Raw genomic sequence first — 57,671 nt, 5'->3', positions numbered from 1 at the left:
TCGCGGCCAATGAAGAAGCTGTTGTCGCAAAAGTCAACGGTAAAGAAATTAAACTTAAAGAAGTGACCCGTTTAGAAAAGGCTCTTCCTCCACAAGTTTTAAGTGGAGCAAAAGATAAGGATAAATTATTTACAACCTTACGCGATCAAATGATTGATATCACGCTTTTGATTGAGGCTGCTAAAAAAGCTGGACTTGAGAAAGATGCGGATGTTCAAAAAGCTATTCAGCAAGCCACAGAGCAAGTTCTTGTTCAAGCTTATCTTTCTAAGGAATTAAAGAGCTTTGTAACGGATTCAGCGGTTAAAGAGCGTTATGACAGATTAGTTGCAAGTTTGCCGAAGGATGAAATGGAAGTTAAAGCCCGTCACGTTCTTGTAAAAGATGAAGCTGCGGCTAAGAAAATCATTGAAGATCTTAAGAAAGGTGCTGATTTCTTAAAAATTGCGCGTGAGCAATCCATTGATAAAGCTAGTGCTCAAGAAGGCGGAGATGTTGGTTATTTCCGTAAAGGAGACATGGTTAAGGAATTTGCAGATGCAGCTTTTGCGTTAGTTCCAGGTAAAATTTCAGAGACACCTGTTAAAACACAATTTGGTTGGCATGTGATCAAAGTGGACGATAAGCGTAAAGTTAAGGCCCCTAAGTTTGAAGAAGTTCAAGAGCAATTGAAAGCCGCTGTTTTAGAAGAAAGCATGCTTAAGCTTGTGACAAGTTTAAGAGATAAAGCAGCAATTGAACGCTTTAACCAAGAAGGTAAGCCTGAAATTGGTGGCGACAAAAAAGTAGAAGAGCCTGCCAAGAAATAAAGTATTTATAGATTTCTTAAAAAGCCTTGAGGTTTACTCAAGGCTTTTTTATGCCCGAAGATTTTTTATGGGTAATTATTTGAATTTAAAAGGATTTTTGGAGAGAAAAAATGTTTCACGTGAAACATTTTTAACGCCAAGCTCCTATAATAAAAAAGCCTAAAATAAGCACAAAAAAAAGAAGTTATTTTTTATTAATCCTTTGTTTATGAATGATATTTTTTTATAATTCTTCTCTCTTGACTCTCTTTCATTTTAAATTATGATCTTGAGTATTAGAGGTGCTCATAAGAGTTAAAAGAAGCTCAGCCGTGATGACCTTTAAATGTCATCTTTTTGTTTGGCGGTGAAGACAAATAAAAGCGGAAACCTTCGTCGGTGACAGCCTTATTTTTTATTAATATTCGGGAAGGGGAGGCTTCACAATGCGTTCAGTTTTTAATCATACTTTATTTTTTATATTTAAAAGACCTCCTTTTAATTTTGTTCTTTTGAATACATTGTTTTTTCTAACATCTCTTCAGGTTGCTTATCTGAGTCAGGATTATGCGAATATTTTACCGAGAATTAAGGAGATTTTTAAGGAGAAAGAGCAAAGTCTATCTATAAATTTGGCTCCAAAAAATTTTAAAGCAACAACATTTTCTCAGCTTGGGCAAATCACAGCGAAAAGCGCTTCTTCCAAAAGCTCTTGGGTGAGTTTAACGCGATTAAAAATGCCTGAACTTAAAGCAATAAATATTTCTTCTTTTAAAGGCTTAAATTTTACACAAAGTCACTTTTTTGATGCGCCGAATAATCCCAAAGATCTTTTAGGCGGAATTCATTTTAATCATTTGATTATAAAAGATAATATGTCTTCACAATCTATCATTTCACCTGAAAACCCGTTCATTTTAGAGAGGTCTAATTTTTTTCAACGTTTAAAGATGATAAATTTAAAAGAAGCATTATCTGAAGAATCACCTGTATCTTTAATGGCAAGTTGGCTTGAGAAAGTGCAAGACTATGACCATAAGGCCCAAAAAGACGTTCTTTTTTCGAAGGCTTTTGAAAGCACGCTTAAAGATTTAAAATTTCTAAAACTATTAAGTTCTGACTATGATCCTGCAACAAAAGATCAAGTGCTTCGGGATTTGTCCGCAGAATTTTTTTGGACGTTAGAGGGGTATGTCGGTTTAGAAAATGAGAGAAAATCTGCGTTTAATGTCGGAAATGGGAAATTCAATCAAGACAGTAATTATGAACTTTATATGCCTGTTGCAGACTTTTTTAAGACGCACAAGGTTCTTTCTTGTTCATGTGATGATATTTGTGATTTTATAGGAAAACATTCATAAGTAATAACAACTTTGGAAAAAGTGAATTTTTACTTGACGATTCCCAGAAACAGAGGTACCTAAAGAGGCACCATATAAATGGGGGTGTAGCTCAGTTGGTTAGAGCGCCTGCCTGTCACGCAGGAGGTCGCGGGTTCGAGTCCCGTCACTCCCGCCATTTTCTCTTCTTGTCTTTTACTAACTAAAAGCATTACAACAAAGGCAAAAGTTATTTTTAGAGGAAACAAACAATGAAAATCAATGGCAACGATATTCGTCCGGGTAACATTATTGAGCATAAGTCTCGTCTTTGGGTTGCAACCAAAATTCAGCATACGCAACCTGGTAAGGGTGGCGCCTATATGCAAGTTGAACTTAAAGACATTCGTAGTGGCACAAAATTGAATGAACGTTTTCGTTCCAGCGAAACAGTTGAACGGGTGCGTCTTGACGAGAAAGAATATCAATATCTCTATGGGGCAGATGAAGAATTAACTTTTATGGATCAAGAAACATTTGATCAGATCACCGTCAACCAATCCCTTGTGGGGGAGCCTGCCGTCTATTTGCAAGAAGGTATGATTGTCACAGTATCGTCCTATGAAGGAGAGATTGTGGGGATTAGCCTTCCAGATACGGCCATCGCCAAAATTGTTGAGGCTGAGCCCGTTGTCAAAGGACAGACAGCTGCATCGTCGTATAAGCCAGCGATTCTCGAAAACGGCGTGCGTGTAATGGTTCCACCTCATGTTGAGTCAGGAACAAGAATTGTTGTCAATACAGCTGATAATACCTATGTTGAGAGAGCAAAAGATTAATTATGCTAACAGCGACTCGTACTAAAATTAGATCTTCTTTAATGACTGTTATGTCTTCGGCTGCGTTGAAAGCGGCACGAGGTCTTATCCACGACTTTAATGAAGTTGAACATCTTCAAGTCTCAAGAAAAGGCCCGGGAAACTTTGTTTCAACAGCGGACCATCGCGCAGAAAAAGCGATTCGTTTTGAACTTCAAAAAGCCCGGCCAGACTTCGGTTTTCTTCTCGAAGAATCAGGGGAGATCCCGGGTTCCGACTCACAGCATCGTTGGATTGTGGATCCGCTTGATGGAACGACCAATTTTCTTCATGGGATTCCGCATTTTGCCACGTCAATAGCTCTTCAGTTTGAAAATGAGATTATCGCGGGCGTTATTTATGATCCTATTAAAGACGAACTATTTTATGCCGAAAAAGGTAAGGGTGCTTATTTAAATGATCGTCGCCTTCGCGTTTCAGGCCGGAAAGAATTAAGCGAAGCTCTTATTACGACAGAAAGACCTTATAAACGTTCAGAGGAAACGGAAAAATTTTCATTAATATGTGAAAATATTCGTCCTCATGTGGCGGCTTTGCGTCAGTTTGGGGCGTCTGTATTGGATTTAGCTTACGTTGCTGCAGGGCGGAGTGAAGGTTTTGTCTCACCTCAGCTTGCGCCTTGGGATTTAGCCGCAGGATTGATCCTTGTGCAGGAAGCCGGAGGATATGCCTCTGACATCAATGGAGGGAAAGATCCCTTAAAAACAGGCTCTATCGTTGCAGCAAATGCGTATCTTTATGAGCCGTTGCTCAAGATGCTTCAAAAATAGATTACCATTGAAATTGGGGGAGAAGATACGTAGGCTTCACCCCTTTTTGCAGGCATGATGTTGTGAGTTTGGGCATTCCCAACTCTGGATCAAACTCATGACCAAATTCTTGTTCGAAAAGTCCTGTCATGACCAAGGCTGTATCGATTCCAAAAGTATTCCCACCTTTAATATCCGTGATAAGAGAGTCTCCAATCGCCAATGTTCGTTTTAAATCTTTCTTTGTAAACATGTCAGTCACAGAGTGATAAACACTCGGGTAAGGTTTTCCATGATAACGAACCTCTCCCCCCATTTTTTCATAGGCCTCCGCAAGAGCGCCTGCACACAAGGTCAATTTTCCTCCATGAACCACGGAAATATCGGGATTCACACACACCATCGGGAGTTTGAGGGGCAGCGCTTGTTGGAGAACGTCTTGATATTCTTGGACTTTAAAGTTTTGAGGGCCGGTATTTAAAATAAAATCTGCGTCTTCAATCGATTCAACAGTTTCAAGATCGAGATCATAGTAAAGACTTTGATGAATAGGCTGACTTAACGCATAAGCCTTGAATCCTAAATGATCATAAGGGGCTTTACGAGGTTGACTTAACGCCCTGTAAGCATCTTCTCCGGAGCTATAAAGAGCTTTATAAAGGGTTTCTGGAATCTGTAATTCATCAAGATTTTTGGCTAAAATTGAAGAACGACGCGGCGAGTTTGACAGAAATATAATTTCTTTTTGAGCCTCAGAAATTTTCTTCAGAGCATTGAGTACATTGGGAAAAAGCTGATATCCGTCATGAATGACACCCCATAAATCAACAATAAAAGAATCATAATGATCTTTAAGATCAGCAAGACCAGAACAAAATGTAATTTGTTGCATCATTTTTTCATCCAACATAAGAGTTTAATCGACAGGTTGCCTTTGCTTCAGTATAACGAAATCAGTTCTTACTGAAAGTGATTTATAAAAGATGCTTGTCGCATAAGGAACACCATATAATGTTACAAAAAGCTGCAATTATTGGAATTATTGGCGGAATGGGGCCTGAGGCAGGCCGAATTTTGCATGGACTCATTATCGAAGAAACGAAAAAGCTGCGTCATGTAAGTCAAGATCAGGATCATTGCGATGTTTTGCATTTCGGGTTTCCTTCCATGATCCCAGATCGAGCGACCTATATCTTTGATCAAACTCAGCCGAATCCTGTGGACGTCTTGATTGAGATTGTTAGAAGTGCTGTTTTCGTCGGGAAGAAATTTAATCGTCCTATTCTAAGTGTGGTTCCTTGCAATACTTTTCATGCGCCGGTTTTATTAAATGACCTTATGGAGCGTATCAAGCAGGAAAAATTGGATGAATGGTTTGTGCTTTGTGATTTTGTAAAAGAAACAGTCGAGGGGATTGCCGAAAATTTCCCCACCCTTAAAAAAATAGGATTATTGTCGACAACAGGAACGCGCAACTCTTTGATTTATAAGAATGTCTTGGACGAAAAAGGGGTGGAATTAATTCAGGTCACAGCGGAAGAACAACTGAAAGTAGATGAAGCTATTTACAATCCTGTTGATGGCTTGAAAGCTCTTTCCAAAGCCTCAGGTCGCATAAAAGATCTTCTTCGACGTTATGTCCAAACCCTGAAAGCCCAAGGTGCTGAAAAAGTTATTCTCGGGTGCACAGAATTTCCCTTAGCCTTTGAAGAACTTGAAAAAGAAGAAAGAGAAGATCTTATTGATCCTATGCGTTTAGTCGCGCAGCGGCTTATTCATAGAGCCTATAAGTCGAATTAAGAGGGCAAGATGACTTACGTTGTGAATGATGCTTGTGTAAAATGTAAGTATATGGATTGTGTTGAGGTGTGTCCGGTCAACTGTTTCTATGAAGGCGAAAACATGTTGGTGATCAATCCCGAAGAGTGTATTGATTGCGGCGTATGTGTGCCTGAATGTCCTATTGACGCGATTCAAGCAGATACGGTGGAGGGCTCGGAATTTTGGGTGGAGGTTAATCAAAAATATGCGCTTGAGTGGCCTCGTATCACGCTTAAAGGAGAGCCGCCCGTTGATGCTGATGAATGGAAAGACGTTCCAGATAAATTTCCCACCCATTTTAATCCAAAGCCTGGAGGGGTCTAAATTCAGTCTTCTTGATCGCAAACCTTGAAGTCGCCTTAAAAGTCCTTTAAACTTCGTTTACTTAAGGGGCTTCATCTGTTAGGGCGGGAAAAATGGTTTCAACAACTCTTTTACATCAAAAACCTATTTCATTAAAAATTGATATTGATTATCAAGAGACAGAAGAAACAGGCTTTTCAGAAAATCCCCCCCGTCATCGTCGAACAGATGCATCTTCAAAAGACAGGTCTCGTCATCTAATTTTGCAACAATTTCAAGGTGTTGAAATACTTTCAGAACCTTTTGAATATACGACTCTTATGATTTCGGATGACCCCGCGATTAATTTTGCGGATATGGTGGGGAAGACCGTAACAATTTCGATTGTTTGCCATGAAGAACGTACTCGTTCTCCTCAAGAAAAGCTTGAACAACCAAGGGCACAATATCGTCAAGATGATACCTCTCAAGACGGAAATCGCTATCTTAAAGAGCCTGGCCGTAACGCGGAAGAAGAGTCTTTAGAAAATGAGGATTCTTCTTTCCACGAAGAAAAAAACCCTAAAATTCGGTATTTTAATGGTGTTATTGGCGAATTTACGCAGCTTCACACGGCCCATAAAGGGGACGATAATGTCACTTATTATGAGGCCAAAATCTATCCCCAATTCTGGATGTTAAAATTCACGCAAGATTGTCGTATTTTTCAACACCAATCAGCCATTGATATTATCAAACAAGTGCTGCGAGAAAATGGGGTGCTTAAAATTGAAGATAAAACAAAAAATTGTGGGCGTGTTCCGCGGGAATATTGCGTTCAATATAATGAAAGTTCTTTTGATTTTATAAGTCGTCTTTTGGAAGAAGAAGGAATTTTCTATTATTTTAAGCACACTCATGGCGATCATACGTTAGTGTTGGGAGAAGCGCCAATAAATCATGAAGACTGTCCTGGGGCTAAAATAGCGGAATTTGAGAAAGCGGTGGCTGGCGTTGATTATTTTAATAAACTTGTCACCTGCAAAGTCCTTGAACGTGTGGTTCCCAAGTCCCATTCTCTTGTAGATTACAATTTTACGACGGCGTCGACAAAGATTTCAAGTTTATCCAATGGAACGGGATTGGGCGGTAAAGTTTACGCTTATCCGGGACTTTTCGATCATGAAGATCTTCCGAAGCAAGCAAAATTAGAAACAGTGTCGACTTTGCGGATTCAGGCGGATGAATTACCGAGTAAATCAGTTGATGCGACGTCAACAATTCCTTTTTTTGCCCCAGGTTATAAGTTTCAAATGCGTGGTCATACGCGAAAAGATGTTAATAAACTTTATGTTCTTCATACCGTGATTCATGAAGCGAATATAACAGGTGGTCTTGGGCTTCATGATAATCATTATCGCAATCAATTTACGGCGTTCCCTTTTAGTATTCCTTATAAAACGTCGTTAAAAACGCCAAAACCCAGAATTTATTCAACTCAAACAGCGCGTGTGACCGGGCCTAAAAATGAAGAAATTTGGACGGATCAATATGGGCGTATTAAAGTGCGATTTCATTGGGATATTCAGTCAAAAGGAACCGAAGTCGGTAAGGGAAATCAGCTCGACAATGAGTCTCAAGAAGATCAAGATCAAGTAACTTCTTCCTCGAGTCAAGAAGAGAGCAGTGCGAAAGATGAGCAAGATAGTTCTTGTTGGGTTCGAGTGGCTGAAGGATGGGCTGGAAATAATTGGGGAATCCTTTTCACGCCTCGAGTGGGAATGGAAGTTGTTGTGACATTCCTTGAGGGGAATCCCGATCGCCCTTTAGTCATTGGAACGGTCTATAATTCAGATAATATGCCTCCTTATCTTCCGGAACAACCAACGAAAAGTACTATTAAAAGTCGATCCACGAAAAAAGGCCCAGAGGGCTTTAACGAGCTCAGGTTCGAAGATTTAAAAGAATCTGAAGAGGTCTTTTTTCATTCTCAAAAAGATTTAACGATACGAGTAAATGAAACGGTCAATGATTGGATTAAAAGAGGCAGTTATTGGTGGTGGATTGATCGCGGGAATCGAGAAGTTGTTTTGGCAGGTGAGGATGACTCCGTTGCGAAAACAACACCGAAAGGACAAGGACTTCCGGCTGGAAAAGGAGATGATAATCTGACACTTCTGAAAGGAAGCCGTACGATGCAGCTCAAAAGCGAAAAAGACGCGAACTATAATGTGCTTATCAATCATGGGGATCGCTTCCTTGAAATTGAGGAAGGCAGTAATCTCGAACTCTTGAATAAAGGGGATTATTTTATTCAACAAAAAGAGGGAAATGCGGATCATTTTATTGAAAAAGGAGATGCAACCCTAACTCTTGAAAAAGGAAATCTTCATACTCACTTAAGTGAAGGCAACATCACTACACATCTTACAAAAGGCGATCACTCTCTCGTCTTAAAAGAAGGAAATGATTACAAAGAATTAACAAAGGGAGATGCGACTTTCCTGGTCAAAGAAGGACTTTTCTTTGAAAAAATAAAGAACAATTACACGACAATTGTTGAAGAAGGGAATCAGGAAATTGTGGTGCAGCAAGGAACGCAAACAGTTAAAGTTCAAGGAGATCAAACTGTAAATTTACAAGCAAACCAAGCCATTACAGTTGCGGGAAATGTGGAAGAGTCCATTACAGGCAACTATACTCTGAAAATTGATGGTAATTTTGAAATTATTGTGGGAGGGACGATCACCCTGCAAAGTTCTGGGGCTCTTATGATTCAGAGTGAGGCCGCGGCAACTCTTGAGTCTGGCGCTCAAATGACAGTAAATTCTGGGGCTGCTCTGACGATTGCCGCAGAAGGAGAAACGACAATGTCTGCCGCGAGTCTTTCTCTGACAAGTGAAGGGGCAACCACGTTAGAATCGACAGGTGAAACAACGGTGAATGCTTCTGAAGTGAATGTGGCAGCAGAAACAGAACTTGTTCTAGAAGGGACGGCAGGAGTTACTATGTCAGGAGCAACTGTCACCATTGCGGGTGAAGCCACAGCCACCTTAGGAGGCGAAGCGAGCACTCAAATAACTGGGGCAGTCATTACATTGGCTTAAAAATAGAGAAAGAAAATGAGCAATATCCACCCTCAACAAGAGATGCGTCTAGGAAAACCAAAAACCGCTATGATTCTTGAAGGAATTCAAGAGATTAAAACAGCAAAAGGAAAGCTTTTAAGGCGGATTCCTTTCAAAGGTGGGCAACGGAACGGCGTTGCTGAATACTATGATCATAAGGGCAATGTATCAAAACGGGCGACTTTTGTGAATGGGCTTCGAGAAGGACCGACTCTTGTTTATGATAAAGAGGGAAAACCCCATCGCAAATATCATTTTAAAGAAGGCGTGTTGGATGGATTGGCAGAAAATTATGAAAAGGGCGTGATTTCAGCAGAGCTTCCCTATCACAAAGGAAAAATCCAGGGACTCGCAAAATTTTACACAAAAGGCGGTGCTCTTCAGCATGAAGTTCCTTATGTGGACGGAAAAATGCATGGCGATATGATCACCTATAACCCTTTAGGATACATTATAGCAACAATTCCTTATGAAAAAGGGATTAAGCATGGAATTATGAAAGCGTATTATCCGTCAGGAAAAATTTTACAAACCGAAGCGTATGAGCAAGGTTTTCTTCAAGGAAATTCAACCAAGTATTTTGAAAATGGAAATGTAGCCTCTTATATGGTGTATGAGAAAGGCAAACGTGTTGAAGGGCCTTATATTTATTCTCCTAAAGATGGATCTTTGGTTAAATCAAGTTAGAGAATTTATGGGATGAATGTCTTTTGTGATCAAGGAGAGTTGGATGTTCATGACGATATTATATATCGCAAGTTCTTAGGTTTTTGCGTTAAAGAATTTTATCATCAATTTTTCACTATAAAAAAGAAGATAACCAACTGATTCAAAGATAATTTTTAAGAAATAGAAGTATGAAGTTAGAGGGGGTGATTCGATGACCTTTTAGCTCTCCCTGCATTCTTTTTATTATTATCGTTGCCTGAAGTCCCCCCCTAATTCGTCTTCGGATCTTCAGTGAGGCTAAGGCATCCCCCAAATGCCTATCTAAATCCTATCATAGCAGATAATTTTACGACTTCAAGATAAAAGTATTTGATTTTATTTGTTTTTATCTATTTTATTGCGATAAAAGTTTTATATCTCAATTTTTAAATTGATTAATAAAACGTTAATCAAAGGTTAAAATTCTATTAAAATTTTACCTAGTTTTTGTTTTTAACAATCTTTTAATCAACACTTTTTCCTATTTGCATTTTTGAGCTCTTTCATAAAGGTAGAGAGGATTTTTCTAACATACGCGGCCAGCCAATTATCTCTAAAACTTTCAGATCTAAACAATCTAAAAAAGGCCTTTTCATCTCTTCATCTTTTTCTCGCCATGTTTATCCCACACGCTGAAGGTTTTTCCTCGCCAGGTAGTCTGAGATCCTCTCTTTGTTGTTGACTTCTCCAACCATGGTTGGTCCCATCGATTGATTTTACGTTAGTTATTTGGTCATATGTCTTCATCATTACTCCCTGTTTATGTTGTTTATGGTTTGTTCCTCTCTCCGAAGAGAGTTGTGCGTCTCTCTTCGAAAAGAAGATGGGTTTCGGAGAGGTAAAACTGGATGAATGTTCCTTTCTGCATCACATCCTGTTTTTTCTCTTGGGTCCTAGACCCTTTTATCCTTCCTCAGAGAGAGTGCATGCATTCACTCCCTCTTTCGCAAAGACTTCTTTGGTGTTTCTTGTGGGCCTTTTCATCTCCAATCAGGCTTATTCTCAATTATATCCTGAGAATTTACAGATCTCACCTCTCACCATGAGATCTATTCCATTCCTCATTTTCACCCTGCCTATCACGCACGCTGATGGGTTTCCCTTCTCTTTCATCAGGCAAAGAGAGGGTATTCGCTAAAAAGAGCGTTGAGGCTTTATTTCTTCTCCTAAGTAAGGATTTTAATCCCTATTTTAGTCTTTTTCTTGAGGATTCATGTCAGAGAGAGTGAAAGGATTATAAGGTTTTGCAAGGCCTGTATAAGATGCGATTTTCTCTTTATTCATCCTACTATCAGACTACCACAAAACGCTACAAATTTCAAGAAAATTCGTTTCATTTATCAAATGAATAAATTATACAAATCAAATAGTTATAAAATAATTTTCCCTTTAAAAAGTCATCATTATTAACAATTTGACATTTTTATGATTAAAGGTAATTTTTGAATGTTGGCTTGTAATTTCCAAACGTATTCTTACCTATATTTTAAATAAACTACTTATTAAAGATTGAGACATGATGAAAAAATTAGAATCACTAAGCAGTTTTTAAGTCTTGAAAAGTTTTGGCGAGCCTTAAAAAGTCTTGAAGGCTTAATTCTTCGGCTCGTTGTGTACTTTCGATGCCGGCTTTTTCCAAAAGCTCACTCACATTCACATTTAAGCCTTTCAGGCTTGAGCGCAGCATTTTTCGGCGTTGCCCAAAGGCAAATTTGGTGACGGTCTCTAAATGCTGATAAAGCTTGGGCTCAACAACGGGAGTGTGAGGGATCAAGTGGACCACACTCGAGGTCACTTTAGGAGACGGAATAAAAGCAGACGGGGGAAGATCAAACACACGCCTGCAGACAGCTTGGGCCTGGCACATGACAGAAAGGCGACCATAACTTTTGGAGCCGGGGTGGGCCGTAATCCTCTCAGCCACTTCTTTTTGGAACATTAAGGTCATGCTTTTAAAGGCACCCGCTTGCTTGAGCCACCTGATAAGGAGCGGCGTTGCAACATTATAAGGTAAATTTGCAATAATTTTTCGGGGCGCTGTCGTCATTTCTACTAAGTTTATAGCTAAGGCATCTCCTTGAATAATCGTCAATCGCTGATCTTCGAGGTGTTTCAGTTCTTCAAGGATGCTAATAGCGCGCGGATCAATTTCGATGGCCAAGACTTTGTGAGCGGGTGTTTTCAGAAGAGCTCGGGTTAATCCGCCAGGCCCAGGTCCAATCTCGATGGCGGTATCTTCTGCAGTAAGTGCCGCGATGTGGGAAATTTTATGGGTTAAATTGAGGTCAAACAAAAAATTTTGCCCAAAGGTTTTTTTTGCCTGAAGCCCATGTTTTTCAAGGGTTTCTCGGAGAGGCGGAAGGCAATCTATAGGATGCATCGAGAAGCTTTAATCACGAATTTCGACGTGAGCTCTCCTTTTTAATTCTCGAAGCTCCCCTTTTGAAAGGTTATTTAATTTTTCTTCGATTAGGATGTTACGCACTTGTTCTTTTGCAAGGTTCTCGGGATTAATGTCTTGTTTTTCACACACTGTGAACATAATCACTCCTGCATCAGAGAGTAAAGGAGTCGAAGATTGCCCCGGATTTAAGGAGCCTATCAATTGACGAATTTGAGGAATCAAGGTAGCAAAAGATAAATTTTTGGCTTCTCGTATTTCGATATTCTTATCTGATTTCACAAGGGTTGATAAGACAGCGCAATTTTTGGCGCTATTTGCAAGCGTTCGTGCTTTAAGCATCACGGGGTTCACAGTCTCTTCCGTAAAGGGCTGACTTAAAGGGAATAGCGTTTGAATAAAAGTAATGAGCGTATCCTTACCAAGGCTTTCACCGGCGGCTCTTTTATCGCGAAGCAATAAGATATGGTAGCCATGCTGTGTCTTGATAGGGTCTGTGGTACTACCGACATTCAATCCTTCGATCACTTGTTTTAAGACAGGATCGAGTTGATCTGCCGCAACCCAGTCAATATCTCCTGATTGAGCGGCGCTGGCTGCTTGAGAAAATTGTTGAGAAATCGCAGAGAAATTGGCCCCTGATCGAATTTTGTTTACAAATTCCCACGCTCGTCTTTCAACGTCGGCTTCTTGAGAAGACGCGTCAACTTCCAAAAAGATTTCAGCTAGTAAAAATTGAGGCTGATCCTTTTTCTGCGCAAATTTTTCGCTCGCTCTTTCCAATTCTCTTTCACTGATTTGAACAGAATTATAATAGCGCGCTTGGATATATTCCCGCCATACAATGTCTGCTTCCATTTGTGTTTTTAAAATTTTTAGAGGAATATGATTGGATTGAAGAAGCTTTTTTAAGGTGCCTTCTTCCATTTGATTTCGATGCTCAATATCTTTGATAGCGTGCTCAATATCATTTTCGGAAGCATGGATATCAAATTGCTTTGCTCGATTGATTTTTAAAAGCTCATCCACCATCACGCGAATGACTTGGGATTCAAGCTGCTTTCTATGGGCGGGAGTGTTTTCAAGGCCTGAAGATAAAATGGCAAGCTTTAAACGATTTTCAAGATCAGCTTGAGAGATAATTTTATCTTCCACTACCGCGACAATCCGGCCAATTTCTCCACTCGCAAAAATTGGGATATTAATTAAGCAACTAATGATGAAGGAAAATTTCAATAATTTTTGCATCTTTTGACCTTTTAATTTTAGTTTAACAGAAGTCATCAAGAAAGTTTCACTTGAGTCCTTTTAGTAATCCATTTAAATAGCAGCTAAGAGTCTCATTCAGCTCTATGCCATACCTCTGTATGAGATTCAAGTTTAACCTTAGTTTTAGAGTCATTGTGTGAACAAAATTATAGATCTTTATCTGTTTAGACAATTAAGTTTTTCTTCTATCGGAATAACGCTTGCTCTAACTGCGGCTATTTGGTTGACACAAAGCCTACGTTTTTTGGATTTCATCGTTAATCGTGGCATCAGTACAGGGACGTTCATTAAATTTGTTTTATTGTTACTTCCTGATCTTATCAGTATCATTCTGCCTATCGGGACTTTAATTGGGGTATTATTTGTTTTTAATCGCCTTTACATCGATAGCGAATGGGTTGTTTTAAAAGCTTTGGGTTTCAGCCATTTAAAAATTGCAATCCCTGCCATATCTTTTGCAATGGTGGTGATTTCTTTTTTATACAGTGTAAATTTATATTTCCTGCCTCTTTCATTTCAAAAATTTAAAGATCTTGAGCATAGTATTCGCAATAATACGGCGGCGACCATCATTCAACCTGGGGAATTTAATACCTTTAAAGGGATCACATTTTATGCAAAGCATCGTCAATCAAATGGTGTTTTAAAAGGGATTTTGATCTATGATGCTCGCAACACACAAAAAGAAATCACGATCGTTGCTGAACAAGGAATGCTTGTTGAAAATCCTGAAGGAATGCATTTTATTTTATTAAATGGAAATCGTCAAGAATATGATGCTGCGACAGGTCAACCTAATCTACTTTCGTTCAATCAATATGCACTTGATATCGCAAACCCGACGTCAGAATCTAAAGATCGTGAACGTAAGCCCCATGAAAAATTTCTAAATGAACTTTTAAATCCCCCTGGAACTGAAACAGGCTCTTTAGGGGCGGATAAGTTAAAAGCAGAAGCTCATAAACGTTTATTAATGCCTTTTACAGTGTTAGGATTTGTCCTTATTTCTTTAGGACTTTTTCAAAAAGGGGAATATAATAGACGAGGCCGTGTAAAGAGAATTACAATGGCCGTTATATTGTGTACAATTTTTGAAGCCGCCATGTTGGGACTTGTCCATCTTTCAGAAAAATTACCTTCTCTTAATATTGTCGCTTATATTTTTTGTGCGATTGTCTGTGTGTCTGCCTTTTTGTTTTTAATTGAAAAACCACTAGGACGTCGTCTTATAGTTGAGGAAAGAGAAAATTAAGATGTCATTATTCTCTCTTATTTTGTGTAAATATTTGGCGCGTAATTTCCTGAAGTGGTTTTTTATTGTTGTTTTCGCGGTTATAGCAATTATTATTTTAGTAGATCTTTCAGAGCTCTTAAGAAAATCGGCCTCTAAACCAGATGTAAATTTTAAAATTTTATTCCAAATCCTTATTTTTAAATTTCCCTCCCTTATTCAACGCGTTTTACCTTTTATAACTTTCTTTTCTGCGATTTTGACATTTTGGATGTTTAACCGGACTCATGAATTAACAGTGATTCGGGCTGTAGGTGTTTCTATATGGCAAATATTGAGTCCTCTTATTATCGTGACGTTCCTTATCGGGGGAATAGACTTGCTACTAATTAATCCGATTTCTTCCAAAATGATGGTCCGTTATGAGCAGCTTGATGACTATTATTTGCATGATAAGAAAGAAAGCTTAACGGTTTCTGAAACAGGATTATGGATCTCAGAAGCAAGAAAAGATCAGCAACTTATTTTTCACATGAAAAATGTTAATTTAGAAAAACAATTATTTAAGGGAATTGTGATTACTGTTTATGATCAAAAAAATCATTTTATAGAAAGTATTAGTGCAACTTCAGCTTTATTAAAGAAGGGGCAATTGTACCTTACAAATGTTTGGAAAGTCGCTCCAGAACGGTTACCTGAAAAATATGCAACTTTAAAATTCCCCACAACTATTTCTCTAGATATTATTAAAAATACAGGCATTTCTCCTGTCAGTGTTTCTTTTTGGGAATTACCCATGACGGCCCGTCTTTTGGAGGCCTCAGGTATCTCAGGACTTAAATATATTCTTCATTGGCATGCCTTATTGTCAAGGTGGGGATGGTTGAGTGCTATGGTTATCTTAGCCGCCTCTTGCTCTTTAAGACCTCTACGACAGCAAGGAATGGTTTATTTAATGACGATTGGAGCCTTTGTTGCATTTTTGCTGTATTTCCTTCGAGATATTACATATGCTCTGGGAGCTTCTGGAAAATTACCAATCGTTCTATCAGCTTGGCTTCCTTTTGGTATCAGTATAGTGACCGGTATTACGCTTTTACTTTATTCTGAGGATGGATAAATTGCGACATATTCTTGTATTTTTGATCTTGTTATTGACCGTTTTTTGCAGGGCAGAAAATGTGAAAAGTAATGCTTTTGATCGCCACGTAACCTCAAATAAAGAAACAAATAGTTTGATTTATGCGGATGAAGTCGTTCATGAAAAAGAGCTTGATCTTATTGTTGCAAAAGGCAATGTCGAAATTGTTCGAGACGGGCGCATTTTGCTCGCAGATACCGTAACTTATAATCAAAAAACAGATCTCCTGACGGCTTCTGGAAATGTGAAACTCCAAGAGCCTAGCGGAGAAATTATATTTTTGGATTATGCGGAATTAAGCAGTGATTTTAAGGAAGGATTTGTTAACCATATTCGGATGCTTTTTCCAGATGAAGCTCGGTTAATAGCTTCTCGTGCCACAAGAGAACACGGTGAATTAACCCATTTTGAGAGGCCCATTTATTCTCCGTGTAAACTTTGTAAAGAAGACCCATCTAAACCCCCGTTATGGCAAGTTAAAGCCCGCCATGCAGAATGGGATGAAACTAAAGAAGATATTTATTATACAGATGCTTTTTTAGAGATGTTTGGATGGCCTGCGTTTTATCTTCCTTACTTTAGTCATCCAGCTCCAAATGTTAAACGACGGACTGGGTTATTGGCTCCCACATTTGCGTATATTCCAGAAATAGGCCCCTCAATAACAACGCCTGTTTTTTTCGTTTTATCTGAAGATAAAGATCTTACTTTAAGTCCAACATTCTTTGCGAAGCAATTTCTTATGCTGCAAGCCGAATATCGACAACGGTTTGAGCGTGGAAAGTTTTCTATCTCTGGAAGTGTGACCTCAGGGGAAGAGCTTACAAATCAACTTCTCAAAAATAGACCAAAAACAAAAGAATCAGGGAAAATGAGATGGCACATTTTTTCTCATACACAGTATGATTTTACAAAGCATATTCGGGGCGGACTTGATATTGAGAGAGCGAGTGATTCGACTTATTTTCAACGCTATAAAAATTTAGAGATTATGCGAAAAAACGTTTTAACTTCAAAAGCTTATGTGGAGGGTTTTTGGGGAAGAAGCTATGGACAAATTCAAAGTACTATTTTCCAGGGCCTCCGACAAGGAGACAGAGATGCGACGACACCTAAACTATTGCCAATGGTGGATTATAATTTTCTTTCACAACCTGATAATTTAGGCGGGCGTTTTAGTTTTGACGGTAATTTTCTTGCCTTAACAAGAGCAAAAGGAACGGATGTACAACGTTTATCTGGAACAGGTGGATGGCAAGTTCCTTACGTGTCTTCATGGGGAGAAATTTACACAGTTGGCGTAAAATTAAGAGGAGATACTTATCATATTAAGGATTTTGATTATACAGCAGCCTCTTCTCTTCAACAAGTAAACAGACCTTTATTTAAAGGGACCATTTCTCGTGCCTTGCCTCAAGCTTATGCGAATTGGCGTATGCCTTTTATAAAGCATCTTGCAGACTATCGTCTTATTGTAGAACCAATACTTGGCTTCGTGACGTCGCCGAACAGTAAGCATCCAAATAAATTACCGAATGAAGATAGTCGTTTTTTTGAGCTTGATGATATTAATCTCTTTAATGAAAATCGTATGGCGGGTCTTGACCGAATTGATGGAGGAACAAGGCTTAACTATGGATTTAATACGGATGCTTTTTCTAAGATGACGGGAAATGCCAATTTATTTATTGGGCAGAGTTTTTCCTTCAATAAACCTCATGAAAATTTAAGAGGCACAGGTATACATGACGGTTTTTCTGATTATGTTGCGCGTTTCAAACATGATTATAAAAATTGGGTTAATCTTAAAGCACGCTTTTTATTAAATCGAAATAATTTAGCTCCAAGACGGAGTGAGATATCTGCAAGTGTTGGGCAACCAATTTTACGATTTCAAACAGAGTTTGTTCAACTTCCTCGACTTGCCGAAGATCCAAATGATAGAGCAGGTAAGCAAATAAGATTCACCCTAAGTTCTAATTTCACGGAAAATTGGTCAGCGAGTCTCAGCACGACACGTCAATTAGGAAAATTTGGTGGGGTTTTAGCAAATGTAGGTACTTTGACCTATACAGATGAATGTTTCATCTTTAGTCATTCACTCAGTAAAACTTTTTACGTTGATAAAGATGTAAAACCTGGAATTACTTATATATTTAGAATTGTTTTCAAAAATTTGGGTGAAATTTCACAAAGTTATGGAAATAAGTCTGATTTCTTCACTGGACAAGAAAAACACTGATTCAAAAAAGATAAAGTTGTAAGGTTTGTTGGATAATTGTTTCCTCAAGAAAATGGCATTCAATCATTTGACGACCTTGTTTTCCCATCTTTTTTCTCAAAGAAGGGTTGGTTATTAATTCTTGAAGAGCTTCAGCTAAAGCCTCATAATTTCTAGCGGGAACGAGGAGGCCATTCTTTTTATTCTGGATGATTTCTCGACACCCTGGAACATCTGTTGTAATGATGGCTCTTCCACAGGAAGCCGCTTCTAAGAGAGTTTTAGGCAAGCCTTCTCGATAAGAAGGAAGCACGATGAGGTGACTTTTGTGATAAACCGAGGCAACTTCTTTTGTCGGGCCATGCCATGTAATTAACCCTTCTTTTTGCCAATTATTTAAATCGTGACAGGTTATAGATGAAGGATTCAAAGGGTCAATATCTCCCCAAAAATGAAATTGAGCCTTAAGTTGCTGTGATCTTAAAATCCTAATGGCTTCAATAAGTTCTAAAATCCCTTTATCTTTGAGCATTCTCGAGACAAAAGAGATGATAGGACCTTTTTTCTCATCTATTTTGGATTCTTCTTGAAATGAGAAGATCTGGGTATTCACGCCGACACCTTTAATTATCACAAGATGGTCTTTTTTTATAACCTGACGATCAAGCAAAAGTTTTGCATCATCTTCATTTTGTAAAATTAAAGTAGAAGTTGGGCGATTAAGAAGGATTTTTAATATTATTTGAATTCCTTCTCGAAGAACCTGTGTTTTTAAATTTGGGTGTGTGAAAAGGTGGCCTAATCCTCCAAATGCATTGATAATTCTAGGAATTTTATTTAGCCAAGCGATTAAACTTCCATAGATGACAGGTTTCATAGCGACATGGTGAACAAGATCAGGAGATATATTTTTATAGATCTGGTTTAATTCTTTAAAAATAAGAAACTCTGTTTTCAGATTTCCACTTGAACGATTAAAATGATGTAAGGGAATTAGTTTAATTCCAGCTTCTTCAATTTGCTCTTGGCAATAACTCACACAAGTTATTAAAAATACCTCATAGCCTGCCGCGAGAGCTGCTTTTGCAAGAGGAAGACGATGGGTGCAAAAATACCAATCTTCAGAAACAAAATAAAGAAGTCGTTTTGATTTTTTGCTCATAGATTACCTTTATGTTAATTTTACCTATCATAACTTGGAGGCCGCATGAAACAACATCCTAAAATTTCGAGTTCGATACTTTCTGCAAATTTTGCGATCCTGGGACAGGAAGTTGCAGATGTTACTCAAGCCGGTGCTGATTCAATTCATATAGATGTCATGGATGGGCATTTTGTTCCTAATCTCACTTTTGGACCCCAAATTATCAAAGCAATCCGCCCTTATTCTTCTCTTCCTTTTGATGTGCATTTAATGATTAATAATGTTGATTCTTATCTTGAAGATTTTGTGGCTGCAGGGGCCGATCGACTTATTGTTCATCCCGAAGCAGAACCTCATATTCATCGGGTGCTTCAGAAGATTAAAAAGTTGGGTAAAAAAGCGGGACTTGCTCTGAATCCTGCAACCTCTCCTCAGGTTATAGAATATTTGTTAGATGAAATTGATTATCTCCTTATTATGTCAGTGAACCCAGGTTTCGGGGGGCAAAGCTTTATTTATCAGCAACTCGAAAAAATTAAGGTAATTTGTTCTATGGTCGGAGAGCGGCCTATTGAAATTGCTGTTGATGGAGGGGTGACACTTGAAAATGCTCAAAAGATCAGTGAGGCCGGGGCTTCTACCCTGATTGCAGGCACGGCTATTTTCAATAATTTAGGGTATGAAACTAATATAAAACGGCTAAGAGGTGAAATAGCTTAAATTATAATAAATTCTTTCTTGCAAATTCTTTTCACTTGGTTATGATCCATTCATATTTCTTGGAGTGCGGGCGTAGCTCAGGGGTAGAGCACAACCTTGCCAAGGTTGGGGTCGAGGGTTCAAATCCCTTCGCCCGCTCCATTTAATAAGTTAATTTCTACGACTCTCTCTTTTTATCGCTAAGTTTTATTTAAAATCTCCCTTCCTCTGAAGCATTAGAAAAAATCAGCATCACAATTTTCCGTCTTATTTAAAATTTTTAAGTCATTTTTTATGAGGTTATTGTCATGCAAAAATTTATGCTACCTGTTTTGTTCATTCTCTCGTTAATCCCCTGTAGTATTGAAATCGATATTTCAGCACCAAGTTTTCCAGAAATTGCGTCGTATTTTGGGGTCTCAGAAGGAAAAGTAGAAAGGATAATAGCGTATAATTTTTTAGGTTTTTGGATCTCTGCTGTCCTCTATGGGCCTTTATCAGAATGTTATGGCAGAAGGAAAATAATGATTGGGGGGAATGCTATTCTTTTGATGGGGGCTCTGGGGTGTGGAAATGTCTCTACAATAGATCAGCTCTTCATTTGGAGGTTCATTCAAGGACTAGGCGCCAGTGCTTCTGCCGTCGTTGTATTTGCCATGATAGCTGATGTTTATAAAGGAGATAAAGCAATTCGGTTAGTAAGTGCTATGAATGCCATATTAACCTTGAGTATGGCAATTGCTCCTATTATGGGGAGTTTTATTAATCAAGCTTGGGGATGGCGGGGGAATTATTTTATTGTTGCTGGTATATGTCTTATTTCTTGGATTTTGTTGCTTACAATGTTGCCCGAAACAAAGAAAAATTTACAAAAATTTAAGTGGGCGAAAATACAACAAGATTATAGAAAATTATTAAAAAATCCTCAATTTATGTGTGCTTCTTTTGTCCCAAGCATGCTTTACGCTTCTTATATGGCTTTTGTTACATGTGGGGCTTTTTTATATATGGATGTTTTTAATTTTTCCACATTTACATACGCTTGTCATCAAGGAGGGATCATTACGGTCTTCTCTCTCGTAAGTGTGTGTTCGAGCCATATAGGGAGAATTATCGAAAAAAAGAATTGTGCGATGCTAGGTATGGTAATTTCTTTAGGAAGTGCTGTAATCCTTGCCCTTATAAGTTTCTTTCGGCCAACTTCACCTTTTCTAGTGACCCTTTTCATGAGTACTTTTTGTATAGGGTTTGCTCTCTGTTACCCCATTATTTTTAGTCGTTCGTTGGAATTATTTCCCCATATTAAGGGAACAGCCTCTTCCTTAACAATGGCTTTGCGTGCTTTGATTTGTGCTCTCATTGTAAGTTTAACGAGTGTTTTTTGTAATAATAATCCGCGAGCCGTATTTTTGATTATTTTATGCGTAACTTTGCTCGCTTTTGTCATGACAAGATATTATTTCTTTAATAAGATATTTTATGACGTTGATAAAACTAAGCCCTGAGCTTTTTAGTATCCTTAAAACGTTTTAAGAGTATCATAACTGGAGTGGATTTTGGTCCTGAAATAGGAATAAAAAAGACATCCGCTCAAATTACAAAGCATTATACACCCGAAAGTTTAATCGGTCGTCTTGTCATTGGATGTATTAATCTTGACCCAAGAAATATTGCAGGTTTTATATCAGGATTTTTGTTGGTTGGGTGTGCAGATGTTAATGGAGATATTTGTTTGTTAACAACAGAACCTCAAGTTCCCCGCGGCCAAAAAGTTTATTAGGCCGGAAGATTTGAAAATACCCTTGGAGTGTAGGACGAAGAATACAATAGATCTGACATGTATACTCTTTGAAAACACCCCAAGTATTTCTATGATCTGTTATTTATTTCTTTCTCTGGCAAGTTGTACAAGAGCATCCATTTTATCAAGGGCGTTATCAGCAAGGTGTTGCGCGACACGCTCAATCCATACTGATTGACCTGGCCCTGTAACAACTAATGTATTCGTAAGCCGTAATCCCTCTGAAGTTTCTTCCATAACATGAGTGTCGTACATCTCAGCATCCGGATCAGAGAAAGTTGTGCAGTCTGTGAATTTCGAGCCTTCTTCAATCTCAGTCAGCACTATCTTAACTTCTTTTCCGCCTTTTGGGGTTAACTTAAAAAAGTTCCCAACGATGAAAGGACCCTCTATTTGTGAAGAATCGATTCCTTTATTCCATTGTGGCCAGTTATTAACGTCTTCCCATAAATGCCAAATGTCTTCTTTATTTACATCTGTATAAGTCTTGCTAGATGATTTTTTCCACACGCTTTCCTCTGTAGCTTCTGTGGTTTTAATAAACGAAATTAGTAAAAATAAAAAACTAAAAACTTTAATTATAGACTTCATTTTTATACTCCATAAAATTATATAACAAATTGATTTAATTATTTTTTGGACACATATAAATTATATTATATAGATAGATTATATCCAAGTTTACTAATAATTCAATATTATTCTTAATGTTTGGGCATAAATACACTAGTTTGTTGATATAATTTGAAATCCCATTTTTATCTATCTTGGTTAATCATCAGTTATCTGTAGCTAATTTTTTTAGGATCTGAGTCAAAAGTTTTTTATCATTCTTGACTACTTTGCCAAAGAATTCAGCATCAATTTTTTCTACGATGGGAACTAGCTGATGTACTAAATTTTCTCCTTTATCTGTGAGAACGACAGTTTTGGCACGAGTGTCTGTTTCAAGTTCAAATCTCTGTACTAATCCTTGAGAAACCAACTTCTTAAGAGATTTAGATACCGTCATTTTATCGAGCTTGGACCAATTTATAATGAGGGTTTGTGTGGTATCATAATGATGACCTTTGAACCACAAGAGGAGTGCCATAATTACGAATTGGGAATGAGAAATATTATGCTGATCTAATGCTTTCTTAATAAGTCTTTGCCAAATAATAGTTGATTGCCATAGAAGAAATCCAGGGCTATCTTCTGGTTTATCAAACCCGAATGGTAGTTCAAACATACCTCTTTATCCTTCACAAAATTTACAAAATCATCTCTAACGTTTTATTCTATGAGAGTAATACATAATAATGAATTCTAAAGAAGACAATCCTTCTCGAGAAAGGATATAAAAAGTTTTAAGCTAGTGCTTGTGATCGAAGAATGAAGAAATTATAGTAACTATCTAGCTATCTCTTTAGGAGTTATAATGACTTACTTTTCTACCATAAGAAATATCTTTCTGTTTTTTGTTTTTTTCACATTCAGTGGCGCCCAAGATCCTCAATTTCAATATTTAAAAACCCCCGATGGGGTGAACCTTAGAATTGCAAAGTGGATAAATTCCACTCCTAATCTACATTCCAAGACAATTTTATTTCTAGAAGGAAGAGCTTCCTTCATTGAAAAAAATCAAGAAACGATTCAAAATTTGCTGCTTCAAGGGCATGATGTTTGGGTATTTGATTGGCGTGGTCAAGGAGGGTCAAGTCACCTCTTAGAAAATCCTCAAAAGATTCATATTGATGATTACGAAACTTATTTAAAAGATCTTTATCAGATTGTGCATCAAGTCGTAAAACCAAGCGCACGCTTTCCTTTAGTTTTTCTAGGTGTTTCTTTTGGAGGCCATATGGCTTTACGTTATGCGCTTGATCATGGAGAAGATCTAGAAGGGATGATTCTTGTTTCCCCTATGCTAGATATACACACAAAGCCTTTTCCTTATCGTGTGGCTCGGGCATTAACAAGAACAGCCTTATTATTAGGACTTGGTGAAATGTATGCGGTTGGATACGGTGACTATAATCCTCTTGAGGTGGGATTTGAGAAAAATGTGAGCACACAAGATCGTTTTCGCTATGAATGCCAAAAAGAGTTGTGCCTAAATAATATGCCTCTGGTAACAGGAGGGCCAACGTATAGTTGGGTCAATGCGACTTTTAAATCTATTGATTATCTTCAAAAACCGGGTTTTTTAGATTCAATTAAAGTGCCAACACTCATTCTGACGGCAGGTCTTGATAAAGTCGTTAACAATTCACGAGATAAAGAGATTTGCGGAAAAATGGTTGCTTGTCATCAAAAGACATATTCGGAGGCTTATCATAATATTCCCAATGAAAGAAACATTATTAGAGATCAATTTTTGATGGATGTGGCTCAATTTTTAAAAAACTTGAAATCGTATTCACTGGAAAAAGTTGCATCAGAAATAAAAACCAATAAAATGCTTTGATTCAATAATTTTAATTAGTCTTGAAGCTCTGAAACAGCCTTTTTTATTCTTTCGCAGGCTATGCGCAATTTTGCTAAATCTGTGGCATAAGAGAGGCGAAAATACGGCGAAAGCCCGAAGGCTGAGCCAGGGACCACAGCAATGCCATAAGCTTCAAGTAAATAGCTTGCAAAATCTTGATCTGAGTTAATGATTTCACCTTTAAGGACAGACTTTCCTATTACATTTTGGCAATTTATATACATATAAAAAGCTCCCTCAGGAAGGACGCAAGAAAATTCCTTAATTTGTTTCATTTCATTAAAAACAACATTTCTTCTTTCTTGAAGAGTTTTGTTCCAATTTTCCAAAAATGTTTGAGGACCATTAAGAGCAGCTACAGCGGCAGCTTGAGAAATAGCGCTTGGACTAGATGTTGAATGTGATTGGATGTTGGTCATTGCTTGAATAAGCCATTGCGGACCTCCAGCATATCCAAGGCGCCATCCTGTCATTCCATATGACTTAGAAACGCCGTTGAGGGTTAATGTACGTTCTTTTAAATGAGGTTCTAAAGAAGCAATCGCAGTAAAGGGTTCAGAATTGAAGCGGACATGTTCATAAATATCATCACTTAAAATCATCACATGAGGATGTTTTAGTAAAACCTCTGCAATCGCTTTAAGTTCTGCTTTCGTGTAAATAGCACCGGTAGGATTTGAGGGAGAATTTAATATCAACCATTTCGTGCGAGGGGTGATACTTTTTTCCAAGGCTTGTGGCGTAATTTTAAATTGATCCTCTTGTGGGCAATCAATGATAATAGGCTTTCCTTCAGCCAAATACACAATATCTAGATAAGAAACCCAATAGGGGGCAGGAACAATCACTTCATCATTGGGACCTATTGTTGCAAGGAATGCATTGAAGATAGATTGCTTCGCTCCTGTGGACGCTATAATTTCATAAGGTTTGTAATCAAGATGATTTTCTCGCCTAAATTTTTCAATAATAGCTTGTTTTAAAACAGGAGTTCCTCCGACAGCTGTGTATCTCAGGTCTCCTTGCATCATTGCTTCGCAAGCCGCTTCACAAATCCACGAAGGTGTAGGAAAATCGAGTTCACCTGTCGTTAAAGAAATAATGTCATGCCCTTGAGCCTTCAATTCACTAGCTTTTTGACTTAGGCTTAATGTTGAAGAAGGTTTTACAGATTTTAATCTGTCACTTATGAAAAGCATCCCTTATAGCCCCTATTTTAAAGAGAAATTCAAAATATCATGTTAAGAAAATTATTCCTAATAGAATTAAATTCATACTAAATTTTTAGGCCATCGGCGGTGAAGCCATAACCATTGTTCTGGATGTTGTCGAATCCAGCTTTCAAAAAGCTCGTTCATTTGTATTAAGAGATCCGTCGTTTTCTCTTCGAGACTCCCTTTAATCCTTGGTTTAAGAGGAGGATGATAGGTAACCCGAAAATGAGCATTGGGGAGTCTTTCAACCTGAATGGGGATAAAAGGGCAATCAAATTTTAAAGCTATACGGGCTGGAGCAGAAGGTGTCATCGCAGGAATTCCGAAAAAAGGAATAGATTCCCCTTCTCTTAATTTTTGATCTAACAGGATAGAAACAATCTCTCCTTTCTTTAGAGTTTCGAGAATTTTTCGAGCGCCTTCAGGACCTTTCGTGATAACGTTTTGTGCTATTTTTCTATGAATAAAATTAATGATTTTATCTGTTAAAGGGTAATTAAGCCGCCTATATAATTGCGTAATTTTAAGCCCTTTTTGAGTGCCAACCATTGTCGCAAGCTCCCAGTGAGCAAGGTGAGCTAAGAATAAAATGGCGGGCCCACCGTTTTTATGAAGTTGTTCAATAATTTCACTGCCAACAACTTCAACGCGACTATTCGGTTTATAAATTTTAAAGCGTGCAAGAGACATATATTCAAAAAAAGTGCGGGCAAAATTCTCCCACATGCCCGCAACAATTTTCTTACGTTCAGGAAAAGAAAGTTCAGGCATTACAAGTTCAATATTTTTATAAGCACGCTGCGAGAAAGGGAGATAAATTAAAGAAAATCTTGCAATAAAACCAATTCCATTCGAGACCCAGGAAAAAGGTAAGTAATAAAATACAACATAGATAATCCCTATGATGAGAAATTGCACAAGGTCGATAAAAAATCGGAGGAAGTTATTAGATTTTTTTTTCATGAGTTACAGCTTTATAGATAAGGTTTGAAAATAAACTTTCTTCTTCAATCATTACATGAGCACGAATTATTTTTACTTCTGATTGTATGTCATGAGGAAGACGTAAGAAATCCTTTTCAGTTGTGACCAATTGAGCTTTAAGGTGTTTCGCTTGGGCTCGTAATTCATTTAAATCGCGAGACTTAAAAAAATAATGATCAGGGAAAGCTTTTTCTGCGATTACATGAAGGCCATAGTGACGTAACATTGCAAAAAATTTTTCGGGGTGTCCGATCCCTGCAAAAGCATAAATAGGACTGTTTTTTAAGGTTTGGATATCGTTTTCAAAAGGATGAAGATCTCCATGAAAAATAGGACAAACCCCAAGCCATCTTTTTTCTAGGACGTGGCGATCTTTCCCCATCACCATAATAATATTTACTTTCTTAATGGCATTTTCAACAGGTTCTCTCAGAGGACCTGCAGGAAAAATGCGCTCATTTCCCAGGCCATACTCACCATTCACAACGAGAATTGAAAAATCTTTATGAAGCATTGGGTTTTGTAAGCCATCATCTAAGATTAAAATTTCTGCTCCTGCTTTTGTGGCAGCTTTAGCGCCTTTAGCTTTGTTCTTAGCAATCCATGTTGGAATAGTTTGAGCCAATAAAAGAGGTTCATCTCCTACTTCTTGAGCTGTATGAGAAGATACGTCAACTAAAAGGGGCCCCTTGAGATTTCCGCCATATCCTCTTGATAAAATATGAGCATTAAAACCTTGTTCTTTCAGTGTGGTGGCAATCATTTTAGTGAGGGGGGTTTTTCCTGTGCCTCCCATAACGATGTTCCCCACACAGATGACAGGGATAGGGACTTTTATTTTTTGTGTAAATTTTTCTCTTTGAGAAGTGATCAAGCGATAGACAGCAGCTAAAGGTGAAAGAAATTTCTCGTATAAACTTCCTTTATTTTTCCAAAAAAGAGGTGCTTTCATGATTGCTCTCCTATTTGATTGAGATAAGGAGATAAAACTTTGATTACTTGTTCAAGCGTTTTATTTTGAGCTGAAGCAAGATCAAAAGCAGCCTGAGATAATTTTTGGCATAAATGAGAATTATTTAGTAATTCAATAACTTTTTCAGCAAGTTGCGTAGAATCTTTAATTTCAATACTTGCTTGATGAGTTTGGAATAAAGCAACTAATTCACGTGATTTATGAGTATAAGGTCCATGCAAGATAACAGAATGAAGTAAAGCAGGTTCAATGAGATTATGACCTCCGATAGGAACAAGAGAGCCTCCGACAAAAACGATATCGTTTAAGCGATAAAAAAGTCCTGTTTCTCCTAACGTATCGCATAAATAGATTTCAGTATCATTAGAGGGAAGTTCTCCCATAGCGCGTCTGGCAATCTTAAAATTTTTATGAAGCTGTTCGATAATTTCACTTCCTCTTTCAGGATGTCGAGGGATAATCATCGTAAGAAGGTCAGGATAATTCTGACGGATCAAAGCATGAGCTTCTGAAATGAGAATTTCTTCAGAAGGATGTGTACTTGCAGCCAGCCAAGTAGGGCGTTGTTTAATTTTCGTTTGCAATTCTTTTAAGTCATTTTCTTGATAACTTAAAGGGTTTGATGAAAATTTTAGATTCCCGATTGTAATGACGTTAGAGGCACCTAAGGATTTTAATCGGGAAGCTTGTTCTGAAGAGGGGGATATGCAGAAGGCAAAACAGTTTAGAAGAGATTTTATAAACCCTTTTAGCCAACGCCATCGTTGATAAGAGCGATCAGAAAGTCGCGCATTTAGAAGGATCAAGGGAATTTTTTGGCTGAATGTCTCTAACGTAAGATTTGGCCAGAGTTCTGATTCAATCCATATAGCAAGAGAAGGTTGCCAATAAGCAAGAAATCGACGAACCCATCTTTTAGCATCAAAAGGAACAAATTGATGAAAAGATTTTTTTGGAAGGCGTTGTTCAATTAATTTTGCAGAACTCATTGTACTCGTTGTTATTAAAAAATTTAAGGTGGGATAGCGTCGATTTAAATGGTCAACCAAGGTCAAGATAGATAACGATTCCCCAACACTGGCAGCATGAAACCAAATTAAAGATCCTGGGGGTCTTTTTAAGGTGGGAACACCATATCTTTCCCTATAGCGAGTGGCATCTTCTTTGCCTTTTTTCAGGCGTAGATGTACATGGTGTTTAAGGAAAGGTTCTATTAAATAAGATGTTAGAAAACGATAAATGGATAAAAGCATTACTTTTCTTCATCTGCGAGGATAGGGGCATGTCCGCAAAGTTGATCTGCATGGTTAGAAATATGTTTGAGTGCGGTTTCAACTTTTAAAAGAGCCTCTTGAGTTTCTTCTTCTGTAGCAGAAGGTGAAACATAAATCGGATCTCCTGTAATAAAAATATTTTTACCAAAAGGAAGAGCAAGAATGAACCTATCCCAAGAATTTATAACTCGTCGACGTGTCGTTGAATAGCTTATTGGAAGAATAGGACAGCCTGCTAATTTTGCAATCTGTACAACGCCTCCTCTTGCTTTAAAACGTGGACCTCGTGGACCATCTGGTGTAATTCCAATACAATTTTGGTCTTTTAAAAGCCTTAATAAATGACGAAGGGCTTGGGTACCACCTTTTGTCGAAGAGCCTGCCACGCTTAAGATTCCATAATGTTTAACAGTTTCTGAAATTAAAAGTCCATCTCGATGAGCAGAGATTAACATATACATTTTATTTTTTTTGCCAGCCCAAGAAAAACTCATCATTAATAAACGATTGTGCCAAAAACAGAGGATAAAAGGAGTATTTGAATGAAGAAGATTATCCATGGCTTCTCGATTAATCCATTGTTGCTTTGAAGTAATAAAGACAAACTTTATATAATAAGCAATTAAGTGAGAAAAGCCACGAATGATGAAAGGATTTTTTAAAAGTTTTTTGAAAAAACGCATTTATTTTTCTCGTATGTGTGGCTCAGCAAATTGAGCTTTACAAAGCTGGGCATATCGGGAGTTATTTGTTATTAACTCATGATGTTTTCCTGAAGCAATCACTTGGCCGTTTTCAATAACATAGATGATATCCGCACTTACGATGGTGGCGAGGCGATGAGCGATAATAAGAGTCGTACGCTTCGTCATCAGAGTTTTTAAAGCAAGTTTCACTTTTCGTTCAGATTCTGCATCGAGAGCGGATGTAGGTTCGTCTAATAAAAGAATGGGCGCATTTTTGAGGATCGCTCTTGCAATCGAAAGTCGCTGACGTTGTCCTCCTGAGAGTCGAACACCATGTTCTCCAACAGGCGTATCGTATCCTTGAGGGAGTTCAATAATAAATTCATGAGCTGCAGCCGCTTTAGCTGCTTCAATAATTGCATTTTCAGAGGCGCCAGGATAACCGAATTCAATATTTCTTCGAATTGTATCATCGAATAAAATAACGTCTTGACTTACTAAAGCAATATTTTGACGGAGGGATGTAAGATTTAAGTGCCGAACATCAACACCGTCAATGGTAATTTCCCCTTCAGTAACATCATAGAAGCGAGGAATAAGATTCATGATTGTGGATTTGCCAGCTCCACTTGTTCCCACAAGAGCAACAGTTTTTCCAGCAGGTATTTCAAAGGTAAGTAAGTTGAGGATTTGAGATTCTTTATTGTAGGAAAAATTTACATTATCAAAACGAATTTCGCCTTTAGTAATTTTTGCCATTTTTGCTTGAGGTAAATCAACCACTTGAGCTTTTAAATCAAGGAATTCAAAGACACGGCTTGCAGAGGCTAATTGATCTTGAAGGTTAGCATTTAAATTTGCTAAGCGCTTCAAAGGTTCATACATCATTAAAAGAGCTGTGATAAATGAAAAAAAAGTTCCAGGATTTTGCTGACCTCGGACAACGGCGTGACCTCCGTAAATAATAACAAGAGCAATTGCAAGGCCCCCTAAAAATTCCATAATCGGATGTGAGGCTGCACGCACGCGGACAGCTTTTAAATTTTTACGGCAAATTTCTTCAATTGTTTCGTGAATTTTATGACGTTCATATTTCTCCATGCAATAGGACTTAATAAGTCGAATGCCTTGAAAAGCTTGAGTTAGTAAAATTGTTAATGTTGCTGTTTCTTTTTGAATGTTAGCAGAAGCCTTTCGCATTTTTTTACCAATTTTTACCACGGGTAAGATAGCGACAGGGACAACGAAAAATGAGATTGAGGCCATAAACCAGTCTTGATAAAACATAAACCCAATAAAACCAATAAGCATTAAGCCATCTTTTCCAATATTGGTTAAAGTTCCAGTGACAGCAGTATGTAATTTAGTGACGTCGTTCATAAATCTTGAAACAATTTCACCGCTGGGCGTTGCATGATAGAAAGCAAGGTCACCTTCAAGAAGATGATTAAAAAGGTCAGCTTGAAGATCGGCAATAATGCGTTGTCCAACATACGCCATCGTGACTGATTCTGCATAAGTAGAAAGGCCTTTTAATAGAAAGACGACGCATATCCCTACTGTAAGGGGCCATATCATAGTGGCATCTTTGGCGACAAAAATATCATTGATGATAGGTTCAATAAGTTTAGCTGAAGAAACAGAAGTTGCGGCAACAATAATCATTGAAATAAGGCCTAGACATATTCGACCTATATAAGGGCGTGTATAATCTGTAAGCAGCCGTTTAACAAGAAATCGTGTCGTGGGATCTCTGAAAGATACTTGTTTCTTTTTCGTCAAAAAGGAGTCCATCTCAGTGTTTAATTAAGTTAATAAAGGAATATATCATAATAAGAGTCAAAAATACTTGCAGAAAATGGTGGGCATTATAGGATTCGAACCTATGACTCCCTGATTAAAAGTCAGGTGCTCTACCGACTGAGCTAAATGCCCCACTTAGTTGGAACAACATGAACTTAAGGGCATCAACTCATTTGGTCAACTTAAAATTTAATAAATTTTAGACTTTTTACTTCAAACCCTTGACGTAAGTCTAAAAGCTGAATAGTTTGCGGGAGCAGGGCCTGTAGTTCAGGGGTTAGAACGCACCGCTCATAACGGTGTTGTCGTAGGTTCGAATCCTACCGGGCCCACCATCTCTCAAAAACATACTTCCTAAATAAAATATAAGAATATTAATTATTATCTTCGAAGTATTAATTTTTAATTGAAGTAGAAAAACATTTAAATTTGAAACTTTATTATAAAAATATCATCTTATATTATTAAATTATAAAAAATATTTAAATAATAGGGGGGTAAAATGACAAATTTATATAAAAAATACTTTTTATTTGGGGGTATTTTTCTTTTGGGTGGATGTTCTTTTCAAGATCAAGGCATAAAAAATACAAACCTTCGGGACAAGGTAATAGCCTGTGGTGCCGGATTTTCTGAGGCAGCCTTAGGAACTTTAGGTGGAGAGCGTAGGGGAGATATACAGGCAGATGCTGGTTTAAAAATTTCTACGGAGGAAATTATTTTCTCAGAACTTCCTCCCGAAGATAGATTAAATGCCTACAAGGATTACATTAGATGTATAAAATCAACTACTTTTCCCCTCGATAAAAAGACCTCAAGCTAAGATAAAGGGGGGTGTTATACGAAAGGGAAGATCTTTTTTGCTAATTCTAGAAAACGTTCGGGACTAAGGCGATCTTCTAAATTCCAACAACTTGCCAGTATAAGGCGAACAAAATACCATTCCCGAACAGTGCTCAGAGAGTCATTAAAATAAGTGGCTACGTATTCTGTGTCGGCAATGGGATCGATAATAAAAGCCCAGATTTCACTCATCGGGGGGCCGATAACCCCTTGGGGATCAATGACGATCCATTTTTTATCCTGTAAAAGAATATTATCGTGATGTAAATCTCCATGTAGCAAGACATGCGGTCGAGAATGAGTAAGGAGTCTATTTTTTAAAAACCGGGCTTTCACAAGATATTCATGAGGAATATTCCATTCTTTATCCAGGGTTTTTAAAAGATCCGCTATAGCAGGAAATGAGGTTCTAGCATTTTGAGAGAGAGGGGCTTGATGAAGCCTTTCCATTGTTTGACACATGAAAAGACGAGCTTCATCTTTTCGATCAGGAAGATAAGTCTTTAAAGAAAGGCCTGGTATAAGTTGTTCTAACAAGAGAGCATGCTTATCAGAATGAAGAACTGAAACGCGCCATATTTGGAGAAAAATTTTAAAGTTGTCTCTTCTGTTTGTAAACGTTCTGCATCAAGAGATAATTTTAAAATGATGGGGTTTTCTTTTTGAAAACCTGATAAGACATAGTTATAAGTCATTGTTTCTATGGGCTGTAGATGAGTTAAATTCCAAATTTGAGAAATTTGACATACCAAATCTGGAAGGCGATGAAGCCATTCTTGTCCTCTACGACCATAGATACTTATGATATTTTTTTCGAAAGTATTCATTGAATTTTGCGTGTTTATATATCAGTTGAATTCAGAGTACTCTAGATTCTAAAAAGAGAAAGAAAAAAGATGACAGTTCAACAAGTGATCATTTCTGCTAACGACGTAGATATGCGTTTGTTGAATTGGTTAAAACGTTACTATCAAGGGATGCCTTTTAACCAATTACAAAAATGGTTGAGAACAGGTCAGATTCGTCTTAATGGAAAGAGAGTTAAGGGAAATGAGAATTTGTTACTCAATCAAGAACTCAGACTTCCTTCTTATACGTCACTGATTGAAAAACCACAATCACCCATACAAAAACCTCTAAGCCCTCAAATTTTAAGAAAAGTTCAAGAAGCTATAGTGTATCAAAATGATCAGTGGATTGTGCTTAATAAGCCGCAAGGTTTGGCAACACAAGGAGGCACAGGGATTAAGGAAAGTGTTGATCAAATTATGACAGCTCTTTTTCCGGCAGCTCCTAAACTTACGCATCGCTTAGATAAGGATACAAGTGGCCTTCTCTTGTTGGCGAAAACTCTTGAAGACGCGCGTTGGATGACACAAATGTTTAAGGAAGGCGAGGTTACCAAAACTTATATTGCTCTTGTTGTTGGTTCCCTGAAGAAAAATAAAGGAACGATTAGCCTTCCAATGTGTAAACTTCCTGGAAAAACAGGTGAGCGTATGGTTGTAGATTTTGATGAGGGTTCGCAAGCTATCACTCATTATCAAGTTCTTGAAACTCAAAATAACTTATCTTTACTTAAACTTACGCCGATGACAGGAAGAATGCATCAGTTGCGGCTTCATTGTGCTGAGATAGGGGCCCCGGTTTTAGGAGATGGGAAGTATGGCGGTAAAAAAGCACATCCTGAGGGGAATCGCTTTACTCTTCATCTTCATGCCCATCAAATTGAATTTACAGATCCCCGAGGAAAATCGAGGGTTTTTAAAGCTGAATTACCAGACCATATGATGAGATCATTAACGCAATTCAGATTTAATCTTTCACATTTTTAAGTCTAAATTATTAGACTTGTTATAAAGTTTGGAAAATATCTTTAAAATTTATTATCTTTAGGGAAACCGAAAGGCGGAAGTTTCCCTGTTTGAGCTCGAGTGCCAAGCCAAGGACGTAAATCTGTAACCGTTCGGTTTTGATTTCCATAAACCCAACTTAAACCTTGGCTGAGTGTAAAGACCTTTAAATCTGAAAAAACGGCCCCTTTATATTTCTGTAGAATGACTCCTTTACCTCGGGAAAGTTGAGGAATTTCAGTAATAGGAAAAATTAATAACTTACGATTAGTTCCAATAATCGCTACATGATCGCCTACAACAGGAACGCATTTTTCAGCTTTCACCTCCTCATTTAGTATAAGAACTTGTTTGCCCATTTTTGTTTGAGCAAGCGCTTCTTGAGTTTCGACGATAAAGCCTTTCCCGTCTGAAGTTGCGACTAAGTATTTTTGATCAAGCATGTTAGCTTTAATGACAAATACGGAAAGGATTTCATCCTCATTCCCAAGATCAATTAAAAGGCGTAAAGCTTCTCCATGACCTCTACCACTTGGAAGTTTATCAATCCCCAACGTGTAGAAACGACCGTTTGAAGAAAAAATTAAAAGTTTGTCAGTTGTCTCACCTTCAAGAATAAAACGTTCTTCATCTCCTTCTTTATATTTTATATCCTCATGCGTAAGCTGATGTCCTTTAAGGGTACGAATCCAATTTTTATTTGAACAGACAATCGTAACAGGCTCTTTTTCTAAAAAGGCTTCAAGTGGAACATCCGCAAGCTGAGGAGCTGTTTCAAAAGTTGTCCGACGTTTTCCAAAAGGATGTGCGGAGCCAAATCCTTTTTCTATTTCTTTAATTTCTTTCGCGATGGTATGCCATTGTTGTTTTTCTGATGAAAGTAGTTCTTGAAGTTCTATTTTTTCTTGTTCAAGGGCTTGGAGTTCTTTGAGGATTTCAATCTCTTCAAGTTTTCGCAATGTGCGTAGACGCATATTTAAAATAGCTTCTACTTGAATATCTGAGAGAGCCCACCGCTTTTGCATTTCAAGCTTCGGATCATCCTCTTCTCGGATAATGCGAATAACTTCATCTAAATTTAAGTAAGCAATTTGATATCCTTGAAGAACCTCAAGACGATGATCAATTTGCTTAAGACGATAGTTGGATGTCCGCTGTAAAACTTGCTGACGATGTTTAAGAAAAGCCTGCAAAACTTCTTTTAAGTTCATCACCTTCGGAATGCGTCCTTCATCTAGGACGTTCATGTTCATATTAAAACGAATTTCAAGATCTGTTTGTCGGTAAAGAGCTTCCATCAGGATCAAAGGATCAATAGTACGATTCTTAGGGATAAGAATGAGTCTTATATCTTCAGCTGATTCGTCTCTCACGTCGCTGAGAAGGGGAATTTTCTTCTCAACAATTAAATCTGCGATTTTTTCAATCAAGCGTGCTTTTTGGACTTGATAAGGAATTTCAGTGACGACAATTTGATATGAGCCTCCTTTGAGAGGTTCAATCTCATATCGTGAACGTAACCGGAAACTACCTCGGCCAGTCTCATAAGCTTTTAAAATATTCTCATGGGGTTCGACAAGTAAACCTCCCGTGGGGAAATCTGGCCCAGGGAGTACTTGAAGAAGTTGAGAAATGGAAACAGTTGAATCTTTAAGGAGAAGTTGAAGCGCCGCACAAATTTCCCCTACGTTATGAGGCGGAATGTTAGTTGCCATGCCTACAGCAATACCTACTGCGCCATTTGCTAAAAGATTGGGGAATTTAGCTGGAAGGACGAGAGGTTCTTCAGTCTCATTGTTATAAGTTTTTTTAAAATCAACAGCTTCTTCATAAATACCTTCAAGCATATAGGCGGCGGCTAATGTAAGACGAGCTTCGGTATATCGCATGGCTGCAGCGTTATCGCCATCCAAGCTTCCGAAATTTCCCTGGCCATCAATCATCAGGTAACGGAGAGAGAAATCTTGGGCCATACGGACCATGGATTCATAAATCGGATCATTGCCATGGGGGTGATATTTCATCATCACATAACCCACAGCACTTGCTGATTTCCGATAAGGTTTATCTTGAGTATTCCCAGATTCTCCCATGGCATATAGAATGCGTCTTTGAACAGGTTTTAGACCATCTCTGACATCAGGAAGTGAGCGCGCAGTGATGGTGGACAAAGCATAACTTAAATAGCGCTCAGAAAGAGCTTCATTAAGAAGCGTATCTTTAACTCGACCAATAGAATCTGTCATTCCGACCTCAATTTATAAGATTGGCGCGCGAGCCGATTTTTAAAGCGTTCGCGAGCTTCGGGTAATTTTAACCCATGAAGGCCAAATAAATAACGATTTAAAAAGTATTCATTTAATTCAAGCACTGCTAAAAATTCCTTACTTGAAAGAGAAATCTCATGCCTCTTAGATTCTGTCAAGCAGGGAGGAAGTTTTAAAAGACGATCTTGATAGGGAGAGCCCGCAATTTTAGAAACAGCACGTCCTGTACGGGGGGAAATGAAGATAAGATCTTGCTTGCTTCCTGTCGCAGCGCATGTGGAAAAATCTAAAGAAATCCCGGCATATTTTAGGAGGATAAGTTCAAGATCAATCAAAAACCAAGACCAATTTTCATGGGTTAAATTATAAAGAAATTTTTGAAAAACATTAAAAATCTCTTCGTGAGGTTCGCGTTCAGGAAGAGTGGCATCAATAAGGGCACAAGCCGTATTAAGAGCTTCCAGTTGGAGCGGATTTTGGAAAATCATTGCAAAGGCGCTGTGGATATTTTCAAGGCGCCAAGTACCCATGTGTTCGGGTAAGCGAGCTTGCCATGAGATATCGCAAAGGTTTCCCAGGTGAAAAACTTGTTCTGCTTTTTTATTGAGTCGTGTAACCCCCATATGGCGACCGTGGGTATGCGTCAACAAAGTGACAATAATTTTATCTTCACCAAGTCGCTTAAGTGCAATAATGATGCCTTGATCTTTCCACTGCAAACTAGAACCCCTTTGTACTTTATAAGGAAGGCTTTAAATTAAATAGACTTTTAATTTTGGCCAAGTTTAGCATTCTAGTCTTAAATTTTTAAGCGACTTTCGGTAAATTAGAAAGATTCTTTGTTTTCTTTATAAAATCAACGATGTAATCACCTAATAAGCGGATCTTTTTTGATTCTTTTAAATGCTCAGGATAGACATAATATGCATCAATAGAAGGGCCTTCCACCTCAGGTAGAACTTCAACTAATTTCCCACTTCTGAGAAGTAAATTTTCTTGAGCAAGTGTAGCAATGCCTAGGCCTTGTTCTGCTGCATGGTAAGGGCTGCAGACAACCATGTAAGGTTCTCGCAATTTATCTTCTTTCATTCCTAAAGTTAGATGCCACTTAAGATCTGATAGCGTATGTCCATCTGCTCCATGTGTGATCATATAATGAGAATCTAGATCTTCTACGGTTTTCGGAGTTCCATGAGCATTTAAGTAATCTTGGCTTGCAAATAATTTTAAGTGGAATTCCATAAGATGACGCTGAATCCAGGTTGGTCGATCTGGCATAAACGGAATAATGGCTGCATCCACTTCATTAAGATTAAAGTCATTAAGGCGTTCAATAGGAATCATATGGAGTCGAATTTTGGGATATTGCTTTAGAAATTCCGCAATATATTGGATAAGAATAGTTGTCGTCCAACCGCCCGGAATAGCAATCCTTAATATGCCTTGAGGTTCAATACCAACCTCACTTAAGAGTGAACGAGCGGCATCAAGTTCTGCAAAAACTTTATGAGTTGATTCAAAAAGAACTTCGCCCTGATCGGTGAGGCTAAGTCCTCGGCCTTGTCGATAAAACAAGGGAGCTTTAAGGCGATGTTCAAGATCACTAATATGTCGACTTATAGCTGAAGGGCTTAAATTTAGCTCACAATTTGTGAAACTCTTGGCTTTTGCTGCATAGTAAAAAATACGTAACTTATCAAGATCCATGATATTTCCTTAATATTATTTTAGCTATGGAACTAATGTAAGAACCAATTTTATTATTACAAGGCCAAAACTTCGTTTATATTTTTACTTTTTTTATCCTGAATGACAAATGTAAAATTATTTATCAAGCTATGCAAAAAATGCAACTCTTAGAATTTCTATCACAAATCAAAAAAATTAGTTTTTTAGGACTTAAATTATGACAATTTTTATTTTATCGCTTTCAAAAAGTTTTCTTCAGCAAAACGCCAGTTTATAAGATGATTTAAGAAGGTTTCCAAATAATCAGGGCGGCGATTTTGATAATCTAAATAATACGCATGCTCCCAAACATCGCAGGTTAAAAGGGCCATTTGACCGTGGACCATTGGAAGATCTGCATTGCCTGTTTTTGTGATTTTTAATTTTCCATTTTCATATACAAGCCATGCCCAACCAGAGCCAAATTGTGTTATGCCTGCTTGCTTAAAAGCATTTTTAAATTCTGAAAAGCTCCCAAAATCTTCATTTATTTTAAGTGCTAAAGCCCCTTGAGGTTCTGCGCCCCCATTAGGCATCATGGAATTCCATAAAAATGTATGATTCCATATTTGGGCCGCATTATTAAAGATACTGCTTTTAGAAGGATCTTGAGCTGTATGCATAATGATTTCTTCTAACGTAGAGGTCGCAAGATCGGTCGCGTCAGTAAGAAGATTATTAAGATTGGTGACATAAGCTTGATGATGTTTCCCGTGATGAAAGTCAAGAGTGCGGGCTGAAAGATAGGGTTCCAAAGCATCCTGTGCATAAGGAAGAGGAGGAAGTGTAAATGCCATTTGTTTACCTTTCGATTGTTTTATTTTTAATCAATTAAAGAAAGAGGAAAATCTTATTTCCCTCTTTTAGGATCTTCTTTGCGACCGGCCCGTCCAAAATTCCCAAATATTTGATGAAGGAGGGGGTGGTTATAGCCTGCAGAAGGTGTAATCTCTGTGCTTGGAGTGATTTCTTCTTCAGGGTTTGTTTGTATTAAAACCTCTTTTACTTTATCGGTTGCATCAAAGCGAATCATAATAAGTTTTTGTTCAAGAGACGTTGGTTTAAAGAAAGAAAGACTTTCTGTGACTTTATAATAATAAATCCATGTATTTTCATCAAAAAGTGTTGTGCTTGAAGGGCTGCCAAGCAGACGAAAGACATCTTCTTTAGTTTCTTGACCAGACTTTATTTTTGCAACTTCAGCTAGATCAGGTAATTTTCCACGATGATCAATACGGGGACTACAACCGACAAGCATAAGAAAAGAGCTTACGAGCAGACAAAAACTTAAATTCCAAACCATGAAGTTCTCATTAATTAAATGTTTGAATATATGTTGACTTTGCACGTCAATTTATAAAAGTCAATATAGCTTAGGACATAAAACTTGCCTTTCACAATAAAAATTCTTATAAAATTTAAGAAAATTATCGGAGTTTCATAATAAAATGATTCTAACTTGTCCTTCTTGTCAGAAACGCTACATGATTGAATCACGTGAAATTGGGTCAAAAGGAAGGCTTGTCCGTTGCGTTGCTTGTCGACATACGTGGCACCAAGACTTAGATGAAGATATGGCAGCTTTGGCAGATTTAACAGCAGATTTCTTTGTCGAAAAAGAGAATGTTGTGGTTGCAAAGCGCTACCCTACAATGTGGATTCTTATGGTTGTGGGTTTCATTCTATTGCTAGGGTCTTTCTTTATGGCTCGGAATACCATTGTTGCGCATTGGCCAAGTACGGGGAAAATTTTTTCAAAAATTGGTTTTTCAATCTCAAATCCGACTGAAAATTTGCAAATAGAAAATATCACTCCTATTCAGATTACCCAAGGGACAAATTCGTTGATTGTTTTAAAGGGGGAACTTGTAAATACATCTTCTTTAATACGAACGATTCCAACACTTCACATTGTTGTAAAAGGCGAATGTAAGAGAGCTCCTGTGACCTCTCAGTTGAAAATGCACTTGAAACAAACATTAGCAAAAATGCTGAAAAGTTCTGTAACCGGAGATGGGCTTTGTACTTTAGAAGAATGGGACTACACTCTTTCTGAATCCCGCTTATTTCCATCAGAACGTTTAAGTTTTGAAACAACGCCTCATCCTATGGTAGAGGGCGCAAAAGATATTACAGTTGAATTTTAGGAGATTTTTATGACTTTAATCGCGACTTCTTGGGATGCTTTTTTTCAGGATGAATTTAAAGAACATTTGAAGGTAGCTGAAGAAACCCAAGGAAGTCTACAAAACCAGTTTGTGACTCTCGTGGAGTTGGCAATCGAGGCCTTGCAAAAAGGGGGAAAAATAATCTTTTTTGGAAATGGCGGCAGTGCAGCTGACTCTCAGCATTTGGCAACAGAGCTTACCGTGCGGTATCGTAAAAATCGTGCGGCTCTTGCGGCGCTCGCTTTAACGACGGATAGTTCTGCGTTAACAGCCATTGGAAATGATTTTGGTTTTGATCATCTTTTTGAAAGGCAATTAGAAGCTCTTGCTAAGCCGAATGATCTTGTGATTGGAATTACAACTTCAGGCAAAAGCCCGAATGTTATTTTAGCCTTTAAAAGGGCGCAAGCCTTGGGACTTAAGACAGTTGCTTTTACCGGCGGAACAGGTGGAGAATTGCCAGGAATGGTCGATTTAATGTTATGTGTTCCTTCGTTTACAACAAGCCGTATCCAGGAAATGCATATCACTTTAGGGCAAATGTTGTGCGGAGCATTGGAAGATTTTTTTGCTGACGCTCAAGGCTCATGATGATTTCTTCTGCAGATTTTGATTCTTATTTTGATCAGTTAGCTCAGACGCGTTTGTTATGTCTGGGGGATATAATGCTTGATTGTTTTATGTATGGTCGAGTGGAGCGTATTTCTCCTGAAGCCCCTGTGCCTGTATTTCATATGACGCATAAAACAACTTCTGTGGGAGGGGCAGGAAACGTGGTGCGCAATCTCTCTGCGCTCGGCGTTGAAACTTCTTTTTGCGGGTTGATTGGCAAGGATAATGAGGGCGAAGAATTAACCAAACTCATCGATGAACTTCCTCGAACAAAGGGGAATTTAATCCAAGATCCTTATCGCCCAACCACTCATAAAATTCGCTATCTAGCTCATAATCAACAAATATTGCGAGCTGATAATGAAGCGACTTTTCCCCTTTCTTCTGACATTCAAGTGCAAGTGAGGCGATATTTTCAAGACCAGCTTCCTTTAGTTGGGGGTGTCATTTTCTCAGATTATGGAAAAGGGATGTTGCATCCGGCTCTTTTAAAAGAGTTGCTTTCGCTCGCAAAACAAGCCGGAAAACCTGTTATTGTGGATCCAAAAGGGTCAGATTATAGTATTTATCAGGGGGCAACGGTTCTCACGCCCAACCTGAAAGAGCTTGCGCAAGCCACACGTATGCCCGTTTCTACGGATGAGCAAATTGTTGAAGCTGCGTTGAGCCTCATCCATAAATACGATATTGGAGCGGTGCTTGTAACGCGAAGCGAGCAAGGGATGAGTTTAATCCGAGCAGATCAAGAGTCCTTTCATATTCCAACCCATGCTATCGAAGTTTTTGATGTTTCTGGGGCGGGTGATACGGTTATTGCGGCGTTTTCAGCTTTTTTGTTAGGTGGTGCTTCTTTTGAAGAGGCTGCGTACCTTGCAAATGTAGCGGCAGGGTTAGTGGTGGCAAAGGTGGGTACGGCAACTGTCGGTTCAGACGAAATTCAGCATATTCTTAAAAAGAAAAATATTTCTTCTATAAAAAGTAAGGATGTGAACCTTTCAGAGGCCAATGACATGGTCATTCAGTGGAAGCGTCAGGGACTGAAGATAGGATTTACAAATGGATGCTTTGATTTGCTTCATCCGGGGCATATTGCGCTTTTGCGAGAAGCAAAATCCAAGTGTGATAAATTAATTGTCGGATTGAATAGCAATAAGTCAATTCAGCGCTTGAAGGGGTCTCAACGCCCTATCCAATCTGAAGAAGCGCGAGCAACGGTTCTAGCATCTTTAGAGATGGTCGATATGGTGGTTATTTTTGAAGAGGATACGCCGATCAATCTTATCCACACCTTGCGCCCTGATGTTCTGATTAAAGGGGCTGATTATACCGTTGATAAGGTTGTGGGGGCGCGCGAAGTCCAAAGTTGGGGCGGAGAAGTCTTGTTGGTTGAATTGATCCCAGAACAGAGTACGACAAGAACCGTCCATAAAATAAAAGAAGTGCAATAAACTTTTATTTCTCAAAAGTCTAATTTATTAAGAGTTAATCTTTTTGAGGGACGAGCATATCTGAAAACTGATGATTCACATCCCGATGTTTACACTCATCATTCCGGATTACCACAATTAACTCCTTTAATTTGGCTGTTTTTGGAAGGTTCCAGTATTCATGAGCGAGCTGGGGAATCTCACAATTAGGGATTCTACCTTCTTCAACTTCCGTTAAATATTGCGTGTAGCTGATGACGGCTTCTTCTTCAAGGTATCCCACAAGACGATGAGCCGTTTTGGCTGAGCAAATATAGAGAATTAAATAGAGGGTATAAAAAATCCCTTGTGCAGCAATGATCAAGAATCTTTCAAGCGTATTCGGTTGTGCAATATGAATGAATGTCATGAGGTGCATTCTTTCATTTTCAGCTTCATCTAATAGTTCTTTGATCCATCCATGATCGTCTTCGATTTTTCTTAAGGATCTGAGGTGGCGTAACATGCCTGCAATCATGCCTGGAATGGCCGCAACGGTTTCTAAAACAACCGCGCGATGACCATACCTTTTTCTAAAAAAAGCATCGGCAAAGAAGCGCATAAATCGTACAATGCGAAGGGCAATATGGTCTTGAATCGTTCTAGGTTTGCGGTGAACTTTTAAAGGGTGTAGTGGTGTCATCAACATTTCTCATCGTTTTAGAAATAATTGTGAAGCACTTATGTGCCTACCACGTTATGGTTGCAAAACCAAGGTTTAAATAACGTTAAAATTTGATTTTTATCTTGCTTATTGACAGGAGATTCTTAGGGCAAAAAATGGAGAGGGGAAAATTTTTTCCCTCAGGCATAAAGTTTTTATAAAATTGTTGCGCATGTTTCAAATTTATTTAAAAAAATTCTTCAAATATAAGTATTTATTAAAAATTAAAGAGATGTTTTAAGAATACATTAAAAAATAAACATAAATAAATAAAGTAAATGTCAATTTATTAAATAACAAATTGAATTCTATGTCTCTATTTGACAAAAGTTTTTATAAAAAATTGAATAAATATCGCTGCTATGTTCAAGAAAATAATTTTTTGAAAAAAAAGTTGACAACTGTCAGTGATAGTATATTTACATAAGCAGGTAAGTTAAAATTTAAGACAATTTGTGTACATAAGGAAAATTATAATGAAGAATTTTGCGCAAAATAGCTCTTTTCTAAGAATTCTTAGTGTTTGCATGATTTTTTCCGGATTTGGCATAAATGTTGATAAGTGTGTTGCGAGTGCGTTAGAGGAAGAGGCTCAAGAAGGAATTGAAGGTATTCATACTCTTTTGGTTCCTATGGTAATTCCAGATCCAGATCCTTTTGATATAGAGATTCCGAAACCTTTGGCATTAGATGATATTGTTGTTCCAGATCTTGACGGGCAAGCTTTTTGGCACGAAATGATCAGTTTAAAAAAAGATGATGAGGCGCGAGACAAACGGATAGATCAAATAGATACTTGTTTTTGGTCTGTTGTGGATTTGCCAAGTATGTTTGAAGAGCATAACTATGACGGAGTAGATTTTAAAAAGGCTTTGTTAGCGGGAAACTTTAAACTCGTCGTTTCTTTAAAAGGTACTCCTTATGAAATAGAAAAATATACAGTAAACAATGAAGAATTTCCACCGAGTATAGTATTACATAAAGCTGTAAAGGATTGGCCTGCTTTGCAGGAAGGTTTTTTTAGTATTAACCAAGGTATGCAATTGTTACGTGAACGTATTTTGAAACTTGCTGGACAAGAACAAGAACTGCTCAATTTGCTCGCTCAATTTAAGCAAAAAGGCATGAAGTTCAGACAAAAGTATATCCAATTGAAAACGGTGAAAAATAAAAAATTAAAAGATTCCAATAAGAAATTAGACGAAGAAAATAAAGCACTTAAAGTGCGTGTGGCTCAGCTTGAGCAAGAGGTGGCTGATAGGAATATACCTCCCATAGCACAGCAAGTGATTGTCCCTACTGAAGAAGGTTTTTCTTTGTGGAGATGGTTCACGCGTCTTTTTTCAAGAACTACAAAAAAAACGGATGAAGCAACACCACTTATTATAAATACAGATGCAAACGAAAAGGTTTAAAAAAGGAGTAAATATGATGAAAAAAGAAACTATTATTTATACAATTCTGTGTAGTCTAATGATGACAAGTGCCGCAGTGGCTTCGAATGACGATATCCTGGACGAGTCCAGAGATGCGTATAGAACACCAAAGACAAAAAAAGCTGTCTCAAGGATAACGAAGGAAGAGTTTACACCTACTTCTTTTGAAAAGCTAAGAATGAGAGCAGTTTCTAGATTAGAATCAGAAAAACGAGAAGAAGCAGAAGAGCTACAGGCTCAGGCAGAAAAAAATCGCTTGCTAGAAGAGGTTGAGTCAAAAAAACAAGCTCAAACTGCGAAGCATGAAAAAGAGTTGGAGGAGCTAAAAGAAAGATTAAGACTATTAAGCCTCACACAGGATGAGACATTAGCAGCACTTCGTGAGCAGAATCAAAAATTAATGGAAGAGAAAAAAGCCCTAGAAGATGCTCAAAACATGTCAGAAAAAGAACAATTAAGAATTCAACAAGAAATTGCTGAAGAAAAAGCGGCAGTTGCAAAATTGACAACTGAACTTGCAACGGCACAACAAGCAGCAACTCAAGACGCTACAGCTATTGAGAAGCTAAAAACAAGCTTAGCAAGTAAAGAAAAAGTTATTAAGGCATTGGATCTAGATCTTGATGAGAGCGCGAAAAAATATGCGAAAATAAAGAAAGATTATCAAGAAGCAAACTTAAGAGCCGCGGTATTAGAAGAAGATGTAAAACTTGCAGAGCAAGAGAAAGTGCAAATTCAAGAAAAACTAGCCTCTTACGAACATCATGTTTTTGGAGATCAAGAGAAAAGTACGGCTTCAACTTCAAATGCGACTACTTCTGGGAACAGAAGAAGTATAAAGCCTATTTCATCTACTAAGTAGAATTAAAGGTTGAGCTTTGTAAGCATTGATGCTAACAGAAAACAGGTTCAGTTTCTTTTTAGAAAATGAACCTGTTTCGCTTTTTTGTGCTAAATCAAGGTACATTGGGACGCAAATGTTGAGAAAAGTATTATATTTTTGGTTGTCTCTTCTATTTAATTTATCTTTATCTCATGCAACCACGTGGGAAAATCTTCAATCTTTCAAATGGCCTACCTGTACTGTACCTCAGAACAGTTGGCGTGTGGGAATTGGGATTGGTGTAGAATATTTTAACCTTGCAGCAATAGAAAAATATAATTTTTCCGAATTGGGGTCTATGCATGTTGGGAAGCGAGATCAAAATCAAAAACAATTTCAAGTGGCACCTTCTTTGGAAATAGGGAAGACAAGTTGCAACGATTACTATATGGGAGTTGTTGCAAGCTGGCATTATTCTGGGGCTAAAAAGGAATCAAGGGTTCCGTTCAAAAATACAACCTACTTTACCCAGCAATTTAAAATGGCCCATTATTTTGATATCTTGACTAAGCTTGGGTATAAAGTTACCCCAGAGACAATGGGGTATCTTGTTGTGGGACCTTCTATCACTAAATGGTCACACACAACAAATCAAATTAAACATAAAACGTTACAAGACACTTTTAAGACATCTCAAACAAGTATTGGTTTAGGGATGGGAATAGGTGTGGAGCAAGTTATTTGTAAGAATGTTGCATTAAGTATAAGTTACACCCATCATTTTTATAAAAAAGAAAAAAAACAGAAATTTATGAAATTTCAGGAAAATTTTGGAGATGGTGGTGATGATGATTGGCGCTCTGGATTTGTCACTAAAGCCATAACCCCTTCATCTGACACAGTTACGTTTCGTTTGACCTACTTCTTCTAAAATATCTTCAAAGGGCTCTTGTTTGTTTAAGACCATGAGCTCCTTAAATTTTAATTCTTATCCTCATCCACATAATAGGGCACATTAATAATAATACGAGCTTGATTACATAAACGTTCATTCCAAGAAAGAATTCGTACAATGGCCTCTGCTGTGCGATTATGCAGTAAGTTATGCCACCACCTTGCGGGAATAAATTCGGGAAGAATAAGGATAGATGACACACCATTGAGTGTATCTAAAAGGTGAACATACTCAATGATAGGCTGAATAATCGACCGATACGGGGAATTAAGCACAATGATGTCAAGACCCCATTCGAGAGCTTCCAATTGTTGTTTTGTGGGGGTTACATCCTCTTGATGGATATCCACAATAATGACCTTAACATCGGTGGTCAGCTGACGTGAAAATCTTAAAGCTTCCAGTGTTCCCTTATGTACCCTTGAGACAGGAACAATGGCCGTTGAAGCTTTAGAGTGATTAAAGGTATTGTTAATATTTTTTTCAAGAGAGATATCAACTTTGAGCTGATTCTCAATTTCAGTGTAATGCTTTTTTACCTTGTAGCATAAGCTTACGATGAGGGGCACAACGATAAGGATTAAGAAGGCGCCTTCAGAAAATTTGGCTTCGAACGTGACAACAAGCGCTATTCCTGTCAAGCAAGCGCCAAAGGCATTTAAGGCCATCTTGCATCCTGTGGAAGACCAAAGAGGTTGAGATGTATCTTGAAGAGATTGACGCCAATATTTAACCATTCCCCATTGGCTTAAGGTAAAAGCACTAAAAACACCGATAGCATAAAGGGGAATTAAAGCATGTGTATTGCCTCTAAAGAGTAAAATTAAAATACTCGCTAAAATCGCTAGCCATAAAATTCCTTTAGAAAAAACAAGACGATCACCAATCGCTGAAAATTGACGCGGGAGCCAACCATCTTTTGCAAGAATCGCACTTAATTTAGGAAATCCTACGAAGACAGTATTTGCGGCTAAAAATAAAACGGTGGCTGTTAAAAGTTGGATCGTTTGATAAAGAAAACCATCTCCCCAGAGATTGCGGATTAATTGGCTTAATAAGCTTTCTGTATGGAGAGGACTAAGACCAAGGTTTTGAGAAATAATGGTAATAGATAGGAATGTGCCACCCAGAATAAGGCCGAGGGCCAATAGAATTTGACGTGCCACAGTTGAGCTTGGCTTGGTGAGCATACTGCCGGCATTTGCAATCGCTTCCACGCCTGTCATGGCGGTACACCCTCCCGCAAAAGCTCGTAAGACAACCGCGATGGTTGCTAGATCTAAAAAGACATCAAAAGAGGAAGAGGAGTATTTTTGAAGTGCGAGGCCTGTCTGAAATAAACCATCAATGCATAAACAAATAATAAGAATAATAAAAGCCCCGATGGGCAAAGCAACCGCATAGGCTGATTCCCGAATTCCTCTTAAATTAAGCCAAGTTAGCAACCAAAGACCCAAAAGGCACAGAGACACTTTAAAATTAAGTAAATAGGGAAAAGCAGAGCAAATGGCTCGAATACTGGCGGTCATAGAAACAGCCACGGTTAAAACATAATCAATCAATAAAGACGCCGCGGCAACCAAAGCAGAGGGAATTACCAAATTATGGCGGGCAACAATGTAAGCACCTCCTCCTTCGGGATACGCTTGAACGGTTTGTCGATAAGACGCAATGAGGGCCGCCAACACAACAACAATCGCGCCCGAAATCGGGATAGAAAGAGCTAAAAAATGACTTCCTGCGAGAGAAAGTGCTATCAAAATCTCTTCTGTCGCGTAGGCGATAGAAGAAAGTGCATCCACTGCCAAGAGAGGAAGGCCCAGGAAAAAACCTAATCGTTCACGATGTTGAACGGAATTTTTGAGGGGATGCCCCAGCAAGAATGTGCAAAGACGCGTTGTCGGATGAGTATCTGGTAAAGTTCGATGAAAAGGTTTCATGAGAATAGTGATACTAAAAATTACTTAATTTTAAATGAACGACATTAGGAAAGGAGGAATAGATAATAAGAAAGAAAGTATCTCGACTTGAATTAAAGTCTAAAAGCATTTATTCCTAATTTAAATATACATAAATTTTTTAAAGAGTTATTCATGACATCTCATAGCGTAAAAGAAGGGAAGTCTCTTTCTTCTGACGATGAAAAAGAGGGGGATTTTGAGAATTTATCTCTCGCAAATCATCTCCCTAAAGATAAAATAGACTTGAATGAGCATTTCATTAAAAATTCCACAGCAACCTTTTTCCTTAGAGCCGCCAGCGATGCTTTAAAAGGTGCTGGAATTTCCAAAGGAGATTTGCTTGTGGTTGATCGTAGTTCTAATCCAGCTTCTGGGGCCATTGTTATTGCGGAACTTGATGGTGAGCTTTCTATTCGACAATATGAAAAAAAGGGGGATAAAATCTTTCTTTCCACAGATTACTCCCACATAGAATTTCTTCCCACCGATAATTCTAATGAAATTCCGATATGGGGAATAGTGACAACGGTTATTCGTTCTTTGTGACTTGGGTAAGTAGTGAAAAAAGCCTCGATTACAACTTATTAAGCTATTTTGTATTGTAATAGAGAAGAAAAAAAACACCTAGATCTTGAACATCAATGAAAACATACTTAGGATTAATACTCTATTATTCTTTTAAAAATAAGGTCTGATCGAATTATGCAAAATTTGGAGATGAATTTATTTCAAAAGATTGACCCCAAAGCTTTAGAAAAAATAAATGGCATAAAATTCACTTTTAGAGAGATCGATGTTTTAGCTTTTATGCTTCATGGGAAATCAACGAAGAAAATAGCTTCTTTGCTTGTGATCTCGCCGCGTACTGTTGAAAATCATGTGCGGAATATTATGGTGAAACTCGAATGCAATTCGCGGGAAGCTATTATCGATTTTATAGAGAAATCTAAAGAAAATTATCTCCTTAAAAAATATTATTTAACGTTAAGAATAAACTCCGCTTTTAAAGAATGCTTAAGAGAAGTTTTTCTTTTAAAAGAGAAAAAAACGTTAAATTGTAAAATTGAAACGATTGAAAATGACTTTGGGAATCCAGTTTTAGAAAACTATCTCGAACTCGCCGGCATTCACATTTTAAAAGAAAGTGAAAAAGAGAAAAACCCCAAAATTTCAGTAGATTATGTTCTTTTTCCTCTTACTATCCTAGGAGAAAAGGAAATTTCTCTTATAAAAGAAAAAATAAACACGTATTTTCAGCAAGCTTCAGCATCTTTACCTACTTTAATTTTACTTATCCCCCCCAAAGAACAAGATAATTTTTCTTCTCAAATTTTATTGAGAAATAGCGAGAATATAATAACACTAAATTTTCAAGAAGATGATTATCTTTCATTTTTTGAACTTTTGAAAAAAATGTTGCCGCATCTTAATTTAGAGAAAATAATTTCGAAATTTATCAAAAAATGTGAAGAATTAAAGCCTACTTTAGAGGCTAATTCTTTATCAGATACGCTAATGATTTCTTCGTCTGAGTTGAAACAAGATATAGATAAAAACGTAAATAATATAAAAAAATCAAAAACTTATTTGATTATAGGCTTTCCTTTGATTTTGTTAGGATGCATAATTTTATTGTTAGGTTTTTATCAAACTACAGACATCTTTGAAAAAATTAAGACCTCTTCAGGAAATATCATAAGATCTGATCTTCCTATTCCAGCTGAGCCTATTCTTTTATCGCGGCCTCAAATTCTATCTCAAATTCAAGAAAAATTAAGTAAGAAACAAGGAATTCAAGTTATTGCCTTGGTAGGGATAGGAGGAGCCGGTAAAACAACCATAGCGCGTCAATATGCCCGCTTACAAAAAACAAATGTTATATGGGAGATAAATGCTGATACGAAGGAAAATCTAATTAACTCATTTGAAAATCTTGTCTATGCTCTTTGTAAAACAAAAGAAGAAAAAAAGATATTAAGGGATCTTCAAGAAATAAAAAATCCTCAAGAAAGAGAAGAAAAAATAATTCTTCTTTTGAAGGACAAGTTAAAATCAGTTTCAGAATGGTTATTAATCTACGATAATGTTGAGAAGTTTACAGATATTCAGAAATATTTTCCTTATGATCCAATTGGTTGGGGAGATGGAAAGGTCATTATCACCAGTCGAGATAATAATATTGAAAATAATAGCTACGTAAGTCATGTGATTCAAATTAAAGAACTGGATATCCGAGAAAAGCTAACTCTTTTTACGAAGATTATGCGAATTGGAAATGTGCATCATTCCGAAGTTAAATCAAAGAAATTTTTAGACAATATCCCGCCTTTTCCTTTGGATATTTCTACAGCAGCCTATTATTTAAAAGCGACGAATGTTTCTTTAGATGGGTATTTGGATCACTTAATTAATTACAATAAAGAGTTTGCGGCAACTCAAGAATATATTCTTAAAGAGGCGTCAGATTATACAAAAACACGCTATAGTATTATTACGTTATCTTTAAAAAAAATTATTGATACACAAAAAGAATTTGTACCCCTATTATTATTGATTAGTTTATTAGATTCTCAAAATATTCCTAAAGCCCTCTTAGATGTGTGCGGAAACAGTTCGTTCGTGGATAGTCTCTTTTATCATTTAAATAAGTATTCATTGATAGCGAATGAATTTTATAGGAATACAATCCCTGTATTTTCTATGCACCGAAGCACCCAAAAAATAAGTTTGGCTTACCTCCAAAAAACTTTAGCCTTAGAGAAAAACAATCCTTTATTAGATAAAGTTACGCACACATTTGAAAATTATATGGCGGAAATGATAGATAAAGAAGACTTTTTTCAAATGAAACTTCTTTTATCGCAGACAGATGCTTACTTAAGGCATGATGAACTTCTCAGAGATGATATTAAGGATAATCTTAAAAGTTCTCTTGGATGCATATATTATTATTTGAGTGATTATGTAAAAGCAAAACAACTTCTTGAAGAGAGTCTTGTAAATTTAACAAAGGACTATCATAAGAATCATCATAAGATTGCGCGCATTTTAATATATCTCGGAAATGTTTATAGAACTCTTGGAAATTGCGAGAAAGCCAAGAAACTCCTTGAAGAAAGTCTTTTAATTTATGCGCAATATCCGGGCCATTATATGGGGAATGGACGTGCATTAGGGTACTTAGGAATTATTTATAGAGGATTAGGGGATTATTCGAAAGCCCGAAATCTCCTTGAAAAAAGCCTTGAAATTTATCAAGAACATTCGAGAGATAGTATTGGACATGCTTGGGTCTTATCTCATTTAGGAAATACTTATCTTATATTAGGGAACTATGAACAGGCCAGAATTCTGCTTGAACAAAGTCTTACCATTTATAAAAAGCATTCTGAAGATTATGTGGGTGTTTCTTGGGTGTTAGGATATTTAGGAGATGCCTATAGAGCCCTTGGTGACTATAAAAAGGCTCAATCTTTGCTTGAGCAAAGTCTTGTGATTTGTCGGAAACATTTTCCAGAAAATCATGTGTATATCGCTTCTTCTCTTGCGTATTTGGGGAATGTCTATGCCGAAATAGGGGATTATAAAACGGCCCGTGAATTACTAGAGAAAAGTCTTGAAATTTCAGCCAAAAACTATGGAAAAAATCATCTCCACACGGCTCGAATTTTAAGAAGTTTGGGGCGCGTTTATCTTTTAGAAGGAAAAACCCAAAAAGCAGAAGACTTAATCCAGAAATCCTTAGATATTTTTCAACAACACAAATACAGTGAAAGCTATATGGCGTTAGAAAATCTAGCTGAGCTGTACCTTATGAAATTCTCGGAGCCATCAATTTCCAATGATGGGCAGGGTTTCGAATCAAAAAAGAAGGCAATTGAGTATTTAGAAAAAGCTTTAATGATTGTTCAAGCGCACTTTCCTCATGATTCTTCTCATTTATTGAGACTTCAAAAAAAATTAACCACTCTTAAAAATTCTTAAAGATAAAAACTCCCCAAGAATTTTTAGTTCTTGGGGACTTATAAGATTATTTTATTTTAACTATATTATTTTCGTAACTATATAATGAAATATAAATCTTATGTATGGTTATAATTTATTCTGACATGCAAAAAGTGCATTACATTATATGTTTTTTTAACGAAAACTAAGAAAGTTGAGAAATTCTTTGGTGGGCGCTATAGGGTTCGAACCTATGACCCGCTGATTAAGAGTCAGCAGGATATATCCCCTATCTAAATCTACAATTATCTATAAATCAATATTTAACAATGAATTAATTGATTAATGTGTACAGTATCAATCTATAGCAATAGACTTATTTCTCTCTTTCTTGCTGACAATTTGCTGACAATTTTATATAGTTATAATAAGTAATCAATCTGGAAGAAAACCTTAATAGGATAAGAGAATATGCCTAAACTTACAAAAAGATTTATTGAAGCTATCAAGCCTTCCACTTCATCAACCATAAAGTATTGGGATAGCGAAATTAAAGGATTTGGGATTGTGGTGCTACCTAGTGGGCGGAAAACATACTGTATTATATATAGAACTTCGGAAGGAATCCAGAAGCAGCTTAAACTTGGTGTACATGGTAAAATTACATCTGAAGAAGCTCGCATACTTGCACGAAAATACTTGGGTGAAATTGCCCATGGCCATGATCCAAGAGCAAAGAAAGATGCAGACAAAAATTTATTAACGATTAAGGCACTTGCTAAAGATTATTTAGAACGCCATGCTCAAAATAAAAGGCCTAAAAGCCTTCAAGAAGATCAAAAACTCTTAAATAATATAATTATTCCCATACTAGGGGGAAGGAAGGTTGCTCATATCACGCGTCGAGATATAGAAAGTATCCATTTACAGTTGAAGAATACACCTTATCAAGCAAATCGCGTATTAGCTTTACTCTCAAAGATGTTTTCTCTTGCTGTTGCGTGGGGCTGGTGCAGTGATAACCCTGTTAGAGGAATACAAAAATATCAGGAAGAGAAAAGGGATAGATGGCTGGATGAAGAAGAATTGCAACGACTGTGGGCTGTGTTAGAGAAGTATAACCACCATCTCACAACCCACATTTTTAAATTGCTGCTTCTTACAGGAGCAAGAAAAGGAGAACTGCTTCAAGCAACTTGGGATCAATTTGACCTTGAAAAAGGCATTTGGACGAAACCTTCTCATTTAACAAAGCAGAAAAAGAAAGAACATCTCCCTCTTTCAGAGAATGCCATTGATATTATTAACGAGCTCAAGCAATTCAGAAAGGAAAATTCTCCATATCTATTCCCAAGTAAGATAGAGGGACAGCCTTTACAAGAAATCAAAACATTTTGGAAAAAGGTTATAAAAGAAGCTAAACTTGAAAATGTACGCATACATGACTTACGTCACACTCATGCTTCTCATTTGGTTTCAGATGGCTTGAGCTTATCCATTGTTGGTAAGCTCTTAGGTCATACCCAAGCATCAACGACCCAACGCTATGCCCATATAGCAAATGAGCCTTTAAGAAAAGCAACAAGCTTGTTTGGTGACAAGCTTAAAAAGCTTACAGCAAAAGAGATACATAACCCATAATATAAAATAAAAAAGAGATAATGGTATGTTGATCCAAGCCATTTTATAATTGATTCATAGTTATAGCAGCAAGTAGACCTCACATTGTACATGCAACAGCAGTATTATAACCATGCAAGGATTCACTTATTTTAGTATATCTCAGTCATAACCATGGGTAAGCACAAGACTATAAGATTTATAAAGGTAAAAACGAGAAAATGACCAACAAGAATACCTTACCAAGTGCACATTGTTAATTGAGGGCTAGGCATGTATAAACATGCTGCGGAAGGAATAACTCCTTGACAATTTAACTTACAGGTACTATAGTAATAATAGGCGAGTAAGTCCTTTAGCATTCCTTTGGTGCTCCCTTCCATAGGTTGGGTATGAGCCAGAGGGTACGGGTGTTAAAGGGGTCGCCTTTTTTCATCTTGCTCAGGCAGATAAACTGATTCAAATTCAATCTTCTCCTTAAAACAATCATACCAGCTTGTTTCTTCTGAAGTGTATTTTCTTGCAATGCCCCAGCAAAATAAGTCAACTGCTTGTATAACAGGATTTTCATGAGAGATAACATGCTCAATATTCAGGAGCGCATTCGGTGATAAATCCAGGTGGGCTTCAATATAGGTATTAAAGTCTTTTATCTCTCTAGAACTTTTACATCTATCCATAACAAGATCCAGCCTTGTCACATTATTTCTGAGATTAACATGGGATAGTAAAAATTTAGCAATGTAATTATAAAGCCTTTTTTTGCTATCACCAGTCCTAAGGTGAGAATAAACACGTTCTTTGTTAAGAATCACGGTAAAAATGCTCCAACCAGAAGATGGCATATGTCTGTAAAAGTATTGCTTTATACTCAAGTCTGTTTTGGAGCCTTTGAGTTCATAATGATTCTTTTTTTCTTTGGCAGATATTTTTGATTTAAATGTTCTTAAGATTGCTCGTGAGATTTTCTTTTGAGTCTCGATTCCTTCTACTTTAAGGAGCGTAACAACAAAGAATTTTGAGGCACCAGAGCTATCAAAGCCTAGGCACCCTGATTCATCCAAGTATAAAAACACATGCGACATTTGAAATCTTTTCTAAAGTAATAAATGGATGTATTTTTCTTATATTGTGTAGTGCTTAATGTAAACAAGTTGTTAATCTTTTCTTTTATAAGCTTCATTGAGCAATTCACATTCATGCAAGGCTGCATCCATAAAGATTTGTTGCATTTCTGCTTGCTCTGCTTTTGAGATTGTTTGGATGAGGTCATCCAAGGATTGAATAATTTTCATGGTTTGTTGTTCTGCATTGATAGTAATACAATGCTTAATGAATTGCTTATAAGGATGATTATGAGTATTAAGTTTTAGGCAACGTTTGTGCAAGTGGGTAGCCAACCAAAATCTTGGCAGGATAGCCGCAAAGATTGAAAAAAATAATCTTTTGTCAGTTAAAGCCTTCAAGAAGCCAATATATTCTTTGCAGGCTGTTGTTAGGTTACACGCGTTTCCCTTAAACTTATCTAACTGGATGCTAAGGCTCCCCGCGGTCATAAGAGAAAGCTGCGCATTTTGAACAAGAATTCGATGAATGCATTTTGGATAATTTAGCTTTGATAGAAGGATCATCTCTTCAGAAAGAAAACGCCAGACATGCTCTTGTTGGTTAAGGAAGGAAGTAAATTGTCCTTCTTTTAAATCCTGGTTGATTAATTGTTCATAAAAAGGATGCTTGAGGACAGCCTTATGGAGATATTGAAGAGGACTCTCGACAAAATTTAAGAAAGGAGAGTTTAAATCTTTTAGATTTAAAGAATTATCCATGGCGTACTCCTTCCATTGAAGAAAGGGCGCCAATTTTATTGAAAATCTGGAGTTTATTGTTCTTCTCTAATGAACAAAAAATGAGAGGTAGAAATTTATTATAAATATATGTTATAGTACACATGTACACGTATCCTCATGGTTATGTGTTGCTGAAAGCCCGCTTTAGACCGCGAAATCTTGGAGCGGGTTTTTCTTTTTTAAATCTCTAAGTGGTTAGTTCCTGTCCCTCTCTAAAAGTAAATCCAGCAGCCCGAAGGCCACTGGATTGTTGAGTTGACAGGGAGGCTTTACGAGAAGTGAGATACTTCTCGTCACTCGGCATAGAATTCATGCCAAATTTGTTGATCGTCTGCGCATCTATTGAATTATTTTCCTGTTTATAAGTATTATAATGAATAGAAGGGAGAGAAGCTCTTGACTCCTCTCGACCTTCTATTGCTGGCGTGGGAGGGACGCCATATACTTGAGAAGATAGACTTTTTAAAATTCTTTTCCTGGAAGAATGGAGCCTAGCAGCATTGAAGCTGCTAGGCTTCTTCGGGGGAAGAACTAAATCACAAACTGGTAAAACTGTTTTATTTATAAAAATTTCGTTGATACTAGATAATAATAAGCTGTGCTTTCCAACCGTCTTCAAGTTGGGGCTTTGAGTAATAATTAAGCTATTTGGCAGCCTTTTATTGTTGTAAAACTCATAAACCATATTTCCCTTCCCCAGATTTCCTACCCTAAAATCATTATGTTACCTTCTATTTGAATTCCCTATTATTTGAGGCAACTATTCATAGCTACCATAAACAAATATGCATTACAAGAATATTTTTAAAAGAGAACTACAATTTTCAAATATCTTTATGCTAAATTGATATCGCAAAAATTTGTTTATTCTGCTAATTACAAGGTATGGTTCTTACTTTCCCTATGTAAATGAGTATTAATGTTAGACTTATCAAAACTTAGATTGTTTTATTGGGTTGCTAAATATGGAAGCTATACTAAAGCAAGTAAAGAAATCGATCTAAGTCAACCTTCACTAGTTCGACAGATGCAAGCTCTAGAAGAGAGCTTGGGATGTAAATTATTTAATAGGCATTTTCGTGGCATTTCTCTCACTCAAGAAGGAGAAAAATTATTTGAAACTACAATAAAAATTTTAGCTGAAGCGGATACACTAGAAAAATCGTTAAAAAGCACACAAGAACCCATTAAAGAAACCCTAAAAATAGGGACTACGACTGGAATTTCTGCGGATTGGCTTGTTAGATTTATACCAGGCTTTGTTGAACAATATCCACACATCAAGTTAAATGTATTATCTTACACTACTGATTTTGATCTGGATAAAAACAACATAGACGTCGCTATACGTAATAAAATTGAAGGTGAGAAGGACTTAATTCAGAAGCATTTATATACTTTTGATTTTAAGCTGTATGCAAGCAAAGAATATTTAGAAAAATATGGATACCCTCAAACGGCAAAAGATTTAGACAATCATCGTCTAATTGGATTTGCTGATGATGAAAAAGTGATGTTTCAAGAAGTAGATATCCTCTTACAAGGAGATACAGTTGAGCGAAAGAAAAGAGATTATTTTATAACAATTAACTCTAATATTGCAGAGTTTAGATTAGCAGAACAAGGAGTCGGGATTGCTAGTATATGGCCAGGACTTAGTTTACTTAAAAACTCAAGTTTAGTTGAAGTCTTGCCATCAGTGAAGAGTATGTCTATTGATATCTATTATATATATCATAAACATGTGTATAATACTGAAAAAGTTGAATTATTATACGCTCACATCAAGAAAGTTCTTCATGATGGCAAGCTTGGTATTTGAAATTATTTATTGAATATTAGAAATATCTTGCATTGATTGACTGCTAAAGTCTCACGATTGACTTTCTTCATATCTACATCTCCTTAACTCAACAAGTTAATGATTTATTAACTTATACAAGATTAACGTATATTTTAATTAAATTTTTAGTCAAGTTTATTTAATGTTTATCTTACGCAATATTCCCTCTAGTTTAGGAGATATTGCTGCCTTGTCTCCATGACCAATAGAGATATAAAATATTGGAGCAACATCACCCCCAGATACATTTAAAAATTTAGAAACTTCGGAATCACGAAACCACGCACTTATCCAAGTTCTTAAACCTAACGCCGTTGAATTTAAAAGAAGTGTCTGTGATAAGTGGCCTGCATCTAAATATACGTCCTTATATGAGCGTGAATGACAATATTTTGTCCACACTTTCTCAAAGTGAGCAACTAGGAAAATTCCTACAGAACATCCTTCTGCAAAAAATTGCCCACATAACATATTTTTTATGTCATTATAGCTTATACTATGATTAATTATCAGACGTCAAGCATGATTTCCGATTGAGCGACACTCAAGATTGCCGGTTTAGTTAAGAAGTGTCGTGCATGTTTTATAGTCTCCCGGGTGATTAATTTTGAGTTGATTGTTTACGTCTGTAACTATCGTCAGTAATATTGATAATG

General features: G+C 37.3%; 52 protein-coding genes and 4 tRNA genes. 30 read left to right on the top strand and 26 right to left on the bottom strand.

All coding sequences use genetic code 11. The annotated features are described in order from the left end of the window. Window positions 1-149 precede the first annotated feature (149 nt). The 5 genes from J0H12_01335 to J0H12_01315 all read left to right on the top strand — a co-directional run bounded on the left by J0H12_01335 (window position 150) and on the right by J0H12_01315 (window position 3,755). Window positions 150-809 (top strand): peptidylprolyl isomerase, encoded by a 660-nt coding sequence (locus J0H12_01335; GenBank protein MBN9412555.1) that lies wholly within the window; start codon window positions 150-152, stop codon window positions 807-809. Window positions 810-1,234: 425 nt separating this feature from the next. Further along, window positions 1,235-2,149 (top strand): hypothetical protein, encoded by a 915-nt coding sequence (locus J0H12_01330; protein MBN9412554.1) that lies wholly within the window; start codon window positions 1,235-1,237, stop codon window positions 2,147-2,149. Between the two features lie 80 nt (window positions 2,150-2,229). Beyond that, a tRNA-Asp gene (locus J0H12_01325) sits at window positions 2,230-2,306 on the top strand. Window positions 2,307-2,379: 73 nt separating this feature from the next. Then, window positions 2,380-2,946 carry an elongation factor P gene (gene efp / locus J0H12_01320; protein MBN9412553.1) on the top strand — a complete coding sequence of 189 codons (567 nt, stop codon included), beginning with the start codon at window positions 2,380-2,382 and terminating at the stop codon, window positions 2,944-2,946. Between the two features lie 2 nt (window positions 2,947-2,948). Further along, window positions 2,949-3,755: an inositol monophosphatase gene (locus J0H12_01315; protein MBN9412552.1), complete on the top strand. Its 807-nt coding sequence runs from the start codon at window positions 2,949-2,951 to the stop codon at window positions 3,753-3,755. Between the two features lies 1 nt (window position 3,756). Here the strand turns inward: J0H12_01315 and J0H12_01310 are convergent, their stop codons facing one another. Next, on the bottom strand, window positions 3,757-4,629 hold the full coding sequence (locus tag J0H12_01310) for a TIGR01459 family HAD-type hydrolase (GenBank protein ID MBN9412551.1): 873 nt from the start codon (window positions 4,627-4,629) through the stop codon (window positions 3,757-3,759). A 116-nt stretch (window positions 4,630-4,745) separates the two neighbouring features. Here J0H12_01310 and J0H12_01305 point away from each other — a divergent pair, with 116 nt between their 5' ends. The 4 genes from J0H12_01305 to J0H12_01290 all read left to right on the top strand — a co-directional run bounded on the left by J0H12_01305 (window position 4,746) and on the right by J0H12_01290 (window position 9,652). Further along, entirely contained in the window at window positions 4,746-5,534 is a 789-nt protein-coding gene (locus J0H12_01305) for an amino acid racemase (GenBank protein MBN9412550.1), read from the top strand. Window positions 5,535-5,543: 9 nt separating this feature from the next. After that, entirely contained in the window at window positions 5,544-5,879 is a 336-nt protein-coding gene (locus J0H12_01300; protein MBN9412549.1) for a ferredoxin family protein, read from the top strand. Between the two features lie 92 nt (window positions 5,880-5,971). Next, entirely contained in the window at window positions 5,972-8,944 is a 2,973-nt protein-coding gene (tssI, locus tag J0H12_01295; protein ID MBN9412548.1) for a type VI secretion system tip protein VgrG, read from the top strand. Between the two features lie 15 nt (window positions 8,945-8,959). Continuing rightward, window positions 8,960-9,652: a toxin-antitoxin system YwqK family antitoxin gene (locus tag J0H12_01290; GenBank protein MBN9412547.1), complete on the top strand. Its 693-nt coding sequence runs from the start codon at window positions 8,960-8,962 to the stop codon at window positions 9,650-9,652. A gap of 1,558 nt (window positions 9,653-11,210) precedes the next feature. Here J0H12_01290 and rsmA read toward each other — a convergent pair. Together rsmA and J0H12_01280 are read right to left on the bottom strand one after the other, a co-directional pair. After that, a complete protein-coding gene (gene rsmA / locus J0H12_01285; protein ID MBN9412546.1) occupies window positions 11,211-12,053 on the bottom strand; it encodes a 16S rRNA (adenine(1518)-N(6)/adenine(1519)-N(6))-dimethyltransferase RsmA in 843 nt (280 codons plus the stop codon). A 9-nt stretch (window positions 12,054-12,062) separates the two neighbouring features. Further along, a complete protein-coding gene (locus tag J0H12_01280; GenBank protein MBN9412545.1) occupies window positions 12,063-13,358 on the bottom strand; it encodes a peptidylprolyl isomerase in 1,296 nt (431 codons plus the stop codon). Window positions 13,359-13,479: 121 nt separating this feature from the next. Between J0H12_01280 and lptF the strand changes: the two genes are divergently transcribed. The 3 genes from lptF (at window position 13,480) to J0H12_01265 (ending at window position 17,957) form a co-directional block, all read left to right on the top strand. After that, window positions 13,480-14,595 (top strand): LPS export ABC transporter permease LptF, encoded by a 1,116-nt coding sequence (gene lptF / locus J0H12_01275; protein MBN9412544.1) that lies wholly within the window; start codon window positions 13,480-13,482, stop codon window positions 14,593-14,595. A gap of 1 nt (window position 14,596) precedes the next feature. Beyond that, the gene (locus J0H12_01270; protein ID MBN9412543.1) at window positions 14,597-15,694 is read left to right on the top strand and encodes an LptF/LptG family permease; all 1,098 of its coding nucleotides are present in this window, start codon (window positions 14,597-14,599) and stop codon (window positions 15,692-15,694) included. 61 nt (window positions 15,695-15,755) lie between these two features. Continuing rightward, window positions 15,756-17,957 carry an LPS-assembly protein LptD gene (locus J0H12_01265; protein MBN9412542.1) on the top strand — a complete coding sequence of 734 codons (2,202 nt, stop codon included), beginning with the start codon at window positions 15,756-15,758 and terminating at the stop codon, window positions 17,955-17,957. Between the two features lies 1 nt (window position 17,958). Here J0H12_01265 and J0H12_01260 read toward each other — a convergent pair whose 3' ends face one another. Beyond that, window positions 17,959-19,098, bottom strand: a complete 1,140-nt coding sequence (locus J0H12_01260; protein MBN9412541.1) for a glycosyltransferase family 4 protein — start codon at window positions 19,096-19,098, stop codon at window positions 17,959-17,961. Between the two features lie 45 nt (window positions 19,099-19,143). Here J0H12_01260 and J0H12_01255 point away from each other — a divergent pair, with 45 nt between their 5' ends. From J0H12_01255 to J0H12_01240, 4 genes are all read left to right on the top strand, one after another. Then, entirely contained in the window at window positions 19,144-19,800 is a 657-nt protein-coding gene (locus tag J0H12_01255; GenBank protein MBN9412540.1) for a ribulose-phosphate 3-epimerase, read from the top strand. A gap of 66 nt (window positions 19,801-19,866) precedes the next feature. Further along, window positions 19,867-19,941, top strand: a tRNA-Gly gene (locus J0H12_01250). Window positions 19,942-20,087: 146 nt separating this feature from the next. After that, window positions 20,088-21,284 carry a multidrug effflux MFS transporter gene (locus tag J0H12_01245; protein MBN9412539.1) on the top strand — a complete coding sequence of 399 codons (1,197 nt, stop codon included), beginning with the start codon at window positions 20,088-20,090 and terminating at the stop codon, window positions 21,282-21,284. After that, window positions 21,281-21,559, top strand: a complete 279-nt coding sequence (locus J0H12_01240) for a hypothetical protein (GenBank protein ID MBN9412538.1) — start codon at window positions 21,281-21,283, stop codon at window positions 21,557-21,559. Before J0H12_01245 ends, J0H12_01240 begins: the two co-directional genes overlap by 4 nt. Before the next feature lie 99 nt (window positions 21,560-21,658). Here the strand turns inward: J0H12_01240 and J0H12_01235 are convergent, their stop codons facing one another. Together J0H12_01235 and J0H12_01230 are read right to left on the bottom strand one after the other, a co-directional pair. Further along, window positions 21,659-22,171 carry a hypothetical protein gene (locus J0H12_01235; protein ID MBN9412537.1) on the bottom strand — a complete coding sequence of 171 codons (513 nt, stop codon included), beginning with the start codon at window positions 22,169-22,171 and terminating at the stop codon, window positions 21,659-21,661. Window positions 22,172-22,358: 187 nt separating this feature from the next. Further along, window positions 22,359-22,811, bottom strand: coding sequence for a winged helix-turn-helix transcriptional regulator (locus J0H12_01230; protein MBN9412536.1), 453 nt, complete (start codon window positions 22,809-22,811; stop codon window positions 22,359-22,361). 189 nt (window positions 22,812-23,000) lie between these two features. Between J0H12_01230 and J0H12_01225 the strand changes: the two genes are divergently transcribed. Continuing rightward, window positions 23,001-24,029: an alpha/beta hydrolase gene (locus J0H12_01225; protein ID MBN9412535.1), complete on the top strand. Its 1,029-nt coding sequence runs from the start codon at window positions 23,001-23,003 to the stop codon at window positions 24,027-24,029. A 14-nt stretch (window positions 24,030-24,043) separates the two neighbouring features. On the opposite strand, the gene J0H12_01220 is transcribed toward J0H12_01225, so the two are convergent. The 7 genes from J0H12_01220 to J0H12_01190 form a co-directional block, all read right to left on the bottom strand. After that, window positions 24,044-25,249 carry a pyridoxal phosphate-dependent aminotransferase gene (locus tag J0H12_01220; protein MBN9412534.1) on the bottom strand — a complete coding sequence of 402 codons (1,206 nt, stop codon included), beginning with the start codon at window positions 25,247-25,249 and terminating at the stop codon, window positions 24,044-24,046. A 72-nt stretch (window positions 25,250-25,321) separates the two neighbouring features. Next, a complete protein-coding gene (locus J0H12_01215; protein MBN9412533.1) occupies window positions 25,322-26,227 on the bottom strand; it encodes a lysophospholipid acyltransferase family protein in 906 nt (301 codons plus the stop codon). Then, window positions 26,211-27,200, bottom strand: a complete 990-nt coding sequence (locus J0H12_01210; GenBank protein ID MBN9412532.1) for a tetraacyldisaccharide 4'-kinase — start codon at window positions 27,198-27,200, stop codon at window positions 26,211-26,213. Before J0H12_01210 ends, J0H12_01215 begins: the two co-directional genes overlap by 17 nt. Then, complete coding sequence (locus J0H12_01205; GenBank protein ID MBN9412531.1) at window positions 27,197-28,474, bottom strand: 3-deoxy-D-manno-octulosonic acid transferase; 1,278 nt, start codon at window positions 28,472-28,474, stop codon at window positions 27,197-27,199. The genes J0H12_01210 and J0H12_01205 overlap by 4 nt, the downstream gene beginning before the upstream one ends. Then, window positions 28,474-29,178 carry a lysophospholipid acyltransferase family protein gene (locus J0H12_01200; protein ID MBN9412530.1) on the bottom strand — a complete coding sequence of 235 codons (705 nt, stop codon included), beginning with the start codon at window positions 29,176-29,178 and terminating at the stop codon, window positions 28,474-28,476. The genes J0H12_01205 and J0H12_01200 overlap by 1 nt, the downstream gene beginning before the upstream one ends. Beyond that, window positions 29,179-30,963, bottom strand: coding sequence for an ABC transporter ATP-binding protein (locus J0H12_01195; protein MBN9412529.1), 1,785 nt, complete (start codon window positions 30,961-30,963; stop codon window positions 29,179-29,181). A gap of 77 nt (window positions 30,964-31,040) precedes the next feature. Next, window positions 31,041-31,116: transfer RNA gene (locus tag J0H12_01190), tRNA-Lys, on the bottom strand. A gap of 127 nt (window positions 31,117-31,243) precedes the next feature. On the opposite strand from J0H12_01190, the gene J0H12_01185 reads away from it, so the two are divergent. After that, a tRNA-Ile gene (locus J0H12_01185) sits at window positions 31,244-31,319 on the top strand. A 167-nt stretch (window positions 31,320-31,486) separates the two neighbouring features. Continuing rightward, window positions 31,487-31,807 carry a hypothetical protein gene (locus tag J0H12_01180; GenBank protein ID MBN9412528.1) on the top strand — a complete coding sequence of 107 codons (321 nt, stop codon included), beginning with the start codon at window positions 31,487-31,489 and terminating at the stop codon, window positions 31,805-31,807. Between the two features lie 14 nt (window positions 31,808-31,821). On the opposite strand, the gene J0H12_01175 is transcribed toward J0H12_01180, so the two are convergent. Both J0H12_01175 and J0H12_01170 read right to left on the bottom strand, forming a co-directional pair. Continuing rightward, entirely contained in the window at window positions 31,822-32,364 is a 543-nt protein-coding gene (locus J0H12_01175) for a phosphotransferase (GenBank protein ID MBN9412527.1), read from the bottom strand. Beyond that, window positions 32,358-32,654, bottom strand: a complete 297-nt coding sequence (locus tag J0H12_01170; GenBank protein ID MBN9412526.1) for a hypothetical protein — start codon at window positions 32,652-32,654, stop codon at window positions 32,358-32,360. The genes J0H12_01175 and J0H12_01170 overlap by 7 nt, the downstream gene beginning before the upstream one ends. A 69-nt stretch (window positions 32,655-32,723) precedes the next feature. Here J0H12_01170 and J0H12_01165 point away from each other — a divergent pair, with 69 nt between their 5' ends. Further along, the gene (locus J0H12_01165) at window positions 32,724-33,662 is read left to right on the top strand and encodes an RluA family pseudouridine synthase (GenBank protein MBN9412525.1); all 939 of its coding nucleotides are present in this window, start codon (window positions 32,724-32,726) and stop codon (window positions 33,660-33,662) included. Window positions 33,663-33,703: 41 nt separating this feature from the next. Here J0H12_01165 and parC read toward each other — a convergent pair whose 3' ends face one another. The 5 genes from parC to J0H12_01140 all read right to left on the bottom strand — a co-directional run bounded on the left by parC (window position 33,704) and on the right by J0H12_01140 (window position 38,978). After that, window positions 33,704-35,926 carry a DNA topoisomerase IV subunit A gene (parC, locus tag J0H12_01160; protein ID MBN9412524.1) on the bottom strand — a complete coding sequence of 741 codons (2,223 nt, stop codon included), beginning with the start codon at window positions 35,924-35,926 and terminating at the stop codon, window positions 33,704-33,706. Next, the gene (gene recO, locus J0H12_01155; GenBank protein ID MBN9412523.1) at window positions 35,923-36,666 is read right to left on the bottom strand and encodes a DNA repair protein RecO; all 744 of its coding nucleotides are present in this window, start codon (window positions 36,664-36,666) and stop codon (window positions 35,923-35,925) included. The genes parC and recO overlap by 4 nt, the downstream gene beginning before the upstream one ends. A gap of 88 nt (window positions 36,667-36,754) precedes the next feature. Further along, window positions 36,755-37,654 (bottom strand): LysR family transcriptional regulator, encoded by a 900-nt coding sequence (locus tag J0H12_01150; GenBank protein ID MBN9412522.1) that lies wholly within the window; start codon window positions 37,652-37,654, stop codon window positions 36,755-36,757. Between the two features lie 209 nt (window positions 37,655-37,863). Further along, complete coding sequence (locus J0H12_01145; protein ID MBN9412521.1) at window positions 37,864-38,472, bottom strand: superoxide dismutase; 609 nt, start codon at window positions 38,470-38,472, stop codon at window positions 37,864-37,866. A 53-nt stretch (window positions 38,473-38,525) separates the two neighbouring features. Then, entirely contained in the window at window positions 38,526-38,978 is a 453-nt protein-coding gene (locus tag J0H12_01140) for an outer membrane protein assembly factor BamE (GenBank protein MBN9412520.1), read from the bottom strand. Between the two features lie 181 nt (window positions 38,979-39,159). On the opposite strand from J0H12_01140, the gene J0H12_01135 reads away from it, so the two are divergent. From J0H12_01135 to rfaE1, 3 genes are read left to right on the top strand one after another with little or no spacing between them, the layout of a single operon-like run. Then, a complete protein-coding gene (locus tag J0H12_01135; protein ID MBN9412519.1) occupies window positions 39,160-39,822 on the top strand; it encodes a hypothetical protein in 663 nt (220 codons plus the stop codon). Window positions 39,823-39,831: 9 nt separating this feature from the next. After that, a complete protein-coding gene (locus J0H12_01130) occupies window positions 39,832-40,434 on the top strand; it encodes a D-sedoheptulose 7-phosphate isomerase (GenBank protein MBN9412518.1) in 603 nt (200 codons plus the stop codon). Continuing rightward, complete coding sequence (rfaE1, locus tag J0H12_01125) at window positions 40,434-41,903, top strand: D-glycero-beta-D-manno-heptose-7-phosphate kinase (GenBank protein MBN9412517.1); 1,470 nt, start codon at window positions 40,434-40,436, stop codon at window positions 41,901-41,903. The genes J0H12_01130 and rfaE1 overlap by 1 nt, the downstream gene beginning before the upstream one ends. A gap of 34 nt (window positions 41,904-41,937) precedes the next feature. Here the strand turns inward: rfaE1 and J0H12_01120 are convergent, their stop codons facing one another. Further along, window positions 41,938-42,564 carry an alternative oxidase gene (locus J0H12_01120; protein ID MBN9412516.1) on the bottom strand — a complete coding sequence of 209 codons (627 nt, stop codon included), beginning with the start codon at window positions 42,562-42,564 and terminating at the stop codon, window positions 41,938-41,940. Window positions 42,565-43,061: 497 nt separating this feature from the next. Here J0H12_01120 and J0H12_01115 point away from each other — a divergent pair, with 497 nt between their 5' ends. From J0H12_01115 to J0H12_01105, 3 genes are all read left to right on the top strand, one after another. Continuing rightward, window positions 43,062-44,000 carry a hypothetical protein gene (locus J0H12_01115; protein MBN9412515.1) on the top strand — a complete coding sequence of 313 codons (939 nt, stop codon included), beginning with the start codon at window positions 43,062-43,064 and terminating at the stop codon, window positions 43,998-44,000. A gap of 16 nt (window positions 44,001-44,016) precedes the next feature. After that, window positions 44,017-44,883, top strand: a complete 867-nt coding sequence (locus tag J0H12_01110; protein ID MBN9412514.1) for a hypothetical protein — start codon at window positions 44,017-44,019, stop codon at window positions 44,881-44,883. Window positions 44,884-44,998: 115 nt separating this feature from the next. Beyond that, window positions 44,999-45,775 (top strand): outer membrane beta-barrel protein, encoded by a 777-nt coding sequence (locus J0H12_01105; protein MBN9412513.1) that lies wholly within the window; start codon window positions 44,999-45,001, stop codon window positions 45,773-45,775. 50 nt (window positions 45,776-45,825) lie between these two features. Here J0H12_01105 and J0H12_01100 read toward each other — a convergent pair whose 3' ends face one another. Further along, window positions 45,826-47,739, bottom strand: a complete 1,914-nt coding sequence (locus J0H12_01100; GenBank protein MBN9412512.1) for an APC family permease — start codon at window positions 47,737-47,739, stop codon at window positions 45,826-45,828. Window positions 47,740-47,892: 153 nt separating this feature from the next. Between J0H12_01100 and J0H12_01095 the strand changes: the two genes are divergently transcribed. The 3 genes from J0H12_01095 (at window position 47,893) to J0H12_01085 (ending at window position 53,346) form a co-directional block, all read left to right on the top strand. Then, window positions 47,893-48,306 carry a hypothetical protein gene (locus J0H12_01095; GenBank protein MBN9412511.1) on the top strand — a complete coding sequence of 138 codons (414 nt, stop codon included), beginning with the start codon at window positions 47,893-47,895 and terminating at the stop codon, window positions 48,304-48,306. Window positions 48,307-48,477: 171 nt separating this feature from the next. After that, on the top strand, window positions 48,478-51,744 hold the full coding sequence (locus tag J0H12_01090) for a tetratricopeptide repeat protein (protein ID MBN9412510.1): 3,267 nt from the start codon (window positions 48,478-48,480) through the stop codon (window positions 51,742-51,744). 432 nt (window positions 51,745-52,176) lie between these two features. Next, window positions 52,177-53,346, top strand: coding sequence for a site-specific integrase (locus J0H12_01085; protein MBN9412509.1), 1,170 nt, complete (start codon window positions 52,177-52,179; stop codon window positions 53,344-53,346). Between the two features lie 392 nt (window positions 53,347-53,738). Here J0H12_01085 and J0H12_01080 read toward each other — a convergent pair whose 3' ends face one another. The 3 genes from J0H12_01080 to J0H12_01070 form a co-directional block, all read right to left on the bottom strand. After that, window positions 53,739-54,410 (bottom strand): DUF3800 domain-containing protein, encoded by a 672-nt coding sequence (locus J0H12_01080; GenBank protein ID MBN9412508.1) that lies wholly within the window; start codon window positions 54,408-54,410, stop codon window positions 53,739-53,741. A gap of 72 nt (window positions 54,411-54,482) precedes the next feature. Continuing rightward, the gene (locus tag J0H12_01075; GenBank protein ID MBN9412507.1) at window positions 54,483-55,151 is read right to left on the bottom strand and encodes a hypothetical protein; all 669 of its coding nucleotides are present in this window, start codon (window positions 55,149-55,151) and stop codon (window positions 54,483-54,485) included. Window positions 55,152-55,359: 208 nt separating this feature from the next. Further along, window positions 55,360-55,857 carry a hypothetical protein gene (locus J0H12_01070; protein ID MBN9412506.1) on the bottom strand — a complete coding sequence of 166 codons (498 nt, stop codon included), beginning with the start codon at window positions 55,855-55,857 and terminating at the stop codon, window positions 55,360-55,362. A 234-nt stretch (window positions 55,858-56,091) separates the two neighbouring features. On the opposite strand from J0H12_01070, the gene J0H12_01065 reads away from it, so the two are divergent. Then, a complete protein-coding gene (locus J0H12_01065; GenBank protein ID MBN9412505.1) occupies window positions 56,092-56,994 on the top strand; it encodes a LysR family transcriptional regulator in 903 nt (300 codons plus the stop codon). A gap of 156 nt (window positions 56,995-57,150) precedes the next feature. Here the strand turns inward: J0H12_01065 and J0H12_01060 are convergent, their stop codons facing one another. Further along, window positions 57,151-57,486, bottom strand: coding sequence for a nitroreductase family protein (locus J0H12_01060; protein ID MBN9412504.1), 336 nt, complete (start codon window positions 57,484-57,486; stop codon window positions 57,151-57,153). Window positions 57,487-57,671: the final 185 nt, after the last annotated feature.

This window comes from Candidatus Paracaedimonas acanthamoebae (genome assembly GCA_017307065.1).
In the GTDB taxonomy this organism is placed as follows: domain Bacteria; phylum Pseudomonadota; class Alphaproteobacteria; order Caedimonadales; family Caedimonadaceae; genus Paracaedimonas; species Paracaedimonas acanthamoebae_A.
The sequence above is the reverse complement of the archived record's forward strand: the minus strand, read 5'-3'. Positions and strand labels throughout refer to the sequence as shown.

What these genes read in the sequence shown, in the direction of transcription:
- J0H12_01335 (MBN9412555.1), top strand. Translation starts at nt 150, where the DNA reads ATGATTGATATCACGCTTTTGATTGAGGCTGCTAAAAAAGCTGGACTT.
- J0H12_01330 (MBN9412554.1), top strand. Translation starts at nt 1,235, where the DNA reads ATGCGTTCAGTTTTTAATCATACTTTATTTTTTATATTTAAAAGACCT.
- efp (MBN9412553.1), top strand. Translation starts at nt 2,380, where the DNA reads ATGAAAATCAATGGCAACGATATTCGTCCGGGTAACATTATTGAGCAT.
- J0H12_01315 (MBN9412552.1), top strand. Translation starts at nt 2,949, where the DNA reads ATGCTAACAGCGACTCGTACTAAAATTAGATCTTCTTTAATGACTGTT.
- J0H12_01310 (MBN9412551.1), bottom strand. Translation starts at nt 4,629, where the DNA reads ATGATGCAACAAATTACATTTTGTTCTGGTCTTGCTGATCTTAAAGAT.
- J0H12_01305 (MBN9412550.1), top strand. Translation starts at nt 4,746, where the DNA reads ATGTTACAAAAAGCTGCAATTATTGGAATTATTGGCGGAATGGGGCCT.
- J0H12_01300 (MBN9412549.1), top strand. Translation starts at nt 5,544, where the DNA reads ATGACTTACGTTGTGAATGATGCTTGTGTAAAATGTAAGTATATGGAT.
- tssI (MBN9412548.1), top strand. Translation starts at nt 5,972, where the DNA reads ATGGTTTCAACAACTCTTTTACATCAAAAACCTATTTCATTAAAAATT.
- J0H12_01290 (MBN9412547.1), top strand. Translation starts at nt 8,960, where the DNA reads ATGAGCAATATCCACCCTCAACAAGAGATGCGTCTAGGAAAACCAAAA.
- rsmA (MBN9412546.1), bottom strand. Translation starts at nt 12,053, where the DNA reads ATGCATCCTATAGATTGCCTTCCGCCTCTCCGAGAAACCCTTGAAAAA.
- J0H12_01280 (MBN9412545.1), bottom strand. Translation starts at nt 13,358, where the DNA reads ATGACTTCTGTTAAACTAAAATTAAAAGGTCAAAAGATGCAAAAATTA.
- J0H12_01270 (MBN9412543.1), top strand. Translation starts at nt 14,597, where the DNA reads ATGTCATTATTCTCTCTTATTTTGTGTAAATATTTGGCGCGTAATTTC.
- J0H12_01260 (MBN9412541.1), bottom strand. Translation starts at nt 19,098, where the DNA reads ATGAGCAAAAAATCAAAACGACTTCTTTATTTTGTTTCTGAAGATTGG.
- J0H12_01255 (MBN9412540.1), top strand. Translation starts at nt 19,144, where the DNA reads ATGAAACAACATCCTAAAATTTCGAGTTCGATACTTTCTGCAAATTTT.
- J0H12_01245 (MBN9412539.1), top strand. Translation starts at nt 20,088, where the DNA reads ATGCAAAAATTTATGCTACCTGTTTTGTTCATTCTCTCGTTAATCCCC.
- J0H12_01235 (MBN9412537.1), bottom strand. Translation starts at nt 22,171, where the DNA reads ATGAAGTCTATAATTAAAGTTTTTAGTTTTTTATTTTTACTAATTTCG.
- J0H12_01230 (MBN9412536.1), bottom strand. Translation starts at nt 22,811, where the DNA reads ATGTTTGAACTACCATTCGGGTTTGATAAACCAGAAGATAGCCCTGGA.
- J0H12_01225 (MBN9412535.1), top strand. Translation starts at nt 23,001, where the DNA reads ATGACTTACTTTTCTACCATAAGAAATATCTTTCTGTTTTTTGTTTTT.
- J0H12_01220 (MBN9412534.1), bottom strand. Translation starts at nt 25,249, where the DNA reads ATGCTTTTCATAAGTGACAGATTAAAATCTGTAAAACCTTCTTCAACA.
- J0H12_01215 (MBN9412533.1), bottom strand. Translation starts at nt 26,227, where the DNA reads ATGAAAAAAAAATCTAATAACTTCCTCCGATTTTTTATCGACCTTGTG.
- J0H12_01210 (MBN9412532.1), bottom strand. Translation starts at nt 27,200, where the DNA reads ATGAAAGCACCTCTTTTTTGGAAAAATAAAGGAAGTTTATACGAGAAA.
- J0H12_01205 (MBN9412531.1), bottom strand. Translation starts at nt 28,474, where the DNA reads ATGCTTTTATCCATTTATCGTTTTCTAACATCTTATTTAATAGAACCT.
- J0H12_01200 (MBN9412530.1), bottom strand. Translation starts at nt 29,178, where the DNA reads ATGCGTTTTTTCAAAAAACTTTTAAAAAATCCTTTCATCATTCGTGGC.
- J0H12_01180 (MBN9412528.1), top strand. Translation starts at nt 31,487, where the DNA reads ATGACAAATTTATATAAAAAATACTTTTTATTTGGGGGTATTTTTCTT.
- J0H12_01170 (MBN9412526.1), bottom strand. Translation starts at nt 32,654, where the DNA reads ATGAATACTTTCGAAAAAAATATCATAAGTATCTATGGTCGTAGAGGA.
- J0H12_01165 (MBN9412525.1), top strand. Translation starts at nt 32,724, where the DNA reads ATGACAGTTCAACAAGTGATCATTTCTGCTAACGACGTAGATATGCGT.
- parC (MBN9412524.1), bottom strand. Translation starts at nt 35,926, where the DNA reads ATGACAGATTCTATTGGTCGAGTTAAAGATACGCTTCTTAATGAAGCT.
- J0H12_01150 (MBN9412522.1), bottom strand. Translation starts at nt 37,654, where the DNA reads ATGGATCTTGATAAGTTACGTATTTTTTACTATGCAGCAAAAGCCAAG.
- J0H12_01145 (MBN9412521.1), bottom strand. Translation starts at nt 38,472, where the DNA reads ATGGCATTTACACTTCCTCCTCTTCCTTATGCACAGGATGCTTTGGAA.
- J0H12_01140 (MBN9412520.1), bottom strand. Translation starts at nt 38,978, where the DNA reads ATGGTTTGGAATTTAAGTTTTTGTCTGCTCGTAAGCTCTTTTCTTATG.
- J0H12_01135 (MBN9412519.1), top strand. Translation starts at nt 39,160, where the DNA reads ATGATTGAATCACGTGAAATTGGGTCAAAAGGAAGGCTTGTCCGTTGC.
- J0H12_01130 (MBN9412518.1), top strand. Translation starts at nt 39,832, where the DNA reads ATGACTTTAATCGCGACTTCTTGGGATGCTTTTTTTCAGGATGAATTT.
- rfaE1 (MBN9412517.1), top strand. Translation starts at nt 40,434, where the DNA reads ATGATTTCTTCTGCAGATTTTGATTCTTATTTTGATCAGTTAGCTCAG.
- J0H12_01120 (MBN9412516.1), bottom strand. Translation starts at nt 42,564, where the DNA reads ATGACACCACTACACCCTTTAAAAGTTCACCGCAAACCTAGAACGATT.
- J0H12_01115 (MBN9412515.1), top strand. Translation starts at nt 43,062, where the DNA reads ATGAAGAATTTTGCGCAAAATAGCTCTTTTCTAAGAATTCTTAGTGTT.
- J0H12_01110 (MBN9412514.1), top strand. Translation starts at nt 44,017, where the DNA reads ATGAAAAAAGAAACTATTATTTATACAATTCTGTGTAGTCTAATGATG.
- J0H12_01105 (MBN9412513.1), top strand. Translation starts at nt 44,999, where the DNA reads ATGTTGAGAAAAGTATTATATTTTTGGTTGTCTCTTCTATTTAATTTA.
- J0H12_01100 (MBN9412512.1), bottom strand. Translation starts at nt 47,739, where the DNA reads ATGAAACCTTTTCATCGAACTTTACCAGATACTCATCCGACAACGCGT.
- J0H12_01095 (MBN9412511.1), top strand. Translation starts at nt 47,893, where the DNA reads ATGACATCTCATAGCGTAAAAGAAGGGAAGTCTCTTTCTTCTGACGAT.
- J0H12_01090 (MBN9412510.1), top strand. Translation starts at nt 48,478, where the DNA reads ATGAATTTATTTCAAAAGATTGACCCCAAAGCTTTAGAAAAAATAAAT.
- J0H12_01085 (MBN9412509.1), top strand. Translation starts at nt 52,177, where the DNA reads ATGCCTAAACTTACAAAAAGATTTATTGAAGCTATCAAGCCTTCCACT.
- J0H12_01080 (MBN9412508.1), bottom strand. Translation starts at nt 54,410, where the DNA reads ATGTCGCATGTGTTTTTATACTTGGATGAATCAGGGTGCCTAGGCTTT.
- J0H12_01075 (MBN9412507.1), bottom strand. Translation starts at nt 55,151, where the DNA reads ATGGATAATTCTTTAAATCTAAAAGATTTAAACTCTCCTTTCTTAAAT.
- J0H12_01070 (MBN9412506.1), bottom strand. Translation starts at nt 55,857, where the DNA reads ATGGTTTATGAGTTTTACAACAATAAAAGGCTGCCAAATAGCTTAATT.
- J0H12_01065 (MBN9412505.1), top strand. Translation starts at nt 56,092, where the DNA reads ATGTTAGACTTATCAAAACTTAGATTGTTTTATTGGGTTGCTAAATAT.
- J0H12_01060 (MBN9412504.1), bottom strand. Translation starts at nt 57,486, where the DNA reads ATGTTATGTGGGCAATTTTTTGCAGAAGGATGTTCTGTAGGAATTTTC.